At 71.1% G+C, this 43,581-nt stretch carries 45 protein-coding genes and 1 pseudogene; 29 read left to right on the top strand and 17 right to left on the bottom strand.

The genetic code is table 11. The features are described 5' to 3' along the window. Positions 1–730: 730 nt before the first annotated feature. From IE318_RS33810 to IE318_RS33800, 3 genes are all read left to right on the top strand, one after another. Positions 731–1,717 carry a heme o synthase gene (locus IE318_RS33810; RefSeq protein ID WP_078917495.1) on the top strand — a complete coding sequence of 329 codons (987 nt, stop codon included), beginning with the start codon at positions 731–733 and terminating at the stop codon, positions 1,715–1,717. Between the two features lie 115 nt (positions 1,718–1,832). Beyond that, positions 1,833–2,165, top strand: coding sequence for a hypothetical protein (locus IE318_RS33805; RefSeq protein WP_189906485.1), 333 nt, complete (start codon positions 1,833–1,835; stop codon positions 2,163–2,165). Positions 2,166–2,272: 107 nt separating this feature from the next. Continuing rightward, entirely contained in the window at positions 2,273–3,379 is a 1,107-nt protein-coding gene (locus IE318_RS33800) for an amidohydrolase family protein (RefSeq protein ID WP_189906484.1), read from the top strand. A gap of 71 nt (positions 3,380–3,450) precedes the next feature. Here IE318_RS33800 and IE318_RS33795 read toward each other — a convergent pair whose 3' ends face one another. Genes IE318_RS33795 through IE318_RS33780 form a run of 4 tightly spaced genes read right to left on the bottom strand, consistent with a single transcriptional unit; the run spans position 3,451 to position 7,145 of the window. Further along, positions 3,451–4,461 carry a COX15/CtaA family protein gene (locus IE318_RS33795; RefSeq protein WP_189906482.1) on the bottom strand — a complete coding sequence of 337 codons (1,011 nt, stop codon included), beginning with the start codon at positions 4,459–4,461 and terminating at the stop codon, positions 3,451–3,453. A 56-nt stretch (positions 4,462–4,517) separates the two neighbouring features. Further along, on the bottom strand, positions 4,518–5,327 hold the full coding sequence (locus tag IE318_RS33790; RefSeq protein WP_030182264.1) for an ABC transporter permease: 810 nt from the start codon (positions 5,325–5,327) through the stop codon (positions 4,518–4,520). Then, a complete protein-coding gene (locus IE318_RS33785) occupies positions 5,324–6,301 on the bottom strand; it encodes an ABC transporter ATP-binding protein (RefSeq protein ID WP_229903920.1) in 978 nt (325 codons plus the stop codon). Before IE318_RS33785 ends, IE318_RS33790 begins: the two co-directional genes overlap by 4 nt. A 31-nt stretch (positions 6,302–6,332) precedes the next feature. Beyond that, positions 6,333–7,145, bottom strand: coding sequence for an AAC(3) family N-acetyltransferase (locus IE318_RS33780; RefSeq protein ID WP_189906480.1), 813 nt, complete (start codon positions 7,143–7,145; stop codon positions 6,333–6,335). 161 nt (positions 7,146–7,306) lie between these two features. On the opposite strand from IE318_RS33780, the gene IE318_RS33775 reads away from it, so the two are divergent. The 10 genes from IE318_RS33775 (at position 7,307) to IE318_RS33730 (ending at position 14,906) form a co-directional block, all read left to right on the top strand. Next, positions 7,307–8,059 (top strand): helix-turn-helix transcriptional regulator, encoded by a 753-nt coding sequence (locus IE318_RS33775; RefSeq protein WP_030182255.1) that lies wholly within the window; start codon positions 7,307–7,309, stop codon positions 8,057–8,059. Next, on the top strand, positions 8,056–9,477 hold the full coding sequence (gene sufB / locus IE318_RS33770) for a Fe-S cluster assembly protein SufB (protein WP_030182249.1): 1,422 nt from the start codon (positions 8,056–8,058) through the stop codon (positions 9,475–9,477). The genes IE318_RS33775 and sufB overlap by 4 nt, the downstream gene beginning before the upstream one ends. 60 nt (positions 9,478–9,537) lie before the next feature. After that, a complete protein-coding gene (gene sufD / locus IE318_RS33765) occupies positions 9,538–10,722 on the top strand; it encodes a Fe-S cluster assembly protein SufD (RefSeq protein ID WP_189906478.1) in 1,185 nt (394 codons plus the stop codon). Beyond that, positions 10,719–11,042, top strand: coding sequence for a non-heme iron oxygenase ferredoxin subunit (locus IE318_RS33760; protein WP_030182245.1), 324 nt, complete (start codon positions 10,719–10,721; stop codon positions 11,040–11,042). The genes sufD and IE318_RS33760 overlap by 4 nt, the downstream gene beginning before the upstream one ends. A gap of 7 nt (positions 11,043–11,049) precedes the next feature. Beyond that, entirely contained in the window at positions 11,050–11,814 is a 765-nt protein-coding gene (sufC, locus tag IE318_RS33755) for a Fe-S cluster assembly ATPase SufC (RefSeq protein ID WP_030182243.1), read from the top strand. Next, positions 11,811–13,067: a cysteine desulfurase gene (locus IE318_RS33750; RefSeq protein WP_030182240.1), complete on the top strand. Its 1,257-nt coding sequence runs from the start codon at positions 11,811–11,813 to the stop codon at positions 13,065–13,067. The genes sufC and IE318_RS33750 overlap by 4 nt, the downstream gene beginning before the upstream one ends. Before the next feature lie 21 nt (positions 13,068–13,088). Beyond that, positions 13,089–13,550 carry a Fe-S cluster assembly sulfur transfer protein SufU gene (gene sufU, locus IE318_RS33745; RefSeq protein ID WP_030182236.1) on the top strand — a complete coding sequence of 154 codons (462 nt, stop codon included), beginning with the start codon at positions 13,089–13,091 and terminating at the stop codon, positions 13,548–13,550. Then, entirely contained in the window at positions 13,547–13,879 is a 333-nt protein-coding gene (locus IE318_RS33740) for a metal-sulfur cluster assembly factor (RefSeq protein WP_030182234.1), read from the top strand. The genes sufU and IE318_RS33740 overlap by 4 nt, the downstream gene beginning before the upstream one ends. 107 nt (positions 13,880–13,986) lie before the next feature. Further along, complete coding sequence (locus IE318_RS33735; protein WP_030182230.1) at positions 13,987–14,307, top strand: DMT family transporter; 321 nt, start codon at positions 13,987–13,989, stop codon at positions 14,305–14,307. Then, positions 14,307–14,906, top strand: a complete 600-nt coding sequence (locus IE318_RS33730; protein ID WP_189906476.1) for a TetR/AcrR family transcriptional regulator — start codon at positions 14,307–14,309, stop codon at positions 14,904–14,906. Before IE318_RS33735 ends, IE318_RS33730 begins: the two co-directional genes overlap by 1 nt. On the opposite strand, the gene IE318_RS33725 is transcribed toward IE318_RS33730, so the two are convergent. Further along, positions 14,833–15,768, bottom strand: coding sequence for a winged helix-turn-helix transcriptional regulator (locus IE318_RS33725; protein WP_189906474.1), 936 nt, complete (start codon positions 15,766–15,768; stop codon positions 14,833–14,835). The two genes, IE318_RS33730 and IE318_RS33725, sit on opposite strands and share 74 nt — an antisense overlap. Positions 15,769–15,886: 118 nt before the next feature. On the opposite strand from IE318_RS33725, the gene IE318_RS33720 reads away from it, so the two are divergent. Continuing rightward, a complete protein-coding gene (locus IE318_RS33720) occupies positions 15,887–17,116 on the top strand; it encodes an MFS transporter (RefSeq protein WP_107473518.1) in 1,230 nt (409 codons plus the stop codon). Between the two features lie 490 nt (positions 17,117–17,606). Beyond that, positions 17,607–18,596 (top strand): 2,3,4,5-tetrahydropyridine-2,6-dicarboxylate N-succinyltransferase, encoded by a 990-nt coding sequence (gene dapD, locus IE318_RS33715; protein WP_189906472.1) that lies wholly within the window; start codon positions 17,607–17,609, stop codon positions 18,594–18,596. A 106-nt stretch (positions 18,597–18,702) separates the two neighbouring features. Here the strand turns inward: dapD and IE318_RS33710 are convergent, their stop codons facing one another. Beyond that, the gene (locus IE318_RS33710) at positions 18,703–19,374 is read right to left on the bottom strand and encodes a response regulator (RefSeq protein WP_189906471.1); all 672 of its coding nucleotides are present in this window, start codon (positions 19,372–19,374) and stop codon (positions 18,703–18,705) included. Next, a complete protein-coding gene (locus tag IE318_RS33705) occupies positions 19,349–20,521 on the bottom strand; it encodes a sensor histidine kinase (protein WP_229903919.1) in 1,173 nt (390 codons plus the stop codon). The genes IE318_RS33710 and IE318_RS33705 overlap by 26 nt, the downstream gene beginning before the upstream one ends. Before the next feature lie 181 nt (positions 20,522–20,702). Between IE318_RS33705 and IE318_RS33700 the strand changes: the two genes are divergently transcribed. The 3 genes from IE318_RS33700 (at position 20,703) to IE318_RS33690 (ending at position 23,678) form a co-directional block, all read left to right on the top strand. Next, positions 20,703–20,918, top strand: a complete 216-nt coding sequence (locus tag IE318_RS33700; protein ID WP_189906469.1) for a hypothetical protein — start codon at positions 20,703–20,705, stop codon at positions 20,916–20,918. Between the two features lie 4 nt (positions 20,919–20,922). Next, a complete protein-coding gene (locus IE318_RS33695) occupies positions 20,923–23,106 on the top strand; it encodes an MMPL family transporter (RefSeq protein WP_189906467.1) in 2,184 nt (727 codons plus the stop codon). Positions 23,107–23,429: 323 nt separating this feature from the next. Then, positions 23,430–23,678 (top strand): SCO4226 family nickel-binding protein, encoded by a 249-nt coding sequence (locus IE318_RS33690; protein ID WP_189906465.1) that lies wholly within the window; start codon positions 23,430–23,432, stop codon positions 23,676–23,678. 78 nt (positions 23,679–23,756) lie between these two features. Here the strand turns inward: IE318_RS33690 and IE318_RS33685 are convergent, their stop codons facing one another. Further along, positions 23,757–24,272 carry an HAD domain-containing protein gene (locus IE318_RS33685; RefSeq protein ID WP_189906463.1) on the bottom strand — a complete coding sequence of 172 codons (516 nt, stop codon included), beginning with the start codon at positions 24,270–24,272 and terminating at the stop codon, positions 23,757–23,759. A gap of 32 nt (positions 24,273–24,304) precedes the next feature. Continuing rightward, positions 24,305–25,222 (bottom strand): 4-hydroxy-tetrahydrodipicolinate synthase, encoded by a 918-nt coding sequence (dapA, locus tag IE318_RS33680; protein WP_189906461.1) that lies wholly within the window; start codon positions 25,220–25,222, stop codon positions 24,305–24,307. A gap of 245 nt (positions 25,223–25,467) precedes the next feature. Here dapA and IE318_RS33675 point away from each other — a divergent pair, with 245 nt between their 5' ends. From IE318_RS33675 to IE318_RS33650, 6 genes are all read left to right on the top strand, one after another. Then, complete coding sequence (locus IE318_RS33675) at positions 25,468–25,608, top strand: hypothetical protein (RefSeq protein ID WP_189906459.1); 141 nt, start codon at positions 25,468–25,470, stop codon at positions 25,606–25,608. Beyond that, a complete protein-coding gene (locus IE318_RS33670; protein WP_189906457.1) occupies positions 25,605–26,450 on the top strand; it encodes a hypothetical protein in 846 nt (281 codons plus the stop codon). Before IE318_RS33675 ends, IE318_RS33670 begins: the two co-directional genes overlap by 4 nt. Before the next feature lie 53 nt (positions 26,451–26,503). Further along, entirely contained in the window at positions 26,504–26,941 is a 438-nt protein-coding gene (locus IE318_RS33665; protein WP_189906455.1) for a phage holin family protein, read from the top strand. Next, complete coding sequence (locus IE318_RS33660; protein WP_189906453.1) at positions 26,938–27,525, top strand: DUF3618 domain-containing protein; 588 nt, start codon at positions 26,938–26,940, stop codon at positions 27,523–27,525. The genes IE318_RS33665 and IE318_RS33660 overlap by 4 nt, the downstream gene beginning before the upstream one ends. Before the next feature lie 180 nt (positions 27,526–27,705). Next, on the top strand, positions 27,706–28,302 hold the full coding sequence (locus IE318_RS33655) for an ArsR/SmtB family transcription factor (RefSeq protein WP_030182203.1): 597 nt from the start codon (positions 27,706–27,708) through the stop codon (positions 28,300–28,302). A gap of 13 nt (positions 28,303–28,315) precedes the next feature. Beyond that, positions 28,316–29,050 (top strand): SRPBCC family protein, encoded by a 735-nt coding sequence (locus IE318_RS33650; RefSeq protein WP_189906451.1) that lies wholly within the window; start codon positions 28,316–28,318, stop codon positions 29,048–29,050. 7 nt (positions 29,051–29,057) lie between these two features. On the opposite strand, the gene IE318_RS33645 is transcribed toward IE318_RS33650, so the two are convergent. Then, a complete protein-coding gene (locus tag IE318_RS33645; RefSeq protein WP_189906449.1) occupies positions 29,058–30,884 on the bottom strand; it encodes a DUF8508 domain-containing protein in 1,827 nt (608 codons plus the stop codon). A 298-nt stretch (positions 30,885–31,182) separates the two neighbouring features. On the opposite strand from IE318_RS33645, the gene IE318_RS33640 reads away from it, so the two are divergent. The 4 genes and pseudogenes from IE318_RS33640 to IE318_RS33625 form a co-directional block, all read left to right on the top strand. Continuing rightward, complete coding sequence (locus tag IE318_RS33640; protein ID WP_189906447.1) at positions 31,183–32,628, top strand: amino acid adenylation domain-containing protein; 1,446 nt, start codon at positions 31,183–31,185, stop codon at positions 32,626–32,628. Between the two features lie 449 nt (positions 32,629–33,077). Then, entirely contained in the window at positions 33,078–34,526 is a 1,449-nt protein-coding gene (locus IE318_RS33635; RefSeq protein ID WP_189906445.1) for an alkaline phosphatase PhoX, read from the top strand. A gap of 76 nt (positions 34,527–34,602) precedes the next feature. Beyond that, positions 34,603–35,793: an LAGLIDADG family homing endonuclease gene (locus IE318_RS33630; protein WP_189906443.1), complete on the top strand. Its 1,191-nt coding sequence runs from the start codon at positions 34,603–34,605 to the stop codon at positions 35,791–35,793. A gap of 76 nt (positions 35,794–35,869) precedes the next feature. Continuing rightward, positions 35,870–36,400: pseudogene (locus IE318_RS33625) on the top strand (TROVE domain-containing protein); the annotation flags it as partial. 40 nt (positions 36,401–36,440) lie between these two features. Here IE318_RS33625 and IE318_RS33620 read toward each other — a convergent pair. Further along, positions 36,441–36,866, bottom strand: a complete 426-nt coding sequence (locus tag IE318_RS33620; RefSeq protein WP_189906442.1) for a nuclear transport factor 2 family protein — start codon at positions 36,864–36,866, stop codon at positions 36,441–36,443. A gap of 94 nt (positions 36,867–36,960) precedes the next feature. On the opposite strand from IE318_RS33620, the gene IE318_RS33615 reads away from it, so the two are divergent. After that, entirely contained in the window at positions 36,961–37,536 is a 576-nt protein-coding gene (locus tag IE318_RS33615; RefSeq protein WP_189906440.1) for a TetR/AcrR family transcriptional regulator, read from the top strand. 30 nt (positions 37,537–37,566) lie between these two features. On the opposite strand, the gene IE318_RS33610 is transcribed toward IE318_RS33615, so the two are convergent. From IE318_RS33610 to IE318_RS45510, 6 genes are all read right to left on the bottom strand, one after another. Next, complete coding sequence (locus tag IE318_RS33610; protein ID WP_189906497.1) at positions 37,567–38,805, bottom strand: TerD family protein; 1,239 nt, start codon at positions 38,803–38,805, stop codon at positions 37,567–37,569. A 131-nt stretch (positions 38,806–38,936) separates the two neighbouring features. Next, positions 38,937–39,926 (bottom strand): zinc-dependent alcohol dehydrogenase family protein, encoded by a 990-nt coding sequence (locus IE318_RS33605; RefSeq protein ID WP_189906438.1) that lies wholly within the window; start codon positions 39,924–39,926, stop codon positions 38,937–38,939. Beyond that, positions 39,923–40,750: a carbohydrate ABC transporter permease gene (locus IE318_RS33600; protein WP_030180008.1), complete on the bottom strand. Its 828-nt coding sequence runs from the start codon at positions 40,748–40,750 to the stop codon at positions 39,923–39,925. The genes IE318_RS33605 and IE318_RS33600 overlap by 4 nt, the downstream gene beginning before the upstream one ends. Continuing rightward, positions 40,747–41,685, bottom strand: coding sequence for a carbohydrate ABC transporter permease (locus tag IE318_RS33595; RefSeq protein ID WP_030180017.1), 939 nt, complete (start codon positions 41,683–41,685; stop codon positions 40,747–40,749). Before IE318_RS33595 ends, IE318_RS33600 begins: the two co-directional genes overlap by 4 nt. Then, positions 41,682–43,055: an ABC transporter substrate-binding protein gene (locus IE318_RS33590; protein WP_189906436.1), complete on the bottom strand. Its 1,374-nt coding sequence runs from the start codon at positions 43,053–43,055 to the stop codon at positions 41,682–41,684. The genes IE318_RS33595 and IE318_RS33590 overlap by 4 nt, the downstream gene beginning before the upstream one ends. A gap of 87 nt (positions 43,056–43,142) precedes the next feature. Beyond that, a partial coding sequence (locus IE318_RS45510; RefSeq protein ID WP_373311351.1) for a DeoR/GlpR family DNA-binding transcription regulator occupies positions 43,143–43,581 on the bottom strand: 439 nt, incomplete at its 5' end.

Below are 43,581 nucleotides of genomic sequence, written 5' to 3'. Positions count from 1 at the left end.
TCTGTACGGCATCGGCGGCCAGGACGCGCGCGGTGTCCACCGCACGCTGGTCCAACTCGGTCCACTCGAGGTCTGTGGTGGTCGGCTTGGTGCTCACCCTGGGTCAGGGCTCCTCTCCACATGTCGGATGCCGGCACACGTGAGCGCGCACCGGCTGCCGGCGTTTCTCGCGTCGGCCGGCCGTTGCTGAGCCTACCCCCGTAAGGACGTGCATTTTTTCGAGTCATTCCAGACTGCCGGGAGTCTCCGAAATCCGCCTCCCGACTGGCCGGGACCATATTCGGCAACTGAATACGCAGCCGCTCATCCGATCGCTCAATCGAGCTGTCACGCGCCCGTCGGAAGGGTGCCGGAAGAGTGCCGGAAGAGTGTCGAAAGGGCGTCGGGAGAGGGGCCGGAAGGGTGTCGGGAGGGATGCCGGAAGGTGTCGGAAGCTCGTGTGGAAGGTGTTCCGAAAGACTGTTCCCTTCGCCATTGCGAAAGCCCGTCCCCGCGCCGTTCCTGTCCCCCCTTCCTGTCTGCGTTCCTGTCTCCGTGCCGACGGGGCCGTCCGATTTCGCCGTTCCGGCGGTTCGCGCACCCGCCGCGGGGCCCGTCGCCGGGGCCCCGGCCAACACGACCCGACCCCCGCGAAGGCCGGGGTCTGGGCAACGTCTACAGTGGCGTGGTACGCGCGAGCCTTTACCGAGAGTTCACAGGGTGGGGGTTCGCTGGGATGTCTCTGTCAGGGGTGTGCGTGACGGCCGTCGAATCCCGTCCTGGGGGTACCTCCCAGGCCCTTCAGGCTCTGGGGGAGGGAGTACTCGGTGCAGGCCAGAGCCCGAGCCACCGGCCGTTCGGGGCCCGTGTCAAGGCGTTCGTGGCGTTGACCAAGCCGCGGATCATCGAGCTGCTGCTCATCACCACCGTTCCGGTGATGTTCCTGGCGCAGCAGGGCGTGCCCGACCTCAAGCTGGTGCTGCTGACCTGCGTCGGCGGCTACCTGTCCGCGGGCGGCGCCAACGCGCTGAACATGTACATCGACCGTGACATCGACGCGCTCATGGACCGCACCTCGCAGCGCCCGCTGGTCACCGGGATGGTCAGCCCCCGCGAGTGCCTGGTCTTCGGCATCACCCTTGCGGTCGTCTCGACGCTGCTGTTCGGTCTCACCGTCAACTGGCTGTCGGCGTGGCTGTCGCTCGGAGCGCTCCTCTTCTACGTCGTCGTCTACACGATGATCCTCAAGCGGCGTACGTCGCAGAACATCGTCTGGGGCGGCATCGCCGGCTGCCTGCCGGTGCTCATCGGCTGGTCGGCCGTCACGAACTCCATGTCGTGGGCGCCGATCGTCCTCTTCCTCGTGATGTTCTTCTGGACGCCGCCGCACTACTGGCCGCTGTCCATGAAGGTCAAGGAGGACTACGCGCGCGTGGGCGTGCCGATGCTCCCGGTCATCGCCTCCAACAAGGTGGTCGCGCGGCAGATCGTCATCTACAGCTGGGTGATGGTCCTGGTCTCCCTGCTCCTGACCCCGCTCGGCTACACGGGCTGGTTCTACACGGTGGTCGCGCTCGCGGCCGGCGGCTTCTGGCTCTGGGAGGCGCACGGGCTGCAGAACCGGGCCAAGGCCGAGGTGACCGGCGCGAAGCTGAAGGAGATGCGGCTGTTCCACTGGTCGATCACCTACGTGTCGATCCTCTTCGTCGCGGTCGCGGTGGACCCCTTCCTGCGCTGAGTCCCGGTGGGTCCCTTCCTGCGCCGGGACGACCGCTTGTGACGGGCGGGGTGCGTGGTCAAGGCCACGCACCCCGCCCGTCGCCGTTCGAGCTACCCGTCGGTAGGCTCCTGCCATGGCAGACACGCAGCAGGTTGACCCCAAGGCCGAGCGCAAGGCCACCCGCCTCGCCCAGCGGATCGGCTCCTTCTCCAAGGCCCACGGCGGGGCCGAGGGCCAGGTCGCGTACATCGGGCAGCGCGGCGCCCGGATCGTCCTCGTGGGCGAGGACGGCACCTGGGGCGACATCGTGGCCCCCACGTACGCCATCGCCGAGGAGGCCGTGCGGAAGTCCGGGATCACCGTTCACGAGTCGTTCGACGGCGAGGTCGCGGCCAAGGTGAAGACGGGCCCCTACGAGTGGTCCCGCATGGCGGGCATCCAGCTGGGCGGCCCGAGCAACCGCTGAACGCGGCCCGGGCAACCGCTGAACAAGGACGCCGGGCGAGCAACACCTGAGAGCCGGTTCACCCGTTAGGCCCCGTGGAGGAAGCGGTCCACCCACGGGAGAACCGGATGATCGAGACGCCGTCCCTCGTGGACCAGTACTGCCACGGCGTGCTGAGAACGGAGCTGGGCCTCGGCACCTTCGAGGCCCAGCTGGCCCGGACCGAGGGCCCGCCCGCGCCCGGCACCACCCTCTTCGACACCCAGACCGGCTTCGCGGTACGCCGCTGGTGCCCCCCGCTGCTCGGCCTGGAGCCGCACTGCCCGCCCGCGCGCTATCTCGCCCGGCGCCGGGAGCTGGGCGTCCTGGAGGCCGGCCGCAGACTGCTGCGCGGCAGCGGCATCACGACGTACCTCGTCGACACCGGGCTGCCCGGTGACCTCACCGGTCCGGGCGAGATGGCCTCGGCGGGCGGCGCGGCCGCCCACGAGATCGTGCGCCTGGAACTCCTCGCCGAGCAGGTCGCCGACACCTCCGGCACCGTCGAGTCCTTCCTCGCCAACCTCGCCGAGTCGGTGCACGGCGCCGCCGCGCACGCCGTCGCCTTCACCTCCGTGGCGGGCGTACGGCACGGGCTGGCGCTCGCGCCCGAGCCGCCCGGACCGGGGGAGGTGCGGGGCGCCGCGGGCCGCTGGCTGGCCGGGCGGCGGGTCGGCGGGGAGCTGAGCGATCCGGTGCTGCTGCGCCATCTGCTGTGGATCGCGGTGGCCTCCGGGCGGCCCCTCCAGCTGCACGCGGGGCTCGGCGAGCCGGGCCTGCGCATCGACCGCACCGATCCGGTGCTGCTCACGGACTTCGTACGGGCGACGGCGGGCCTGGGCACGGACCTCGTCCTGCTGCACGGCTACCCCTACCACCGCCACGCCGCCCACCTCGCCGGCGTCTTCCCGCATGTGTACGCAGACTCGGGCGCCGCCCTGGTGCGCACCGGGGCCCGGGCCGCCACGATCCTCGCCGAGATCCTGGAACTCGCCCCCTTCGGCAAGATCCTCTTCTCCAGCGGCGCGCATGGACTGCCCGAGCTGCACGTGGTGGGGGCCCGTCTGTTCCGCGAGGCGCTGGCGAGGGTGCTCGGCTCCTGGGTCGCGGAGGGCGCCTGGTCGCCGGGGGACGCGCAGCGGGTCGCGGGGATGGTGGCGGCGGGGAACGCGCGGCGGGTGTACGGGCTGGAGTGACCCCTCAAGGGCGCGGCCCGCTCCTGCCCTGCCGGGGCGGGGGCCGGGGCCCGGGCCCCGGGCCCCGGGCTCTACGCCTTGGCCAGGGAGGCGGCTTCGGCGGGCTGCCCCGGAAGGCCGGTCACCGCCTCGGGCCGCTCACGCAGCGACAGCAGCACCCGCAGCACCCCGATCCACATCAGGCACGAGCCCAGCATGTGCAGGCCGACCAGGAACTCGGGAAGGTGCGTGAAGTACTGCACGTAGCCGATGACGCCCTGGCCGAGCAGGATCAGGAACAGGTCCCGGGTGCGGCTCAGCGGCCCCTTCGGCGCGTCCACGGCCTTCAGCACGAACCACAGCGCGAACGTCAGCGTCACCACGATCCAGGCCAGCACCGCGTGCAGCTTGGCGACCGTCTCCCAGTCGATCGGGATGCGGGCCACCTCCTTGGAGTCGCCCGCGTGCGGGCCCGCCCCGGTCACCACCGTGCCCACGGCGATCAGCAGGCCGCTCGCCGCGACCAGGAACCACACCAGCTGCTGCACCGCCTTGCCGACCAGCGGACGCGGTGCCGTGTCACCCTCGCGGGAGCGCTGCCACATCACCGTGGCGACCGTGATCAGCGCCGTGGACAGCAGGAAGTGGGCCGCCACGGTGTAGGGGTTCAGGCCGACGAGGACCACGATGCCGCCGAGCACCGCGTTGCCCATGACGATCCAGAACTGCCACCAGCCCTGGCGGGTCAGGCTGTGCCGCCACGGCTTCTGCGAGCGCGCGGCGATGATCGCCCAGCCGACGGCGGCGCACAGCACGTACGTCAGCATGCGGTTGCCGAACTCGATCACACCGTGGAAGCCCATGGCCCGGGTGGTGGTCAGCGAGTCGTCGGTGCAGGTGGGCCAGGTCGGGCAGCCCAGGCCCGAGCCGGTCAGGCGGACGGCGCCGCCGGTGACGACGATGACGACCGCCATGGCGAGCGCGGCGAAGGCCGCCCGCTGGACGGTCCGCGGGTGCGGGGTCCAGCGTTCGGCGATGAAGGCGAGCGGGTTGCGCACGACGGACACGGCGTCGTCGCGGGTCAGCTTTGGCACGCGGTCCATCGTAGGGCGCCGCTTGTGCACGCGTTCACGAGGGTCCATCGGATGCCTCTCGGTCCCTACTCCCAGCGGAAGAGCTTTCCGGCGGCGGCCAGCCCCACGACCGCCCACACGGCGAGGATCCCCAGGTCGCCCCACGGCATCCCGGCGCCGTGCTGGAGCACGTCCCTGAGGCCGTCCGAGAGGGCGGAGATCGGCAGCAGGCCGAGCACGTCCTGCGCCGCCGACCCGAACTTCTCCAGCGGCACGATCACGCCGCCGCCGACGAGCAGCAGCAGGAAGACCAGGTTGGCGGCGGCCAGCGTCGCCTCGGCCTTGAGCGTGCCCGCCATCAGCAGGCCGAGGCCCGAGAACGCGGCCGTGCCGAGGACCAGCAGGAGCAGGACGGCGAACGGGTTGCCGTGCGGGGACCAGCCCAGCGCGAAGGCGATCACGGTCAGCAGGACGACCTGGAGGACCTCCGTGACCAGCACCGACGCCGTCTTGGCGGTCATCAGGCCCCACCGGGGCAGCGGCGAGGAGGCCAGCCGCTTCAGGACGCCGTAGCGCCGCTCGAAGCCCGTGGCGATGGCCTGTCCCGTGAACGCCGTCGACATCACGGCGAGCGCGAGGATGCCGGGGGTGAGGAAGTCCACGGCCTTGCCGGCGCCGGTGTCCACGATGTCCACGGAGCTGAACAGCGCCAGCAGCAGCGTCGGGATCACGACGGTCAGCAGCAGCTGCTCGCCGTTGCGCAGCAGCATCTTCGTCTCCAGCGCCGCCTGCGCCGCGATCATGCGGGGGAGCGGGGCCGCGCCGGGGCGTGGGGCGTAGGTGCCGGTGGGCGTACCGGCGGGGGTGCCGGCGGACGTGCCGGTGGTGGTGGTCACGAGCGCAGCTCCTTGCCCGTCAGCTCCAGAAAAACGTCCTCCAGGGTGTGCCGTTCGACGGAGATCTTCTCCGGCATCACCCCGTGCTGCGCGCACCACGACGTCACCGTGGCGAGCAGCTGGGGGTCGACCTTGCCGACGACCCGGTACGAGCCCGGCGTCAGCTCGGCGGCGGTGCTGTCGGTGGGCAGCGCCTTGAGCAGGGAGGCGACGTCCAGGCCGGGCCGGCCGGTGAAACGCAGGGTGTTCTCCGCTCCGCCGCGGCACAGCTCCTCCGGGGAGCCCTGGGCGATGACCCGGCCGGCGTCGATCACGGCCACGTCGTCGGCGAGCTGCTCGGCCTCCTCCATGTAGTGCGTGGTGAGGATCACGGACACCCCGTCGGCACGCAGGTCGCGCACCAGGTCCCAGGTGGCGCGGCGGGCCTGCGGGTCGAGTCCGGCGGTCGGCTCGTCGAGGAAGACGAGCTCGGGCCGGCCCACCACGGCCATGGCGAGCGCGAGCCGCTGCTGCTGCCCGCCGGACAGCCGGCGGTAGCCGGTGCGCCCGCAGCTGCCCAGACCCAGCCGCTCGATCAGCTCGTCCACGTCCAGCGGGTGGGCGTGCAGCTTGGCGACGTGCCGCAGCATCTCGTCGGCCCGGGCGCCCGAGTAGACGCCTCCGGACTGGAGCATGACGCCGATCCGGGGCCGCAGCTCGGCGGACTGTCTCACCGGGTCCAGGCCCAGGACGCGCACCGTGCCGGAGTCCGGCCTGCGGTACCCCTCACAGGTCTCGACCGTGGTCGTCTTGCCCGCACCGTTGGGACCGAGCACGGCGGTCACGCCCGCCCGGGCCACCAGGTCGAGGCCGTCCACCGCGGTCTTCGTGCCGTACCGCTTCACCAGGGACCGGACCTCGACGACCGGGTGCGACGCGAAGCGTCTCCCTGCGGGGTGGTGGTCGGGAGACGGGCGGGCGGGCTCACTTCGCATGGGTCCAGAGTCTAGGGACGCGCCGGACGGATCAGGCGGCCGGGTGCGGGAAGTCCTCCTCACGGGGACGGTGCACGGCAAGCCAGCGCTCGGCGTACGCCACCGCGTCCGCCAGCGGGAACAGGCGCGCCCCCGCCGCGCCCACCGTCCCGCGTGCCACCGGACGGTCCCGTTCGAAGTCGTGTCCCAGTTCGTCGAAGCGTTCGGAGGTGATGGACACCTCGGTCACCACCTCCCAGCCGTGCGGCCCCGGCCGGCCCAGCTCGACGAGCGGTGACGGGATCCGGTACTCGGCCAGGTGGAAGCAGGTGCAGGCGTCGTATCCGGCGCCCAGCAGCAGCACGCGGGCGCCGGCGGCCTCCAGCCGGGCGAGCGGGCTCCGCTCCCCGAGCCGGCAGTCGGCGGCGTGGCCGTCCACCATCTCCGCCGCGCGTGGCCCGAGGGCCGCGAACGACGTGTGCGGGTGGGCGCTGCGCCGCGCGCCCGGCCAGGTGCGGACGGTCTCCGGGATCACGCCGACCCCGAGCGACGGCGTGATCCGGGGGTCGTAGGCGGGCATCGTGGCGCGGATCGTGTCCCACCACTCCCGCGGCACCGGGGGTCTGCTCCACCCCGCCGGGTCGGTGAGGCTGCCGGTCTGGGTGGGGACCACGAGCGTGCCGTCCGGGCCGAGGGCGTCGAGCAGCCCCTGGACGACCGCGACGGGACCGCCGCAGACCCAGCCGAGCGAACTGAGGGAGGAGTGGACGAGGAGGATCTCGCCGGGGCGTACACCGAGCGCGCGCAGGTGCTCGGCGATCATGGTCCGGGTGACAAGAGGGCCGGTCACGGGGGGTGTGGGCATGGTCCGGCAGTGTGGTGCACGGTGGCGGGCGGTGCCACCCGTTTGAGCGATCGGCAATCGTTTCCGCAGGTCGGATTAGGTTTGCCTAAGTGACGCAGGGCACCGTCCGCCCGGACCGGCGCCGCTTGTCAGGCTCTCGGGAATTACGCAACAATGGCGTTGTGAAAAACGTCGGCGAGGCTCGGGAGACCCCCACGGGGGCCCCTCAGGAGGAGCTCGCGGCCGGGATGCGCTCGGATCGGTCCACGCGCAACCGGGTCGCGCGGTCCATCCTGGACCACGGCCCGTCGACCGTCGCCGAACTGGCCGGCCGGCTCGGGCTCACCCAGGCGGCCGTGCGGCGCCATCTGGACGCCCTGGTCGCCGACGACGTGGTGGAGGCGCGCGAGCAGCGGGTGTACGGGGCGCGGACACGCGGCCGGCCCGCCAAGGTCTTCGCGCTGACCGACTGCGGCCGGGACGCCTTCGACCAGTCGTACGACGCGCTCGCCGCGGACGCGCTGCGCTGGATCGCCGAGCGAGAGGGCGGGCAGAAGGCCGTCGCCGCCTTCGCCCGGGCCCGGATCGCCGCGCAGGCGAGCGCGTACCGCAAGGCGATCGAGGGCGTCAGCCCCGACAAGCGGGCCGAAGCGCTGGCCAAGGCGCTGAGCAGGGACGGGTACGCTGCTACGGCGCGCAGCGCGCCCCTCCCGCAGAAGGGCGAGCAGCTCTGCCAGCACCACTGCCCGGTGGCGCATGTCGCGGAACAGTTCCCGCAGCTGTGCGAGGCGGAGACGGAGATCTTCGCCGAGCTGCTGGGAACCCACGTCCAGCGGCTGGCGACCATCGCCCACGGCGACGGCGTCTGTACGACGTTCATCCCCCAGATTTCCACTGACGCATCTGCAAGCACGGCCGGGAGGAACCCCGCATGACTCTCCCCACGGAGACTGCTCACCCCGAACTCGAGGGCCTGGGCAAGTACGAATACGGCTGGGCCGACTCCGACGTGGCCGGTGCCTCCGCCAGGCGCGGCCTGAACGAGGAGGTCGTCAAGGACATCTCCGGGAAGAAGTCCGAGCCGGAGTGGATGACCAAGCTCCGCCTCAAGGGCCTTCGGCTCTTCGAGAAGAAGCCCATGCCGAACTGGGGCTCGGACCTGTCGGGGATCGACTTCGACAACATCAAGTACTTCGTGCGCTCCACGGAGAAGCAGGCGGAGTCCTGGGAGGACCTCCCCGAGGACATCAAGAACACCTACGACAAGCTCGGCATCCCCGAGGCGGAGAAGCAGCGTCTCGTCGCCGGTGTCGCGGCCCAGTACGAGTCGGAGGTCGTCTACCACCAGATCCGCGAGGACCTGGAGGAGCAGGGCGTCATCTTCCTGGACACCGACACCGCGCTGAAGGAGCACCCGGAGCTCTTCAAGGAGTACTTCGGCACGGTCATCCCGGCCGGTGACAACAAGTTCGCCGCGCTGAACACCGCCGTGTGGTCGGGTGGCTCCTTCATCTACGTCCCGCCGGGCGTCCACGTGGAGATCCCGCTCCAGGCCTACTTCCGGATCAACACCGAGAACATGGGCCAGTTCGAGCGGACCCTGATCATCGTCGACGAGGGTGCCTACGTGCACTACGTCGAGGGCTGCACCGCGCCGATCTACAAGTCGGACTCGCTGCACTCCGCGGTCGTCGAGATCATCGTCAAGAAGAACGCCCGCTGCCGCTACACGACCATCCAGAACTGGTCGAACAACGTCTACAACCTGGTCACCAAGCGCGCCGTGGCCTACGAGGGCGCGACCATGGAGTGGATCGACGGCAACATCGGCTCCAAGGTGACGATGAAGTACCCGGCCGTCTACCTGATGGGTGAGCACGCCAAGGGCGAGACGCTGTCCATCGCCTTCGCCGGCGAGGGCCAGCACCAGGACGCGGGCGCCAAGATGGTCCACATGGCGCCGAACACGTCGTCCAACATCGTCTCGAAGTCCGTGGCGCGCGGCGGTGGCCGTACGTCCTACCGCGGTCTGATCGAGATCGGCGAGGGCGCCGCCGGATCGAAGTCGAACGTGCTGTGCGACGCGCTGCTGGTCGACACCATCTCCCGGTCGGACACCTACCCGTACGTCGACGTCCGCGAGGACGACGTGTCCATGGGCCACGAGGCCACGGTCTCCAAGGTCTCCGAGGACCAGCTCTTCTACCTGATGAGCCGCGGCCTGAGCGAGGACGAGGCCATGGCGATGATCGTGCGCGGCTTCGTCGAGCCGATCGCCAAGGAGCTGCCCATGGAGTACGCGCTGGAACTCAACCGGCTGATCGAGCTGCAGATGGAGGGTGCGGTCGGCTGACCGCCGCCGCAGGACCCCCGTCAAGCCCTTACGCAACGGAAAGCGAGCATTACGACAGCCATGGCTGAGGCCCAGAACATCCCCGTGGGTTCCACCACCGCGGGCTCGATCGCGGTCGCCGCCGAGTCGACCGTCGCCACGCGCATGAGCGCGCCCCCGTCCTTCGACGTGGCGGACTTCCCGGTCCCGCACGGCCGCGAGGAGGAGTGGCGGTTCACCCCGCTGGAGCGGCTGCGCGGCCTGCACGACGGCACCGCCACCGCCACCGGCACCGGAGTGAAGGTGGACGTCCAGGCCCCCGAGGGCGTCACCGTCGAGACCGTCGGCCGCGACGACGCCCGGCTCGGCCGGGCCGGCACGCCGGTGGACCGCGTCGCCGCCCAGGCCTACTCCTCCTTCGAGCAGGCCTCGGTCGTGACCGTCCCCAAGGAGACCGTCCTCACCGAGCCGATCCGCGTCGCCGTGCACGGCGAGGGCGGGGTCGCCTACGGCCACCAGATCATCGAGCTCGGGGCCTTCGCCGAGGCCGTCGTCGTCATCGACCACACCGGTGACGCGGTGCTCGCCGCCAACGTCGACTACGTCCTGGGCGACGGTGCCAAGCTGACCGTCGTCTCCGTCCAGGACTGGGACGAGAAGGCCGTCCACGTCGCCCAGCACAACGCGCTGGTCGGCCGGGACGCCTCCTTCAAGTCGGTCGTCGTCACCTTCGGCGGTGACGTGGTCCGGCTGCACCCGCGCGTGACCTACGCCGGCACCGGCGGCGAGGCCGAGCTGTACGGCCTGTACTTCACCGACGCCGGGCAGCACCAGGAGCACCGCCTGCTGGTCACCCACAACACCCCGCACTGCAAGTCCAACGTCGCCTACAAGGGCGCGCTCCAGGGCGACGAGGCGCACGCCGTGTGGATCGGTGACGTGCTCATCGAGGCCAAGGCCGAGGGCACGGACACCTATGAGATGAACCGCAACCTGGTGCTGACCGACGGCGCCCGGGTCGACTCCGTGCCGAACCTGGAGATCGAGACCGGCGAGATCGTCGGCGCCGGACACGCCTCCGCCACCGGCCGCTTCGACGACGAGCAGCTCTTCTACCTGATGGCCCGCGGCATCCCGGAGCACGAGGCCCGCCGCCTGGTGGTCCGCGGCTTCTTCGCCGAACTGGTCCAGCAGATCGGTGTCAAGGACATCGAGGAGCGCCTGCTCGCCAAGATCGAGGAAGAGCTGGAGGCGTCGGTCGGATGAGCGCCGCCTTCGTACGCGTCTGCGGGCTGAGCGAGCTGGAGGACGACACCCCCAAGCGGGTGGAGATCGACGGCACGCCGATCTCGGTCGTCAGGACCGAGGGCGAGGTGTTCGCCATCTACGACATCTGCTCGCACGCGAACGTCTCGCTCGCCGAGGGCGAGGTCGACGACTGCCACATCGAGTGCTGGCTGCACGGCTCGCGCTTCGACCTCCGCTCCGGCAAGCCGGACGCCCTGCCCGCGACGCGCCCCGTCCCCGTATACCCCGTCAAGATCGAAGGGGACGACGTTCTCGTCTCCCTCACCCAGGAGTCCTGAGGCACCCATGGCAACGCTTGAAATCCGAGACCTGCACGTCACCGTCGAGGCCGACAACGCCACGAAGGAGATCCTCAAGGGTGTCGACCTGACCGTGAAGCAGGGCGAGACGCACGCCATCATGGGCCCCAACGGCTCCGGCAAGTCGACCCTCGCCTACTCGCTCGCGGGTCACCCGAAGTACACGATCACCGGCGGCACCGTGCTGCTCGACGGCGAGGACGTCCTGGAGATGTCCGTCGACGAGCGCGCCCGCGCGGGCCTGTTCCTGGCGATGCAGTACCCGGTCGAGGTTCCCGGCGTCTCCGTCTCCAACTTCCTGCGCACCTCCGCCACCGCGATCCGCGGCGAGGCCCCCAAGCTGCGCACCTGGGTGAAGGAGGTCAAGGAGACCATGGAGCGGCTCCACATGGACCCCTCCTTCGCCGAGCGCAACGTCAACGAGGGCTTCTCCGGCGGTGAGAAGAAGCGCCACGAGATCCTCCAGCTCGAGCTGCTCAAGCCGAAGATCGCGGTCCTCGACGAGACGGACTCCGGCCTGGACGTCGACGCCCTGCGGATCGTCTCCGAGGGTGTGAACCGCGTCCGCGAGACCGGCGAGGTCGGCACGCTGCTGATCACGCACTACACGCGCATCCTGCGCTACATCAAGCCCGACCACGTCCACGTGTTCGCTGGCGGCCGCATCGTCGAGTCCGGCGGTCCCGAGCTCGCGGACAAGCTGGAGAGCGAGGGCTACGAGGCTTACACGAAGGGTGGCGCATCCGAGTGACACAGCTGCCGGGCCTCCTCGACACCGAGGCGATCCGTAAGGACTTCCCCGTCCTGGACCGACTGGTCCACGACGACAGGAAGCTCGTGTACCTGGACAACGCGGCGACCTCGCAGAAGCCGCGTCAGGTGCTGGACGCCCTGAGCGAGTACTACGAGCGCTACAACGCCAATGTCCACCGCGGTGTGCACGTGCTCGCCGAGGAGGCCACGGCGCTGTACGAGGGCGCGCGCGACAAGGTCGCCGCGTTCATCAACGCGCCGAGCCGCGACGAGGTCGTCTTCACCAAGAACGCCTCCGAGTCGCTCAACCTCGTGGCGAACATGCTCGGCTGGGCCGACGAGCCCTACCGGGTGGACTCCGACACCGAGATCGTCATCACCGAGATGGAGCACCACTCCAACATCGTTCCCTGGCAGCTGCTGGCGCAGCGCACGGGCGCGAAGCTGAAGTGGTTCGGCCTCACCGACGACGGCCGTCTGGACCTGTCCAACATCGACGAGATCATCACGGAGAAGACGAAGATCGTCTCCTTCGTGCTGGTGTCCAACATCCTCGGCACCGTCAACCCGGTCGAGGCGATAGTGCGCCGCGCCCAGGAGGTCGGCGCGCTGGTCTGCGTCGACGCCTCGCAGGCCGCCCCGCACATGCCGCTGGACGTGCAGGCCCTGCAGGCCGACTTCGTGGCCTTCACCGGCCACAAGATGTGCGGCCCGACGGGCATCGGCGTGCTGTGGGGCCGCCAGGAGCTCCTGGAGGACCTCCCGCCCTTCCTGGGCGGCGGCGAGATGATCGAGACGGTGTCGATGCACTCGTCGACGTACGCCCCCGCCCCGCACAAGTTCGAGGCGGGCACCCCGCCGATCGCGCAGGCGGTCGGTCTGGGCGCGGCGATCGACTACCTCAACGCCATCGGCATGGACAAGATCCTCGCCCATGAGCACGCGCTCACCGAGTACGCGGTCAAGCGCCTGGCGGAGGTCCCGGACCTGAGGATCATCGGCCCGACCACGGCCGAGGACCGAGGAGCCGCGATCTCCTTCACCCTGGGCGACATCCACCCGCACGACGTGGGCCAGGTCCTCGACGAGCAGGGCATCGCGGTCCGGGTCGGCCACCACTGCGCCCGCCCGGTGTGCCTGCGCTACGGAATTCCTGCGACCACGCGAGCGTCGTTCTATCTGTACTCCACGCCGGCCGAGATCGACGCACTGGTCGACGGCCTGGAGCACGTACGGAACTTCTTCGGCTGACGGGACGGGACGAGCGATCGCATGAAGCTGGACTCCATGTACCAGGACGTCATCCTGGACCACTACAAGAACCCGCACGGGCGTGGTCTTCGGGATGGCGACGCCGAGGTGCACCACGTGAACCCGACGTGCGGCGACGAGATCACCCTTCGCGTGAAGTACGACGGCACGACGATCAAGGACGTCTCGTACGAGGGCCAGGGCTGCTCCATCAGCCAGGCCTCGGCCTCCGTGCTCAACGAGCTCCTCGTCGGCAAGGAGCTCGCCGAGGCGCAGAAGATCCAGGAGACCTTCCTGGAACTGATGCAGTCCAAGGGCAGGATCGAGCCCGACGACGCGATGGAGGACGTCCTGGAGGACGCGGTCGCGTTCGCCGGGGTGTCCAAGTACCCGGCCCGGGTCAAGTGCGCCCTGCTGAGCTGGATGGCCTGGAAGGACGCGACGGCCCAGGCACTGGACGGCGCCGAAAGGAAGACGGCATGACCGACACCGCAGAACTGAAGCCGGTCTCCGAGGAGGAGCTCCGCGAGGCCCTGATGGACGTCGTCGACCCGGAGCTGGGCATCGACGTCGTCAACCTCGGCCTGATCTACGGCATCCACATCGACGAGTCGAACATCGCGACCGTCGACATGACCCTGACGTCGGCGGCCTGCCCGCTGACGGACGTCATCGAGGACCAGGCCAAGTCCGCCACGGAGGGCCTCGTCAACGAGCTGCGCATCAACTGGGTCTGGATGCCGCCGTGGGGTCCCGACAAGATCACCGACGACGGCCGCGAGCAGCTGCGCGCGCTCGGCTTCAACGTCTGACGGAAGTTCAACGTCCGACGCACGAAAACGGCGAGGTCCGCACGGACCTCGCCGTTTTCGTCCCGCCGATATGTACGCCCGTACACAACACTCGTTAGGCTCCCGCCATGGGATATGTGATGCTCGCGGGCGCCATCACCGCCGAAGTCGCCGCCACGACGGCCATGAAGTACAGCGACGGCTTCAGCAGACTCGGACCGTCCCTGGTCACCCTCGTCGGCTACGTACTGTCCTTCTTCCTGCTGGCCCAGACCCTCAAGAGCGTCGCCATCGGCACGGCCTACGCCATCTGGGCCGGAATCGGCACGGCGGCCGTCGCCGCGCTCGGCCTGGTCCTCTTCGGGGAGGGCCTGAGCACGGCCAAGGTCGCCGGGATCGTGCTGATCATCGGCGGAGTGGTGGTGCTGAACCTGGGCGGAGCCCACTGATGGCCCGCCGCTACGACCCAGAACGCCGGCAGCGGATCATCGACGCGGCGATCCGTGTGGTGGGACGGCAGGGCATCGCCGGCCTGAGCCACCGCTCGGTCGCGGCGGAGGCCGACGTCCCGCTGGGCTCCACGACGTACCACTTCGCCACCCTGGACGACCTCCTGGTCGCCGCGCTGCGCCAGGCGGAAGAGGGCTTCGCCAAGGCGGTCGCGACCCGCGGCGGGCTGACCGACCCGCACACGGACCTGGCCACGGAACTCGCCGGCCTGATGGGGGAGTGGCTGGCGGGCGACCGCACCGGCGTCGAGCTGGAGTACGAGCTCTACCTCGCCGCCCTGCGCCGCCCCGCCCTGCGCCCCGTGGCCGCCGAGTGGGCCGAAGAGCTGGCCGCCCTCCTGTCCCACCACACCGACCCGCTGACGGCGCGGGCTCTGGTGGCCCTGATGGACGGCATCTGCCTCCAGGTACTGCTCACGGACACGCCGTACGACGAGGACTACGCGCGCGAGGTGCTCGCCCGGGTCATTCCACCGGGTCCGTCCGCTCGCCCTTGCCCGAAACGTCCTCGTCAGGGTCCCCCTGGTTCAGACGCCTGACCGTCTCGAGGGCCGCGTCGACACTGCCCGCCACGTCCGTGATCGGGTACTGCACGCTCCGTACGACACGCTCGCGGTCGACGACCAGGGTGAGCCGCTTGAGGCGGCCGGTACCGGCCGCGCGGAACGTCGGCAGGCGCAGGGCGGCGATCAGGGACAGGTCGGCGTCGGACAGCAGCGGAAAGCCGAGCCGCTCCTTCGCCGCGAACGCCCGCTGCTCGTCCGGGCGTTGGGTGGAGACACCGTGCACCGTGGCGCCGGCCGCGGCGAACTCGGCGAGCCGGTCGCGGTAGGTGCAGGACTCCAGGGTGCAGCCGGGGGTCCCGGGGATCTCCGACCAGCCCGGAGGGTAGGCGTCGGCGCGGGCGTAGGCGCCGGGGAAGCAGTAGAGGACGGTGTACGGGGTGTGCGCGGCGACCGGGTCGCGCGCCGTCCCCTCGGCGTCCAGCAGTTTCAGCTCGGGAATCCGGGTTCCCGCCAGTTCGTGGACCCGCCGGGCCTCCGCGGAGGCCTCCTCGGCCGTCGCGGTCGTGCGGCCGTCGCCCAGGATCCAGGCGTCCCCCCAGTCCTGGAGGGCGACGAGGACGGGCAGCAGGGCGCGACCGCGGGCGGTGAGGTGGTACTCGTGGCGCACGGGCCGCTCCTGGTACGGCACCCGGGTGAGCACGTCCGCCTCGACGAGGAGGCGCAGCCGCTCGGTCAGCACCTTGCGGGACAGGCCGAGTTCGCGTTGCAGCTCGTCGAAGCGGCGTACGCCGCGCGCCGTGTCGCGCACGATCAGCAGGGTCCACCAGTCGCCGACGACGTCCAGGGCCTGCGCGATGGCGCAGGTGGCGTCCTCAAGGCTCGTCCTGCGGGCCATGACCCTCGTCCCTTCGTCCGTCAGCACGTTGACCCGAGGCTGCCATGCTGACATAGTCAGTTCCCAAAAGGAACTCACTCGGTCACTCGGTCGCGGGTGTGGGCACGGAGGGGGACGGGTGCGGACGCTGCGGGAAGTACCGCGGACGGTGTGGCTGCTGGCCGCCGGAACGTTCGTCAACATGGTGGTGAGCGTCGGGTTCGTCTACCTGTTCCTCTATCTGACCGGGCCGCGCGGGCTGGGCGTGGGCGAGGCGGGGCTGCTCAGCGGAGCCGGGGGAGTGGGGCTCGTCGCGGGCAACTTCACCGGCGGCTGGTACGGGGACCGGCTCGGGCACCGGCGGGTGCTGCTGGCCTCGGCAGCCGCCTCCGGACTGCTGCTGGCCGCCGTGCCGGTGCTCCCGACCACCGCGCTGTTCCTCACGCTGCCCCTGTGCGAGTACGCCTCCGGGGTGCAGCGCGCCGCCAACTCCGCACTCGTCGCGGCCATCGTGCCCGAGGGGGCCCGCCGGCCCGCGTTCGCCGTGGTGCGGGCCGCGGCCAACGGGGGGTTCACCGTCGGCCCGGTGCTCGGCGCACTGGTGGCCACCCGGTTCTCCTACGACTGGCTGTACGTCGCCGACGGGCTCGGCAGCCTCGCTCTCGCCTGCTGGACCGCCCGGGTGGTGCCCGCCCACGGGATCCGGCGGGTCCGCAAGGGCCATGACGCGGGCGGCGTGTGGCCGCAGCTCCGGGCGCGGCCGGCCGTGCTGGTGCTGCTGGCGGCGATCGTCGTCATCGACGTCGTGTACCGGCAGCAGTACTCCACCTTCCCGGTCTTCCTCGCCGACCACGGCATGGACACCCGCCTGTACGGTTCCCTGCTCGCCGTCAACGGCGGCGTCCTGCTGTGCCTGGAACTGCCCACCGCGCTCGCGCTGCGCCGCCGCTCGCCCCTGCCCGTCGTCGGCTGCGGGCTGCTGCTCGTCGCCGCGGGCTTCGGCGCGCTGCTCCTCGGCGCCGCGACCACCACCGCCGTCGTGGCGATGACGCTGCTCACCCTGGGCGAGCTGCTCTACAAGACCACCGCGACCGCCTACGTCGCCGACCAGGCACCGGAGCATGTCCAGGGCCGCTTCCAGTCCCTGTACGCCGGCGTGTCCATCAGCGGCATGGTGCTGGCCGCGCCCCTCGGCGGTGCACTGTACGCCGCGGCGCCAGAACTCCTCTGGCCGCTGTGCACGGCCTTCGGCGCGGCGGCCGGCTGCGCGGTGCTGGCGGCCGGCCGACTGCGGACGCCCGCGCGCGGCCAACGACGCGACCGACACCCCACCCCGGAACACGCGGCTGAGCCCGCGCCTGGTGCCTGAGGCGTGCTTCCACACCCTCACACGGTGGCGTGCACGCGACGGCCGTCCGACGGTGTGCCGGTGCCCGTCGCCTGGCGGGGGTCCTGCCACCCGGTGCCTGACAGATCGCTTCGCCCCCGTCATGTCACAGCGTTCGTGGCGGCACCTGAGGGGTCCTGTCGGCCGTAGGTGTCACAGCGCTCGTGCCCGCCATCCGACGGGCCCTCGTGCTTGCCGTCTGCCCAGTACCCGCGACCTGACGGAAATCTCGCGCCGGTCACCTGGCGAGGCGCTTGCCGCGCGTGGCCTGACCCGGACCTCGCGCGCGTGGCCCGGGCGGGTCCTCGCGCGCGTCGCCCGGCGGCTTTGGCGCGCGCCCACCAACCCGGCCGCTCCGCCTCCCGCCCCCGGCGGCTCCAAGGCGCACGCCCCCGGCCCGTCCGCCGCCCGCCACCTGAGACGCAGCCCCACTGGTTCGCCTCCCCGGCCCCCCGCCGGTTAGGTTTCCCCTATGACCGACACGACTGCTCTTCGCACCACCGGCGCCGTGGCCGCCGGGCTTGCCACGATCGCCTCCGACGGCACCGTTCTCGACACCTGGTACCCCGCGCCCGAGCTGACGGACGAGCCCGGCCCGGCCGGTACCGAGCGGCTGTCCGCCGAGCGGGCCGCGGAGCTGCTCGGCGGCGGCGCGGCCGCGGCGATCGGCCCGGACGCCCGCCGTGGCGTCGAGGTGGTCGCGGTCCGCACGGTCATCGCCTCGCTCGACGAGAAGCCGCTCGACGCGCACGACGTCTACCTCCGTCTGCACCTGCTCTCGCACCGCCTGGTCAAGCCGCACGGCCAGAGCCTGGACGGCATCTTCGGCCACCTCGCCAACGTCGCCTGGACGTCGCTCGGCCCGGTCGCCGTCGACGACATCGAGAAGGTGCGGCTCAACGCCCGCGCCGAGGGCCTGCACCTCCAGGTGACCTCCATCGACAAGTTCCCGCGCATGACGGACTACGTCGCCCCCAAGGGCGTGCGGATCGCCGACGCCGACCGGGTCCGCCTCGGCGCGCACCTCGCCGAGGGCACCACCGTGATGCACGAGGGCTTCGTCAACTTCAACGCCGGCACCCTCGGCACCTCCATGGTCGAGGGCCGCATCTCCGCCGGCGTCGTGGTCGGCGACGGCTCGGACATCGGCGGCGGCGCCTCCACCATGGGCACGCTCTCCGGCGGCGGCAACGTGATCATCTCCATCGGCGAGCGCTGCCTGGTCGGCGCCGAGGCGGGCGTGGGCATCGCGCTCGGCGACGAGTGCGTCGTCGAGGCCGGCCTCTACATCACCGCGGGCACTCGCGTGACCATGCCCGACGGCCAGATCGTCAAGGCCCGCGAGCTCTCCGGCGCCTCCAACATCCTCTTCCGCCGCAACTCGGTCACCGGCACGGTCGAGGCCCGCCCGAACAACGCGGTCTGGGGCGGCCTGAACGAGGTCCTGCACAGCCACAACTGACCACGGGCGGCCGTGACGTGCGGCCGCCTTCAACGTAGGGTCTCGCGCACGCGCGACGAGTGGTGGACCTGCTGCAGGTGACTCCCGGCCGGCGGCAGGCGTGGTTTCAGTCCGTGAGCCAGCCGGGGCTGACCATGCGGTACTCGTAGGCCATGACCACGACCTGGGACCTGTCCCGGGCACCGAGTTTGGCCATGATGCGGCTGACGTGGGTCTTCGCGGTCAGTGGGGAGACCACCAGTTGCCTGGCGATTTCGTCGTTGGTGCGGCCGGCGGCGATCAGCCGCATGACTTCCCGTTCGCGGCTGGTCAGTGCGTCGAGGCGCTGATCGGGTTCACGTGCGTTGTCCGGGCGGTCGGCGAATTCGGCGATGAGCCGGCGGGTGACGGAGGGGCTGATGAGCGCGTCGCCTCGCGCGGCGACACGCACCGCGTGCAGGAGTTCGGCCGGTTCGGTGTCCTTGAGGAGGAAGCCCGTGGCGCCGGCGCGCAGGGCCCCGTAAACGTACTCGTCGAGGTCGAAGGTCGTCAGCATCACCACCTTCACTGCCGCCAGTTGCTCGTCGGCGGCGATGCGGCGGGCGGCCTCGAGGCCGTCCATGCCGGGCATGCGGATGTCCATCAACACCACGTCGGGCCGCAGTTCGCGGCAGGCGGCGAGGGCGGCGCGCCCGTCGGCGGCCTCGGCGGCCACGTGCAGGTCGTCCTCGTCGTCGAGGATGCCGCGGATCCCCGCACGCAGGAGGCGCTGGTCATCCGCCAGCAAGATCCTGATCATCAACTGCTCCGCCGATCGGCTCGTGGTGATCCGAGAACGGTAGCCGGGCCCGGACGGCGAACCCGCCCGCAGGGCCGGGCCCGGCGTTCAGTGTTCCGCCCAGGGCGCGTGCCCGTTCGGTCATGCCCGCGATGCCGCTGCCGTGTCCGGTGCGGGCCGCGCCGTGACCGTCGTCCGTGACGCAGAGCGTCACTTCCCGCTCGCCGTGGTGGATGTCGACGACGACGTGCCGGGCGCCACTGTGCCGGACGGCATTGGTCAGCGATTCCTGCACGATGCGAAAGGCGGCGAGGTCCACCGCTGCGGGGAGCGGCGGTGCGCGGACGCCGCTCCGCACGATGCGTACGTCCAGGTCCGCACGGGTTGCCGAGGAGATCACCTCGTCGATCCGGGACAGCCCCGGTGAGGGCGTGGTCGGAGCTTCTTCGTCGACCTGACGCAGTACACCCAGCGTGGCGCGCAGGTCCTGCAGGCCGTCCTTGCTGCTCTGCTTGATGGCGGTCAGCGCTTCTTGTGCCAGGTCGGGGTTCTTCGGCAGCCGGTGCAGGGCGGAGGACGCCTGTACGTGGATCACCGACATGGTGTGGCCGATGACGTCGTGCAGTTCGCGGGCGATGCGCAGTCGCTCCTGGGTGGTGCGGAGTCTGGCGTGTTCCTCGGCGTAGGCGAGCCGGTCGTGGCGCATCGCGCCCAGCGCCACCACCGCGACCAGCCAGCCCGTCAGCATGAAGACCGCCGTGCCGGTGACGTCACCTGTGCCGACGAGCGCGCCCGCGCCCACGCCGATGACCATGACCGCGGCCAAGGCGACCGACACCTGGATCCGCCCCCGGGCCGCCAGCGCGTACAGCGCGGCGATCGGGATCACCACCAGCGGGCCGTCGACCGTGCTCAGCAGGTAGTAGGCGCCCGTGCCGAGCACCGTGAACCAGCCCACCGCGACCGGGTGGCGGCGGCGCAGCAGCAACGCCGCACACACCGCCACAGCCAGGAACCAGGAGCCGATCACCGAGGCGTTCGCGTCCCGGTCCGAGCCAAGGCGCTGCCCCTCGGCCACCCCCGTCAGCACCAGTACGAGCCCGGCGAGCGCCATGTCGGCACGCGGACCCGTGGGCAGGCGAAGGCGGGTGACATCGAGGTGCGGCACTGCTTCATTCTGCCCGGAGCGCGATGCCACCTGGCGTTGTATGTCCCTGTTTGCGTCGAGGGTGCGTGCTGGAGGAGTACGTGGCGGCCGGGACGTACATCCGCTGGTGTACGTCCGCCTCCGCCGACTGTAAGCCGTGGGCCGACGCTCGCGCCCCGGGGCCGCCAGCACGATCGAGGGCATGTCGTCGTCCTTCGCCCCCACCCGGAGCAGTGCCGCTGTCGTCGGCGCGCTCGTGGGTGCCGCTGCCGGGATTCTGCTGGTCACCGCTGCCGGGACTTTCTCGATCACGGTCAGTGGTGCGTTCGCCGGCCTTGCACTCGGTGTACCCGCGCTCGCCGGAGCGGTCGTGGGCGTGGTGGTGACTTCAGGCAACGCTCGCTCGAATCCGAGGTAGGCACATGTCTTCCCCCCGCGGCTCCGCCGCGCCCCTCGCCCCGTCCCCGCCACGGGCCGACACATCCGCACCCGTCGGCCGGTTCGGCGCCCTGGCCGGCTGGGCGCAACGTCATCGCTGGGCCGCCCTTGTGCTGTGGGTGGCTGTCGTGGCCGCCATCACGCTGGGTTCCACCGCGGCCGGTTCCGCGTACAAGAACGACTTCTCGCTGCCGGGCACCGATTCCCAGGCGGCCGCCGACCTGTTCAAGAAGCACGGCAGTGACCAGGCCGGCGACAGCGTCGAGATCGTCTTCAAGGACACCGCAGGCGTCGAGAGCGCCCAGGGCAGAGTCGAGCCGATGCTGGCCGAGGTGAAGCAGATGGCGGGGGTCGCCGACGTGCGCAGTCCCTTCGCCGATGCCTCGGCGGTGTCCAAGGACGGCACGATCGCCTACGCGTCCGTCACGCTGGTCGGCAAGACCGAGGAGGTCCCCAAGGAGGACGTCGCCAAGGTCATCGACGTCGCGCAGAGCATCGCCACCGAACACCTCCAGGTCGAGGTGGGCGGCGAGGCCGCGCGCAACGCGGAGGACCAGTCGGCGCCGACCGCCGAACTCGCCGGTGTCGTGGCCGCGCTGGTCATCCTGGTGCTGCTGTTCGGCTCGCTGCTCGCGGCCTCGCTGCCGCTGCTCACCGCGCTGTTCGCGGTCGGCGGCGCCATCGGGTTGATTGCCCTGGCCTCGCACATCTTCACCGTCGCCGACTTCACCCCACCGATCCTGATGCTCGTCGGCCTGGGCGTCGGCGTCGACTACGCCCTGCTGATCTTCTACCGCTACCGCCATGAAATCCTCGCCGGGGTTCAGCCCGCCGAGGCCGGCCGCAAGGCCCTCGACTCCGCCGGACGCACGGTCTTCTTCGCCGGATGCACGGTCATCGTCGCCCTCCTGGGCCTGGTCGCCCTCGGGCTCGGCTCCCTGCAGGGCATCGCCCTCGCGGTGGCCATCACCGTCCTGGTCACCATGGCCGCCTCCCTGGTCCTGCTGCCCGCTCTCCTCGCCCTGTTCGGCGAACGCACCCAGCGCCATGTACTCGAACAGCAGGCCAAGACCACGAAGAAGGGCAAGACCGAAGGCAACCGCTGGCGCGCCATGGCACGCGCCGTGCAGCGCCGTCCAGTCCCGACCCTGCTGGTCGGCGTCATCGCGCTCCTGGCCCTGTCCGCACCGGCCCTCGGCATGCGCCTGGGTTTCGCCGACTCCGGCAACGATCCCAAGAACACCACGTCCCGCCACGCCTACGACCTGCTCGCCGAGGGCTTCGGCCCCGGATTCAACGGTCCGCTCGTCGTCCTGGTCAAGGGCGATCAAGAAGCGGGCAGAACCGTCCAGGCAAAGCTCGCCACCACCGACGGCGTCGCCGAGGCCAGTCCCGCGATCCCTTCACAGGACGGCGCCCTGTCCACCGTCTTCGTCTATCCGACGACCTCCCCGCAGGCCGAGGGAACCGTGGACCTCGTCCACCACCTGCGCGACGACGTGGCCCCGCCCCTGGAGCACACCACCGGAGCCGAGGTGTTGGTCGGCGGTGCCACCGCCGCCTCCCAGGACGTCTCCGAGACACTCGCCAACCGGCTGCCCCTGTTCGTCGCCGTCGTGGTCGGTGTCTCCTCGCTCCTGCTCCTGCTGGTCTTCCGGTCCATCTGGATCCCCATCAAGGCCGCCATCCTGAACCTGCTGTCCATCTCCGCCGCGCTCGGCGTGATCACCCTGGTGTTCCAGCACGGCTGGTTCGGCGCCCAACCGGGTCCCGTCGAAGCCTTCATCCCAGCACTGATCTTCGCGATCGTCTTCGGGCTCTCCATGGATTACGAGGTCTTCCTCGTCTCGCGCATCCACGAGGAGTGGACGCGCACCAAAGACCCCTCACAATCCGTACGCGAAGGACTCGCTGCCACCGGCAAGGTCATCACCGCCGCCGCGGCCATCATGATGTTCGTCTTCGGAGCGTTCGTCCTCAGCTCCGACCGCATGCTCCAGCAGTTCGGGCTCGGCCTGGCCGTAGCCATCCTGCTCGACGCCGTGGTCATCCGCTGCCTGATCGTTCCCGCCGTCATGCAGATGCTCGGCAAGTGGGCCTGGTGGCTGCCCGCACGGCTGGCCCGCAAACTGCCCAAGGTGTCCATCGAACGCCCCGAGCACTGCTGACCAACGGCCCGACACAGCCCGGATCGTCGACGATCTGCGACAGGTAGTCCTGTTCGTACCAGGCGCGCCACTGCCCGAGGCGGGTGGCGGTGCGCCTGGTCCGGCGGTATCGGGGCGGGCTCCAGTCGACGGGATGCCGGGACAGCAGGTGGATGGCGTGCGCTGTGCTGGTCACGGGTGCCCGCGACCCGCGGCTGCCCCGGCGGTCAACGGCCTGGTCGCCGTCACGGTCGTACGGGGACAGGATGGAGATGACGGAACTGGCCCAGCGGACTCGGCGGCGCCGAACGCCGGGACGCGGCTGTGGAAGGAGATGCGCCGCCATGCCCCAGTTCATGGATGTCCACCACGGGATGAAGGGCATCTCGGCCGACCAGCTGATGCAGGCACACCAGGCCGATCTTGCCATCGAGGACGAAGAAGGCGTCCACTTCGAGAAGGCCTGGGCGGACCCGGAGTCCGGCACGGTCTACTGCCTCTCCGAGGCTCCCTCGGCCGAAGCGATCCAGCGCGTCCACGAACGTGCCGGTCACCGGCCCGACGAGATCCACCCGGTTCCCCTGACCGCGTGACCGGGGCACCCGCCTGCGACCACTCCTGGAAGCGGAGGACGAACCGCAGGCGGGGCCCCGTGCGGACGGACGCCCCGTTCACGTCGTCGTGTCGCGACGCAGCGAGTCCGCGAACCTCGCGAGCGCCGTGAAGTCCGGCCTGCGCAGACCCACCCTCGGGTCCACGTGATGCAGCAGGGCAGGGCCGGGATGCTCGGCCGTCACGTACGCGGTGTCCGCCGGGGTCTGCTCGTCGTCCACCCAGGCGAAGGGGCGGCCCGCCGCGTACGCCACGATCGCCTCCGTCTTCCAGTGGACGCCGTCGGGCCGGAAGGCGAACAACCCCTCGCCGAAGTCGACGTACGGAAGTTCGGGCAGGCCGAGGACCGGGGCGAGCCAGCGGTTCGCGGCGTCCATCCAGGTGGTGGCCCAGCACAGGTCGTAGCCCAGGTCCAGCAGCGCCGGGCCGTGCGAGGGGTTCAGCCAGACCCGCAGCACCCGGCCCGGGTGCAGTGCCACCCGGATCGTCGTGTAGCCCTCGGGGCGCCGCTCCGGCTGGGCCGCCCACGGGTTGAGGGGGCCGTCGACGTCGAGGAACAGCAGCGGGCGGCTCACGAGGCCACCTTACGGCTCGGCCCACCCCACGCTCAGCTCACGGGCGCGGGCGCCGACAGGCGCTCGTAGGCGGCCCGCAGCGCCTCGACCGTCTCCCGGCCCGCGGGCCGCAGCGGTGCGCGCACCGGGCCCGCGGGCAGCCCGAGCGCGCCGAGCAGCCCCTTGACGGTCACGGTGCCGGGCAGCCCGGAGGCCATCGTCAACTCCACCAGCTCGATGGCCCGTTGCTGCAACCGCGCCGCCAATGCGGTGTCGCCCGCGTCGAACGCGTCCAGGACGGCACGCAGTTGGCGCGGTGCCGCGTTCGCGACCGTGCTGACGTATCCGGTGCCGCCGACCGCGTACAGGGCGAGGATGTGCTCGTCGCAGCCGGCGTAGAACGCCAACTCGGTGCGGGCCAGCAGCTTCTGGACGCCGAGGAGGTCGTAGGAGCAGTCCTTGACCGCCACGATCCGGGGGTGTTCGGCCAGCCGGAGCATTGTCTCGGGCTCGATGCGGGTGCCGGTGCGGCCGGGGATGTCGTACAGCACGACCGGCAGGCCGGAGGCGTCCGCGACCGTGCGGAAGTGCTCCTCCACGGCGTCCTGCGGCGGCCTGCTGTAGTACGGCGTCACCACCAGGACCGCGTCGGCGCCCGCCTTCTCGGCCGCCAGGGCGAGTTCGACGGTGTGCCGGGTGTCGGCCGTGCCCACGCCCGCCACGATCGAGGCCCGTTCCCCCACGGCCTCGCGCACGGCCCGGATCAGCGCCGTCTTCTCGGCGTCCGTCGTGGTCGGCGACTCGCCCGTCGTGCCGCTCAGGACCAGGCCGTCGCAGCCCTCGCGCACCAGCCGGTCGGCGAGCCGCTGGGCGCCGTCCAGGTCGAGCGCCTCCGAGTCGGCGGTGAAGGGCGTGATCATGGCGCACAGAGCGCGGCCGAGGGGCGGGGCGGAAGCGGCTGCGGTTGTCATGAAGGCAGTGTCGGCGACCGCACTCTGAAGCTCCACTTAATTCTTCTACGGAAATCCGCTAAGTGATGCTGCACAATGCCGTGCAATGCCATGCGGTGCAGTGCTGCGCAACGCGGCGCGGTGAAGCTCCACGCTCGGGACGGCGCCCGCTCAGGACAGCGCCTCTCCGGCGCCCTGTGTCCAAGTCGCCCGTCATGCGTCACCATGGGCATGAGGTCCCCGACGGGCAGCTCATGGGAGGCGTCATGAAGCTCGGCAAGGCACTGGCCACCGGAGTCGCGGAGGAACGGCAGCAGCCGCGGGTCGCCGAGGAGGAGATCGAACGTCCCGAGGAGATCCAGGAGCCGCAGGCCGCCGCGCCCGAAGAGGTCCCGGCCGCCCGATGAGGCTGCGGCTGCCGACGGAACGCCCGACGGAGCCGCCGACCGGTTTCAAGATCGCTCACCCGGTGCTGTCCCAGGACGGCACCCGGGCCGGTTTCACCGGAGTGTCGCTCGGCGGCGCGCTGCCGTACGGCGTCGTCGCCGACGCGGGCTGCGTCTACGGCCGCCGGCACCGTCCGCCCTCCCGGCTGTGCGACTGCGGCTTCCACTGCGTGCACGAACGCACGGCGGCCGAGGCGCTGCTGTGCACGGCCGAGCACCGGTCCGCGGTGCTTCTCGAGGTGTCGGTGCTGGGCGCCTACATCCGCTTCGAGCGCGGCTTCCGCTACGCCCGCCAGCGGGTGCGGACGATGACGGTCGGCCCGTGCGCGTGCGGCGCGCCCGCCGTCGCGCTGGCCGACGCGGGCTGGGGCAGACCCGGACTGCGGGCCCTGGCCGCCGCGTGCGCGGCCTGCGTGCGCGGGCGTACCTCCGTGACCCCCGCGAGCTTCGCCCGGCTGGCCGGGGACGGGCTGCGGGCCGTGACGGACAGTGCGCTGGGCGGCGCGGCCCTCGGTGACGTGCCGTCGGCACCGGGCGTGGGCACGGGAGCGTCCGGTGCGGTGGGCGCGGGCCTGGGCCCGGGCGGGGCGCAGGCGCCCGGTGTCGCCGGTGCGGACGGCGTACCCGAGGCACTGACCACGCCCGACGGACCGACCACACCCGAAGGACTCGGCGCGCCCCAAGAGCTGGGCGTGCCCGAACTCGTCGCGGAGGCGGCCCTGTTGCAGGCGCGGCTCGACTGGTTCCAGACCCAGCTGGCCCGGCTCGGCGAGCGCGGGACCGGACCGGCGGGCCACGGGTAGCGGGGGCGCCCCTGGGTACCCGGGTGTTCCGGACCGAGAGGAGGAGGGACACCGTGACCGGGACCATCGAAGCCAGACCTGCGCGCGAGCTGCACCACCCGGTGGGCGACCGCTCGGTGGGCGAGCTCGTGCACCAGGCCACCGAAGACCTCTCCCTGCTCGTACGGCAGGAAGTGGCCCTCGCCAAGGAGGAGCTGACCGCGAAGGGCCGGCGTATGGGGCGCGGTGGCGGGATGCTGGGTGCCGCGGGCGCCGTCGCCTACGTCGGACTGATCGCGCTCGCCGGCACGGCGGTCGCCGCACTCTCTCTGGCGCTGCCCGTGTGGGCCTCGGCGCTCATCGTGACGGGTGCCCTGTTCGCGATCGCGGGTCTGCTGGCCGTGGTCGGCCGCTCCCAGTTGCGGCGAGCCGGACCGCCCATGCCGCGGCGCACGATCGGCAGCGTCAAGGCGGACGTCGAGGAGATCAAGGAAAGGGCGCACCACCGATGACGGACAGGACGCAGGGCACGGGCGGCGCACCGAGGCGGGTCCTCGGCGCCAAGGGCCCCGACGAACTGCGCGCGCAGATCGAACAGACCAGGAGCCGGCTCGGCGACACCGTCGAGGAGCTGGCGGCCAGGGCCGATGTGAAGGGCCGGGCCAAGGCGCGCGCCGCGGATCTGCGCGACCGGGCCGGGGCGATGACGGTCGGCCTGCGTGGCACGGCCGCACAGGCCGGGCACCGCGCGCAGGAGAAGGCGACCCTGGTCGGCCACAAGGCGCAGGAACGGGTCGGCGTGGTCGGGCACAAGGCGCAGGAACGGGCCGGCGTGGCCGGGCACAGGGCGCAGGAGCGGGCCGTCCTGGTGGGGCACCGCACCCAGGAGAGGGCCATCCAGGTCGGGCACCGGGCGCAGGAGAAGGCCACGTCGATGGGGCACAGGGCCGAGCAGGCGGTCCCCGGACCCGTGACCGACGCCGTCCAGGCCTGCCGGCGCAACCCGCGGCGCGTGATGATCGCGGGCGCGGCCTGCGCGGCGGCGGTGGCGGCGGCGCTGCTGGTGCGTCGGTACAAGCGCAGGACATGCCAGTAGGCCTGGTAGGGCTTCCTTCAAGGGATGCCGCCGCCCTCCACCGGACCCGGTGGAGGGCGGCGGCCTTTCCGCGGCCGGTCGGGCCGGACGGGCGGCGCGCACCCGGAGAGCCACGCCGAGAGCCACACCGAAAACTCAAACCGTCTGGACAAAAAAAGTTTTCGGTGGGACGGTGGACCCATGCTGGACGTGACCGTGATCGAGGACCCCGAGGCGGCGGCCGTCTCCCTGGACCCCGTCCGGGCCCGGCTGCTCGCCGAACTGGCGGCCGGACCCGCGTCGGCCGCCATGCTGGCCGGACAGGTCGGCCTGCCCCGGCAGAAGGTGAACTACCACCTCAAGACGCTGGAGCGGCACGGCCTGGTCGAACTGGCCGGTGAGCGCCGCAAGGGCAACGTCACCGAGCGGCTGATGCGCGCGACCGCCGCGTCGTACGTCATCTCGCCGCTCGCGCTGGCCGCCGTGCAGCCGGACCCGGACCGCTTCCGCGACCAGCTTTCCGCGCGCTGGCTGCTCGCCCTCGGCGCCCGGCTGGTGCGCGACGTCGGCGCGCTGATCACCGGTGCGGCCAAAGCCCGCCAGCGGCTGGCCACGTACGCGCTGGACGGCGAGGTGCGCTTCGCCTCGGCCGCCGACCGGGCGGCCTTCGTCCAGGAACTGACGGCGGGCGTGAGCGCCCTGATCCGCAAGTACGACGCCCCGGACGCCGAAGCCGGGCGCGACCACCGGATCGTCGTGGCCGTCCACCCCACCCTCAAGGCAACCGAGCAGGACTAGTCAGGAGCCCGCCATGTCCAAGGAATTCGAGATCGCCCGCGAGTTCGAGGTCGACGCCACCCCGGAGCAGGTGTGGGAGGCCGTCACCACCGGCACCGGAGGGTATCTGTGGCCGATGGAGCCGCCCGAGCCCCGGGTCGGCGGCAAGGGCCCCTTCGGGTCCAAGGTCACCGCGTGGGACCCGCCGCACCGCTACACCAACCGCGTGGAGGACGTCGAGGGCATCTCCGAGCAGACCCTCAACCAGCTCGACTACACGATCGAGCCCCGCGACGAGGGGCGACGGGCCTGGGTGCGGTACGTGCACAGCGGCATCTTCGTCGACGACTGGGACAACCAGTACGACGGCGCCGCCAAGCACACCGACTTCTATCTGCACACCCTGCGGGAGTACCTGGTCCACTTCGCGCCCCGGCCGGCCGCGTTCGCCACGTTCGACGGGCCCGAGGCGTCGAAGGCCGCCGACGCCCTCGCCGTGGTCGGGCGGGCGCTCGGGGTCGGCGAGGACGTGGCGGCGGGCACGCGGCTGACCGTCCGGGGGCCGGACACGTTCGAGGCCGTGGTCGACTTCCGCAACCCGTACTTCATCGGACTGCGCACGGACCGGGGCCTCACCCGCGTCTTCGGGCGCAACCACTGGGGGCACCCGGTCGGCATCTCCCTGCACGACTTCACACCCGGCACCGACATCAAGGAGTGCGAGGCCGCCTGGCAGGACTGGCTGAACGGCGTGTTCAGCCAGTCCTGAACCCGACCTACGGGCGGAACCGCAGCACCTGCGGGTCGTGGTCGCTGATCTGGTCGTGGAACTCCGAGTTGATGTGCACGCTGTCGTACTCGAAGTCGCAGCCGCGCCGGATCGCCGGGCTGATCAGGATCTGGTCCAGGACCTGCTGATTGCCCTGGTAGTCGTAGGTGTAACGCTCGCTCCTCGGCAGCGACTTGATCGCCGACCACAGCTCGCCGTCACCCTCGAGGATCTTCGCGGTGCCGGAGAACTCGAAGTCGTTCATGTCGCCGAGCGCGATGACGTTCGCGTTCTTCTGCACGGACAGGATGTCCTTGACGAACGCGTTGACCACGGTCGCCTGGGCGTGGCGCTGGATCTCCGAGCTGCGCACCGGCGGCTGGTACTGCGCGGCCAGACCCTGGTCGCCGCCCTTGGAGTTGAGGTGGTTGGCGATCACGAAGACCGTCTTGCCGCGGAAGACGAACTCGCCGGCCAGCGGCTTGCGGCTGTTGCTCCAGGCAGCGTCGGCCGGGTCGACGCGGCCCGGGGAGGCCGTCAGCTGCGCCTTGCCGTGCACCATGGTCACGCCGACGGCGGTGGTGGAGTCGCCGCCGGGACGGTCCACGAAGGACACCCGCTCCGGGTTGAAGAGGAACACCTGGCGGATGTTGCCGCCCGGCTCGCCGCCGTCCTGGTCGTTGACCGGGTCGATCGCGCGCCAGTCGTACTTCGGGCCGCCCGCCGAGACGATCGCGTCGATCAGCTTGTTCACGGTCTCGCTCGCGTCGACCGTGCCGTCGTCCTCGGCGCCGTTGTCGTCCTGGATCTCCTCCAGCGACACGATGTCGGGCGACTGGAGGTTGTTCACGATCGCGGAGGCGTGCTTGTCGAACGTGGTGTCCGACGGGTCGAGGTTCTCGACGTTGTAGGTCGCCACCGCCAGCTCGCGGCTCGACTGCTTCCGGGTCGTCTCGCGCTCCAGGCCGCCGCTCATCAGCGTGCCGAGCTTGCTCGCGACCAGGGTGTAGCCGCCGTACTGGTTGAAGTCCAGCGGGCCGGTGGTGGTGCCCTCCAGGGTGTCGCCGACGTTCGCCACCGGGAAGTCGGCCGTCGAGCCCAGCGACTGGATCTGCAGCCGGCCGGTGTTCTGGGAGTCGTAGGAGCCGTAGACGGTGCCGCCGCGGGGGCTCGGGTGCTCGTGCGGCTTCACCGTCACCCACAGCTCGCTGTACGGGTCGGTGGCGGTGACCACGCGGGCGTCGGCGACCTGGACGTTCATGCCCTCCAGGGACTCGTAGTAGTCCAGGGCGTACGCAGAGGGGTCCAGGGTCAGGCCGTTGACCGAGCCCGCCGCGGCGGTGTCGCCGGTGGGGGCGTACGCGTCCGGCACCGAGTCCTCGTCGACGACGACCGGCGCCGGGACCGCGTTGCCGGTGGAGACCGTGGTGATCACCGGCTTGGTGATCTCGGTGACCGACTGGTTGCCGGAGGACGCGCCGCCCGGGACGAACTCCGAGACCGTGCCGGTGACCGTGACGGAGTCACCGACGGCGACCTTCGGGGTGGAGCTGGTGAAGACGAACACGCCCTCGCTGGTGGCCGGGTCGTCGTCGGGGGTCGGGTCCTGGATCCAGAAGCCTCTGGAGGAGCCGTAGGTGCGGGTGGCCGTGACGATGCCGGGCACGTCCGTGACCTTCTGGCCCGCGAACGGCGATATTCGGGTCGTGCCCTGGATGTCGTGGATGCGCACCGAGTCGGCGTGCGCGGGCGTGGTGAGGACGACGGCCGATGCCGCCGAGCACACGGCGGCGACGGTGAGCGCGGCGAGGCGCGCGGAAGACCTGCTCGGCAAGGGATCCCTCCGGGGACGTGCGTGAGCGCCGGGACGAGGGTGGAACGGAAGCGTGCCGGGGCTCAGGCCCTGTCGTGACACGCGTAGAGCCGAGTGAACAGTTGTCCCCCCAACGTCTACGCGCGTCAATCTCCTGCCTGGCGACGGGGGTTGTCAAGGTTTCGGCCCTGTACGGCCGCTGACGGCAAGATGAACCGGGCGGCATCGGTGGAAATCCGTCTAGGCTGAGCGGTTGAGTCGTCAAGGCCCCCAGGCCCGCCCACGTCCAGGCCTCCAGGCCCGCTAGGAGAACCAGCCGATGTCAGACAGGTCCCCGTTGCCGCCGGTGCGGCTGGCTTCCGAACCGGAGCTGGCCCGGGACGCCCTCGCCACCCCGCTGCTCTCGCGCGCCGCCCGGCTCGCCCGCTGGGCCGGACCCGCCACCCGGGTCGACGCCGGCGGAGTGCTGGTCGAGGAGCAACTGCCCGAGGCGGCCGGGGTGCTGGGGCTCGACGGGGACGACGCCGCGGCCCTGGCGAGCGAGGCCTGGCGGATCGCCGTCGACACCGGACTCGTGGAGATCACCGAGGAGGAGGAGGGCACCGTCGCCGCCGGCGCCGAGCTGCGCCGGCTCACCGGCGGCTCGCCGCAGGACGTGCTCGATGTGTGGCTGACCGCGCTGGAGGCCGTGCTGGCCGACGCGAGCGTGCCCGACCTGGAGGGCCTGATCGACGCGATGGACGAGGGCGGCGCCGTCGACCTCTCCGCGCTCGGCTGGGACCCCGACTCCGAGGCCGATTTCCTGGACGGCGTGCTCGCCAACCTCTATCTGCTCACCGCCGGCGAGGACGGTCCCGCCGGCGGCCCGGTGCCGCTGCCCGCGCTGGCCGCCTCCGTGATCGTGCCCGGCGACATCGCCGAGCCCACCAACGACATGCTGGAACAGGTCTCCGACGCCATGATGCGGCTGGACGAGCAGTTCCGGCTGCTGGAGCCGGCCGGACTCGTGGAGTACCGGCCGGTGGACGAGGCGCTCCTGTCGGACGCCGAGCACGCCGAGGACTCCGCCGCCGGTCCGGCGTCCCCCGAGGACGACGTGGACGTCACGCGCTACGGCATGGTGCGGCTGACCCCCCTCGGACTGTACGGAGTGCGCGCCCGGCTGCTGGACGCCGGGCACGACGCCCCGGCGGTCGGCGACCTCGCGGACAAGGGGGCGGACGCGCTGCTCGACGGCACCGCCGCCTACCCGCCCGCCGCCACCCACGCCGAGACCGAGCAGTGGCTGGCGCGCCGCGAACCCCTCGGCGCGGCACGCGAGTTGCTCGCCGCGGCGCGCGGCGCGGACGACGGGGCCCCGCTGCGGCGGCTGCGCTGCCAGCAGGCGCTGTCCCTGGTGGGCGCCGTGGCCGAACCGGCGCTGCGCGAGGTGCTCGACGACGCCGAACTGGGCGGGCTGGCCCGGGTCTGGCTGACCGAGCGGGGCCTGCCCGACGTACCGCCGCCGTCCCAGGAGATGGTCTTCTGGCTGACCATCGACACCGTGGCCGCGCAACTGGCGGCCGAGGGGAACTCCGACGAGCTGCACGCCCTCGTGCAGGGCCTCGCCGAGCAGCACAGCGGGTTCTTCGCGGCGGCCTGGCGGGTGGACCACCCGCAGACGGCGGACGTGCTGGAGGCGATGGGGCGGCTGCACCCGGACAAGAAGATCGCCAAGGAGGCCCGCAAGGCGGCCTTCAAGGCACGGTCGGCGCACGGAAGCTGATGGCTGCCGCCGGGGCTGAGCCGGGGTGTCTCCGCCGGCGACTCGGCAGACGCGTGTCCGGTGCCCTGGGCGTCCGGTGTCCGGTGACTCGGGCGTCCGGTGTCCGGTGACTCGGGCGTCCGGTGTCCGGTGACTTGGGCGTCCGGTGTCCGGTGACTTGGGCGTCCGGTGTCCGGTGACTCGGGCGTCCGGTGTCCGGTGACTTGGGTGTCCCGTGTCCGGTGTCTTGGGCGTCCGGTGTCCGGTGACTCGGGCGTCCGGTGTCCGGTGACTTGGGTGTCCCGTGTCCGGTGTCTTGGGTCTTCCGTGGGGTTGCGTATACGGATTCATGAAACAGAGTCCGGTGAAGTCGACCGGTGTTCAGCCGTCGTTCAGGCACGGGCGGGACGGTTGCGCCGAACCGAGGCCCGCCACCCTCCACGGCAGCTTCCACCGTCTCAGGAGACACCATGTCGCTCACCCGCAGGGACTTCGCCAGAAAATCCGCGATCACCGGTGCCGGGGTCGCCCTGGCGGGCAGCGTCGGCGCGCTCGCCACCGCGCCGAACGCCCTCGCCGCCACGGACATCGACAGTGACGAGGCGGAGTCCGCGCGCGGTGGCCACCACGGCGTCGGCTACGGCCCGCTGATCGCCGACCCGAACGGCATCCTCGCGCTGCCCGCCGGCTTCTCGTACAAGGTCATCACCTACAGCGGCAGGACCAAGCTGGAGTCCGGCGAGTTCACGCCGTCCAACCACGACGGCACCGCCACCTTCGAGGGCCCCCGCGGCGCCGTCCTGCTGGTCAACAACCACGAGCTCGCCGGTGCCCGCGCCCAGTGGCCGCACCCGGTGCCGCTCACCGAGGGCCTGGTCTACGATCCGGCCGCGGCTGGCGGCTGCACCGTCGTCGAGGTCCGCCGCGGCGGCGAGGTCGCCGAGTGGGTGGGCATCGCCGGTACCGCCACCAACTGCGCGGGCGGCAGCACCCCCTGGGGCACCTGGCTGACCTGCGAGGAGACCGAGGACAAGGCCGGCAAGAACGGCTTCACCAAGGACCACGGCTACGTCTTCGAGGTCGACCCGGAGGACCACCGGGCCAACCGCGACCCCAAGCCGATCAAGGCCTTCGGCCGCTACGCCCACGAGGCCGTCGTCATCGACCCCAAGCGCGGGCACGCGTACCTCACCGAGGACGCCTCCGGCCCCAACGGCCTGCTCTACCGCTGGACCCCGCCGGAGGGCTTCCGTCACGGCCGGGGCAGGCTGCGCACCCTCGCCGACGACGCGGGCGTCCTCCAGGCGTTCAAGTGCTTCGACTCCGGCGGCAAGTTCGTGGACGACCTGTCCCGCGCGACGAGGATCGGCACGGTCTACGGCGTCGACTGGGTGGACGTCCCCGACCGTGACGCCAGGCAGGTCTCCACCCGTAAGCAGTTCAAGGACGGCGAGATCACCCGCGCCCGCAAGCTGGAGGGCATGTGGTGGGGTGACGGCGGCGCCTACATCGTCTCCTCCTACGCCCGCGAGGAGAGCCCCGTCCAGCACGACGGCCAGGTCTGGTTCTACGACCCCAAGCGCCGCACCCTCACCCTGAAGGTGCTGCTCGGCGTCAACCCCGACCCGTCGAAGGACGGCGCCTTCGACGGCCCGGACAACATCACCGTCTCCCCCTACGGCGGCCTCGTCATCGCCGAGGACGGCGAGGGCGTCCAGCACCTGTTCGGCGCCACCGAGAGCGGCCGCACCTACCCGATCGCCCGCAACGAACTGAACATCGGCACCGAGGAGGAGCCGGAGTACAGCGAGTTCACCGGCGTCACCTTCTCGCCCGACGGCAGGACCCTGTTCGCCAACATCCAGACCCCCGGCATCATGCTCGCCATCACCGGTCCGTGGAAGCGGCAGCGCCGTTAGAACAACGGGTCACTCGTACGGGTGGGCCTGTCTGATTCGGCGGCTGGCCGGTGGGCCTGGACATACGGTTTCACTCATGTCCAACTTCGACGGTCTCGCCGAGGGAACCCCCGTCTGGCTGCCGGATGGCACCGTCGCGCCTGTGGAGCGCGTCGTCACAGAAGAGCTCCCAGTGCTCGTGTTCGACAAGGAGTGGGATCTTCGGGAGGCTAAGCCCGGGCGTCCGTATCCGCCTCGGGACAGTACTGTCGGCAATCTTGTTCCTGCCCTCCCCGTGCGCTGGGCCGGCACCGGCATCCAACCCGTCTTCGCTGTCCGGCTCGCTTCGGGCCGGGTGATCGAAGCCGCAGCAAACCATCGTTGGGCGGTGCGGAGTCGTATGGGCTCACGCCGCCCAACCTGGAGGACGACGGCAGACCTGGTCCCGGGGTGTGCCATCCCTGCGCCGCTGACCGCGGGCTTCTTCGGAACTCTCGGTGACGAGTGGGATGGTTGGTTCGTCGGTTCGATGCTCGGAGACGGCAACATGACCGGGCGGACACCGACCTGGGTGGGACATGACGACGGAACTCTCCAGCAGATTCGTGACTACGCCGTCAAGCGCGGGTGTCAGGCCCGGGTGGAGGACAACGGTACGTGGCTGCGAGTTCGCCTCACCGATCCCGAGTGGCATCGCAACGCGTTGCGCGACCTGCTGATCGAGCACCAGGTATGGGGTCTCAAGGGGGAAGAGAAGCGAGTGCCAAACGTTCCGTACAGTCGGGCGTTTGTCTGCGGCCTTGTCGCGGGGCTGTTCGACAGTGACGGCTCGGTGGAGGTGCGCCAAATCGAGTTCGCCAATACGTCGGAGACCCTCGTGCGCCAGCTCGGCGACATGCTGCTTCGACTCGGTGTCCAAAGCAACATCAGCAGCAAGAGGAACAACCACAGCCCGAAGCCACTCTGGCGGCTGCGTGTTGCCGATGGACGTTCTGTCATGCAGCTGAGTAAAACTGTGAGGCTTCGGGCGCGACACAAGGCCGCCGCACTGGAGTCTTTGGCAGCACGTGGACGAGCGTCCCGTCGATCCGCGACGGGCTCCCGTGGTTACGCGGATGCCATCGTGTGGGATCGGATCGTCTCCGTCTCGCAGATGGGTGTGAAGAAGACCTACTGCGTACAGGGCCTGCCGTCTCATCTGTGGATCACGAACGGTGTTGTGACCGGAGATGGCGTCACCCCCTCCACGGGCGAAACGGTGCTGGTTCCCAGATGCGTGCGGCTTTGAGATGTGCCGGAAGCCTTGCCGGAATGTGCCGTCGCGTGCTGGACCTGCTTGCTGGAACCGACACTCAGAGATTCGCCTGACCAAGTTGCCGGCGCTGCCGGGCCGGACGCTCGTGCTGGTCGACCGCTCGGGTTCGATGTTCTGGTCGCAGGTGTCCGAGCGCTCGCAGCTCAACCGGGCCGACGCGGCGGCGATCTTCGGCACCGCGCTCGCGCTGCGCGCCGCGCACGCCGACCTCGTCGAGTTCGGTACGACCAGCAGCGCGGTGGAGTTCCGCAAGGGCGAGTCCGTGCTGAAGGTCCTGGACCGCTTCGGCAACCTGGGCGGCACCGACACCACCGAGGCGGTGCGCCGGCACTACCGCAAGCACGACCGGGTGCTGATCGTCACCGACGAGCAGTACGCCCCGAACCGCCACGGCGACCCGACCGCCCAGATCCCGGCCCACATCCCGGTCTACACCTGGAACCTCGAGGGCTACCGGGCCGGCCACGGCCCGTCGGGGAAGGGCAACCGCCATGTGTTCGGGGGGCTCTCGGACGCCGCCTTCCGGATGGTCCCGCTGCTGGAGGCGGCGCGGAACGCCGACTGGCCGTGGGCGGTCTGACGGCTCGGCGGCCGGGCCGCCCGAGGGCCCGGCCGCCGGGTCATCGCGGCAGCGCGCCGGTGACCGCGAGGCCGTCCATGTAGTCGCGGACGTGGACGAGCAGGCCGTCGCGGACCCGCATCACCAGCAGGCCGGGGACCTCGAAGGGTGCACCGGTGGTGGTCACGGTCCCGGTGACGGTCTGCTCGACGGTGATCACCTCCGGGTCGGTGGACTCGTGCACCGCCACCTCGTGGACCGCCTCCGGGCGCGCGGGGCTCGCGCCCCACAGCGCCCGGTAGCCCGCGCGCACCTCTTCGCGCCCCTGGTAGAGCGCGGGCAGGCCGGGGAAGCGGAACGGGAACTCGTGCACCGCGTCGACCGCGTACAGCTCGGCGAGGTCGTCGGCGGACTTGTCGAGGATCGCGCGGCGGTAGCGGGCCAGTACACCGCGTGGGCCGGGGTCGGCCGGGGGAGAGCTGGACATGTGTCGGACTCCGTTCGGCGGTCAACCGGGGACAGTCTCCGTTTGGTGCCCGTTAACATACGGAGATGGCCTCCGGTTCGCAAGGAGTATCTGGATGACGCGGGTCAGGCCCATGCGCGCGGACGCTCGGCGCAACTACGAGCGGTTGCTGAAGGTGGCGGCGGAAGCCTTCGCCGAGCAGGGGGAGAACGCGTCGCTCGACGAGATCGCCAAGCGGGCCGGGGTCGGATCCGGGACGCTGTACCGGCACTTCCCGAACCGCCGCGCGCTGCTGGAGGCCGCCTACGTCGACCGGATCCAGGCCATCGCCGCCCGCGCCGACGAGCTGGCGGACAGCCGGGCGCCGGGCGAGGCCCTGACGGAATGGCTGTACGAGCTGTGCGTGGGCTCGATCCAGGTGCGCGGGCTGAAGGCGCTGCTGGGGTCGGCCGTCACGGACGGCTCACCCGGCGCGGTCACCGCCTGCGCCACCTCGATCAAGGGTGCCGCGACCCGGATGGTGGAGGCGGCCCGGCGGGAGGGTGCCCTGCGTGCCGACATCGAGCCGGTGGAGCTGCTGCGGCTGGCACACGGGGTGGCGACGGCCGCCGAGCTGGCGGACGGGCACGGCGGGCAGATCCGCCGGTATCTGTCCCTGCTGATGGAGGGGCTGCGGGCGCCCCGCGGGTGAGGGCGCCCCGACCGTCGTACGGGCAGCGCCCTACAGTGCCTGGGCCGCCGGCTTCACCATGTTCCGTACGGTACGGGCCTTGACGAAGTCGCCCATGGCCGTCATCTCCCACTCGCCGGAGAACTGGCGGATCAGCTTGGCCATCATCACGCCGGTCTGGGCCTCGGCGTGGGTGAGGTCGAAGCGCACCAGCTCCTCGCCGCTGGTGGCGTCCAGGAGGCGGCAGTAGGCCTTGGCGACGTCGGTGAACTTCTGGCCGGAGAAGGAGTTGACCGTGAAGACCAGGCCGGTGACCTCCTGCGGAAGGCGCCCGAGGTCGACCGTGATCACCTCGTCGTCGCCCGCGCCCTCGCCCGTGAGGTTGTCGCCGGAGTGCTTGACCGCGCCGTTCAGGATGGCCAGCTTGCCGAAGTAGCAGCTGTCGATGTGGTTGCGCTGCGGGCCGTAGGCGATGACGGAGGCGTCCAGGTCGATGTCCGCGCCGCGGAAGGCGGGCTCCCAGCCGAGGCCCATCTGCACCCGGGACAGCAGCGGGCGGCCGCCCTTGACCAGGGACACGGTCTGGTTCTTCTGCAGGCTGACCCGGCCCTTGTCGAGGTTGACCTTCCCGGTGCCGGGCGCGGGAGCGGCGGCGGCCGGCGGGGCCGGGGGAGCGGGCGGGGTCTGCGGGGTGACCTGGGGCTGCATGGCTGGCGGCGGCGGGGCCATCGGCTGCGGCGGCGTGCCCGGGTGCGGCGGAGCGACCGGCTGCTGCGGGGCCGCCGGTGCCGGTTCCGGTTCCTCCACCGTCACGCCGAAGTCGGTCGCGATGCCCGCGAGGCCGTCGGCGTACCCCTGGCCGACGGCCCGCGCCTTCCACTGGCCGTTGCGCAGGTAGATCTCGACGACCACCAGTGCCGTCTCGGCGCCGAGTTGCGGGGGCGTGAACGTGGCCAGGACGCTGTTGTCGTCCGCGTTGCGGATGGTGGCCGTCGGTTCGATGCCCTGGAAGGTCTGCCCCGCGGCGTCGGGGCTCGCGGTGACGACGATCTTCTCGATGCCGGGCGGTACGGCCGTGGTGTCGACCGTGATCGCGTCCGGCGCGGTGCCGCCGCCCGAGCGGTAGGTCACGCCCGGGCCCGACGGCTGGTTGTAGAAGATGAAGTCGTCGTCGGAGCGCACCTTGCCGTCGGCGGTGAGCAGCAGGCCCGAGACGTCCAGTCGCACCGGAGCGGCCACGTCCACCGAGACGCGGGCGGCGGCGAGAGGGATGTTCGAGCCGGGGGTCATAGCTGTCATGTGGGGGGTAACGAACGAGGGCGCTTTACCGTTCCCTTACCTGGCGGCCCGGCCCGGCGAACGGGTGACGCGCCCCGCCCCTGCCCGCCGAACGGGCGGCGCGCCCCCGTCGCCGCCCCGGCCTACGGCACGACCACGATCTTCCGCCCCAGCCCCGAAGCGAACTGCTCCAGTGCCTCGGGGTAGCGCTCCAGCGGGATCCGGTCGCTGATGAAGACCTCCGGGTCCAGCACCCCGTTCGCGAACAGCTCCGCCGCCCGCTCGAAGCTGTGCAGCACGGCCATGGAGCCGGTGATCGTGATCTCCTGGTTGTAGATGCGGTACGGGTCGATCGTCACCCGTGTGGCGTAGTCGGCGACGCCGAACTGGAGGAACGTGCCGGCCTTCGCCACCCGGTCCAGGCCGTCCTGGATGGCCGCCGCGTTGCCGGTCGCGTCGACCACCACGTCCCAGCCCTGCGGGCGGTCCAGTTCGTCCGCGCTCGCCGCCGACGCCGACACGCCCAGCCGCCGGGCCGTCTCAAGCCGGGCCGGGTTCAGGTCCACGACGTCCACGCTCGCCGCTCCCGTCCTCTTGGCCAGCTCCAGCATCATCAGGCCCATGGTCCCGGAGCCGTAGATCAGCACATGGGCGCCGAGCCGCGACTGGAGCACGTCGTAGCCGCGCACCGCGCACGACAGCGGCTCCACCAGCGCCGCATCCTCGGTGCGGACGTGCTCCGGCAGCCTGACGCAGTTGGCCACCGGCGCCACCGCGTACCGGGCCGCGCCCCCCGCCGTCGTCACGCCGATCGCCGCCCAGCGCTCGCACAGGTTGTTGTGGCCGGTGCGGCAGTACCGGCACTCGTAGCAGTACAGGGACGGGTCCACCGCCACCCGGTCGCCGACCGAGACCTCCGTGACCTGGGCGCCGACGCCGACCACATCGCCGGCGAACTCGTGGCCCGGCACGATCGGCAGCTTGGGCGCGAACTCGCCCTGGAGGATGTGCAGGTCCGTCCCGCACAGGCCGCAGGCGGCGACCTCCACGACGACCTCGCGCGGACCGGGCGTCGGGTCCGGGACCTCGGTGACGACGGCGCGGCCCACGGACTCGATGACGGCGGCCTTCATTTCACGGCTCCCAACGACAGGCCCTGGACCAGTTTGTCCTGGGCGGCGAACCCCGCGGCGAGCACCGGCAGGGAGATGACGAGCGACGCGGCGCACACCTTGGCCAGGAACAGGCCCTGGCTGGTGATGAAGCCGGTCAGGAAGACGGGGGCGGTCTCGGCGACCACGCCCGTCAGGACTCGGGCGAACAGCAGCTCGTTCCAGCTGAAGATGAAGCAGATCAGGGCCGTCGCGGCGATGCCGGGGAGGGCGATGGGGGCCACCACCCGGGCCAGGATCGTGGGCAGGCGCGCGCCGTCGACGCGGGCCGCCTCGATGACCGCGACCGGCACCTCGGCGAGGAAGGACTGCATCATCCACACCGCGATCGGCAGGTTCATGGAGGTGTAGAGGACGACCAGGAGCCAGATGTTGTCCAGCAGCCCGGCGTTCTTGGCGAAGAGGTAGACCGGCAGCAGGCCCGCCACGGCCGGCAGCATCTTCGTGGACAGGAAGAAGAACAGCACGTCGGTCCACTTCTTCACCGGCCGGATCGACAGCGCGTAGGCCGCCGGCAGGGCCAGCAGGAGGACCAGCAGCGTCGACACCACCGACGCCACCGCGGAGTTGACCAGGGCGGGCCAGGGGCTCGCCCCGCCGCCGCTGCCGAAGAACTCGCGGTAGCCGTCGAGCGTCAACGACGCGGCGAAGGACGGCGGGTTGGTGGCCGCGTCCGCCTCCGAGTGGAAGGACGTCAGCGCCATCCAGGCGATGGGCAGGAAGAACACGATCCCGGCCAGCCAGGCCACGAGCCCCAGACCGTTACGGCGGAGAACGGCGTTCATGCGCGGGACACCTCCTCGCGGAACAGGGACGACACCACGCGCAGGGCGAAGGTCGCGATGACGATGGAGCCGATGACGACGAGGACGCCCGCGGCGGAGGCGAGGCCGTTCTCGTGGGCCTGGTAGAAGCTCTGGTACACGGTGTAGGGCAGGTTGGCGGTGCCCAGGCCGCCGGAGGTGATCGTGAACACCGCGTCGAAGTTCTGCACGATGTAGATCGAGCCCAGCAGGGCGCCGAGTTCGAGGTAGCGGCGCAGATGCGGGAGCGTGAGGTGGACGAAGATCTGCCAGTCGCCCGCGCCGTCCACCCGGGCCGCCTCGATCTGCTGCTGGTCCCGGCTCTGCAGTCCCGCCAGCAGGATCAGCATCATGAAGGGCGTCCACTGCCAGACCAGGGAGGCCTCGACGGCGAGCAGCGGGGTGTTGGATATCCAGTCCGGCTGGGGTCCGCCGACGTAGTGCAGCAGGCCGTTGAACAGGCCGTACTCGGGGTTGTAGAGCACGTGTTTCCACAGCAGGGCCGCGGCCACGGGCACCACCAGGAACGGCGCGATCAGCAGGGTCCGTACCGCGCCCCGGCCGGGGAATCGGCGGTCCAGGAGCAGGGCGAGGACCAGGCCCAGGACCAGGCTGGCCAGCACCACCGCGACCGTCAGCAGCACGGTGGTCCACACCGAGTGGCGCAGGTCCGCGTCGGTCAGCACCTGGTGGTAGTTGTCCAGGCCGGTGAAGTGGCGGGCCTTGGGGTAGAGGGCGTTCCAGTCGAAGAAGGAGATCACCAGCGTGGCCACGAACGGCAGCTGGGTCACGGCGATCATGAAGACGAGCGCGGGCAGCAGCGGGGCCCGGGTGGCCCAGGCGCGCAGCCGGGCCGAGGGCTGCCGGGTGGTGCGTGCGGGGGTGCCGGCCAGAGGGGCCGTGGTCGTGGCGGTCATCGTCCCTCGTACTCCTTGGAGATCTTCTCGGCGAGTTTCTGGGACTTGTTCAGGGCCGACTCGACGGACTGGCGTCCGGCGACGGCCGCGCTGATCTCCTGGGAGACCTTGGTGCCGAGGTCGGTGAACTCGGGGATGCCGACGAACTGGATGCCGGGCGCGGGCCGCGGCTGCACGCCGGGGTCGTTCGGCCGGGCGCCCTCGATGGCGTCCCTCGTGGTCGCCTCGAACGCGGCGGCCTCCGCGCGGTAGGCGGGGTTGTCGTACGTCGAGGCGCGCTTGCCCGCGGGGACGTTCGACCAGCCGGAGGTGTCGCCGACGAGCTGCTCGTACCCCTTGCCGGACGCCCAGGAGACGAACTTCCAGGCCTTGTCGGGGTTGCGGGAGGACTGCTGGATGCCCCAGGCCCAGGTGTAGAGCCAGCCGGAGGACTTGGTCCGCTCCACCGGCGCGGGGGCGTAGCCGACCTTGCCCTTGACGGGGGAGCCCTTGGCCTCCAGGGAGCCGGCCGCGCTCGTGGCGTCGTACCACATGGCGACCTTGCCCTGGGTCATGTTGTTCAGGCACTCGGCGAAGCCGGACTGGGAGGCGCCGGACTCGCCGTGCTCGCGCACGAGGTCGACATAGAACTTCGTCGCCTTCTCGAACTCGGGGGAGTCCAGGCGCGCCTTCCAGTCCTTGTCGAACCAGGTGCCGCCGAAGGTGTTCACCACCGTCGTCAGCGGCGCCATCAGCTCGCCCCAGCCGGGCAGGCCGCGCAGACAGATGCCCTTCATCCCGGGCCGCGCGCCGTCCGCCTTCGCGGCGAGGTCGGCGACCTGCTGCCAGGTGGGATGGGCGGGCATGGTCAGGCCCTTCGCCGCGAACACGTCCTTGCGGTACATGAGGAAGGACGACTCGCCGTAGAAGGGTTCGCCGTAGAGCTTTCCGTCGTCGGCGGTGAGCGACTGGCGCATCGGCTCCAGCACGTCCTGCTGGTCGAAGGCGCGGTCCTGGGCGACGTAGGCGTCCATGGGGTGCAGCCAGCCGTTGCGGGCGTAGATCGGTATCTCGTAGTTGGACAGGGTGGCCACGTCGTACTGGCCGGCCTGGTTGGCGAAGTCCTGGCTGATCTTGTCGCGGACGTCGTTCTCCGGCAGGACGGTGAAGTTCACCTTGATGCCGGTCTCCTTGGTGAAGTGCGCCTTGGTGAGCTTCTGCAACTCCACCATCTGCGGGTTGTTGACCATCAGGACGTTGATGGAGTCGCCGCCGGACCCGGCTCCGCCCGCCCCGACCCAGCAGCCGGAGAGCAGCGGGGCGAGCAGCGTCCCTGCGGCGACCGCGGCGAGCGTGGCCCGCGGCGGTCGTCGTCGGCTCTGGGTTCGCATGGATCGCTCCTGGACGTAGAGGGAGACGTATAGGGGGATAAGGGGCATCGGTGGGTACGAAGACGCCCGTGGGAGGGGGTGGGAGGGTCAGACCCGGACGACCTGCGGGCCGAGCAGGGCGTACCGGTGGGCCTCGGCCGCCGGGAGCAGCGTGCTGGTCACGATCGCCTCCAGCGCGCCCACCTCCGCGAACCGGCAGAAGCTGACCGCGCCGAACTTGGTGTGCACCCCGGCGAACACGGTGCGCCGGGCGGCCCGCATGGCCTGTGCCTTGACCTCGCTGACCGCGGGGTCGGGCGTGGTCAGGCCGTGTTCGCGGGAGATGCCGTTGGCGCCGATGTAGGCGAGGTCGAGGACGAAGCCGGCCAGCATCTTCGTCGTCCAGTGGTCGACGGTCGCGAGCGTGCCCGCGCGCACCCGGCCGCCGAGGAGCAGCACCGAGATGTTGTCGGCCTCGGCGAGGGTGCCCGCGACCGGCAGGGACGCGGTGACCACGGTCAGCGGCCGGTCCCTGGGCAGGGCCTCG

The sequence above is a fragment of the Streptomyces spiralis genome (assembly GCF_014654675.1).
GTDB classification, from domain to species: domain Bacteria; phylum Actinomycetota; class Actinomycetes; order Streptomycetales; family Streptomycetaceae; genus Streptomyces; species Streptomyces spiralis.
The sequence above is the reverse complement of the archived record's forward strand: the minus strand, read 5'-3'. Positions and strand labels throughout refer to the sequence as shown.

Bases quoted from the DNA above. Each gene is read 5' to 3' on its own strand.
- IE318_RS33635 (WP_189906445.1), top strand. From the start codon at position 33,078: ATGTCGCTCACCCGCAGGGACTTCGCCAGAAAATCCGCGATCACCGGT.
- IE318_RS33740 (WP_030182234.1), top strand. From the start codon at position 13,547: ATGACCGACACCGCAGAACTGAAGCCGGTCTCCGAGGAGGAGCTCCGC.
- IE318_RS33785 (WP_229903920.1), bottom strand. From the start codon at position 6,301: ATGCGAAGTGAGCCCGCCCGCCCGTCTCCCGACCACCACCCCGCAGGG.
- sufC (WP_030182243.1), top strand. From the start codon at position 11,050: ATGGCAACGCTTGAAATCCGAGACCTGCACGTCACCGTCGAGGCCGAC.
- IE318_RS33690 (WP_189906465.1), top strand. From the start codon at position 23,430: ATGCCCCAGTTCATGGATGTCCACCACGGGATGAAGGGCATCTCGGCC.
- IE318_RS33695 (WP_189906467.1), top strand. From the start codon at position 20,923: ATGTCTTCCCCCCGCGGCTCCGCCGCGCCCCTCGCCCCGTCCCCGCCA.
- IE318_RS33795 (WP_189906482.1), bottom strand. From the start codon at position 4,461: ATGGACCGCGTGCCAAAGCTGACCCGCGACGACGCCGTGTCCGTCGTG.
- IE318_RS33595 (WP_030180017.1), bottom strand. From the start codon at position 41,685: ATGACCGCCACGACCACGGCCCCTCTGGCCGGCACCCCCGCACGCACC.
- IE318_RS33710 (WP_189906471.1), bottom strand. From the start codon at position 19,374: ATGATCAGGATCTTGCTGGCGGATGACCAGCGCCTCCTGCGTGCGGGG.
- IE318_RS33760 (WP_030182245.1), top strand. From the start codon at position 10,719: ATGAGCGCCGCCTTCGTACGCGTCTGCGGGCTGAGCGAGCTGGAGGAC.
- IE318_RS33735 (WP_030182230.1), top strand. From the start codon at position 13,987: ATGGGATATGTGATGCTCGCGGGCGCCATCACCGCCGAAGTCGCCGCC.
- IE318_RS33655 (WP_030182203.1), top strand. From the start codon at position 27,706: ATGCTGGACGTGACCGTGATCGAGGACCCCGAGGCGGCGGCCGTCTCC.
- IE318_RS33725 (WP_189906474.1), bottom strand. From the start codon at position 15,768: ATGGCCCGCAGGACGAGCCTTGAGGACGCCACCTGCGCCATCGCGCAG.
- IE318_RS33730 (WP_189906476.1), top strand. From the start codon at position 14,307: ATGGCCCGCCGCTACGACCCAGAACGCCGGCAGCGGATCATCGACGCG.
- IE318_RS33640 (WP_189906447.1), top strand. From the start codon at position 31,183: ATGTCAGACAGGTCCCCGTTGCCGCCGGTGCGGCTGGCTTCCGAACCG.
- IE318_RS33670 (WP_189906457.1), top strand. From the start codon at position 25,605: ATGAGGCTGCGGCTGCCGACGGAACGCCCGACGGAGCCGCCGACCGGT.
- sufD (WP_189906478.1), top strand. From the start codon at position 9,538: ATGGCTGAGGCCCAGAACATCCCCGTGGGTTCCACCACCGCGGGCTCG.
- IE318_RS33610 (WP_189906497.1), bottom strand. From the start codon at position 38,805: ATGACCCCCGGCTCGAACATCCCTCTCGCCGCCGCCCGCGTCTCGGTG.
- sufU (WP_030182236.1), top strand. From the start codon at position 13,089: ATGAAGCTGGACTCCATGTACCAGGACGTCATCCTGGACCACTACAAG.
- dapA (WP_189906461.1), bottom strand. From the start codon at position 25,222: ATGACAACCGCAGCCGCTTCCGCCCCGCCCCTCGGCCGCGCTCTGTGC.
- IE318_RS33800 (WP_189906484.1), top strand. From the start codon at position 2,273: ATGATCGAGACGCCGTCCCTCGTGGACCAGTACTGCCACGGCGTGCTG.
- IE318_RS33605 (WP_189906438.1), bottom strand. From the start codon at position 39,926: ATGAAGGCCGCCGTCATCGAGTCCGTGGGCCGCGCCGTCGTCACCGAG.
- IE318_RS33630 (WP_189906443.1), top strand. From the start codon at position 34,603: ATGTCCAACTTCGACGGTCTCGCCGAGGGAACCCCCGTCTGGCTGCCG.
- IE318_RS33780 (WP_189906480.1), bottom strand. From the start codon at position 7,145: ATGCCCACACCCCCCGTGACCGGCCCTCTTGTCACCCGGACCATGATC.
- IE318_RS33620 (WP_189906442.1), bottom strand. From the start codon at position 36,866: ATGTCCAGCTCTCCCCCGGCCGACCCCGGCCCACGCGGTGTACTGGCC.
- dapD (WP_189906472.1), top strand. From the start codon at position 17,607: ATGACCGACACGACTGCTCTTCGCACCACCGGCGCCGTGGCCGCCGGG.
- IE318_RS33805 (WP_189906485.1), top strand. From the start codon at position 1,833: ATGGCAGACACGCAGCAGGTTGACCCCAAGGCCGAGCGCAAGGCCACC.
- IE318_RS33650 (WP_189906451.1), top strand. From the start codon at position 28,316: ATGTCCAAGGAATTCGAGATCGCCCGCGAGTTCGAGGTCGACGCCACC.
- IE318_RS33675 (WP_189906459.1), top strand. From the start codon at position 25,468: ATGAAGCTCGGCAAGGCACTGGCCACCGGAGTCGCGGAGGAACGGCAG.
- IE318_RS33600 (WP_030180008.1), bottom strand. From the start codon at position 40,750: ATGAACGCCGTTCTCCGCCGTAACGGTCTGGGGCTCGTGGCCTGGCTG.
- IE318_RS33700 (WP_189906469.1), top strand. From the start codon at position 20,703: ATGTCGTCGTCCTTCGCCCCCACCCGGAGCAGTGCCGCTGTCGTCGGC.
- IE318_RS33660 (WP_189906453.1), top strand. From the start codon at position 26,938: ATGACGGACAGGACGCAGGGCACGGGCGGCGCACCGAGGCGGGTCCTC.
- IE318_RS33590 (WP_189906436.1), bottom strand. From the start codon at position 43,055: ATGCGAACCCAGAGCCGACGACGACCGCCGCGGGCCACGCTCGCCGCG.
- IE318_RS33615 (WP_189906440.1), top strand. From the start codon at position 36,961: ATGACGCGGGTCAGGCCCATGCGCGCGGACGCTCGGCGCAACTACGAG.
- sufB (WP_030182249.1), top strand. From the start codon at position 8,056: ATGACTCTCCCCACGGAGACTGCTCACCCCGAACTCGAGGGCCTGGGC.